The 57,671-nt window shown below is 36.0% G+C and carries 54 protein-coding genes and 4 pseudogenes (1 of these 58 running past the window's edge); 43 read left to right on the top strand and 15 right to left on the bottom strand.

Annotation, left to right across the window (positions count from 1 at the left end):
- Window positions 1–313: 313 nt before the first annotated feature.
- From MKX65_RS26795 to MKX65_RS26785, 3 genes are all read left to right on the top strand, one after another.
- Window positions 314–1,033: a cytochrome P460 family protein gene (locus MKX65_RS26795; RefSeq protein ID WP_340906904.1), complete on the top strand. Its 720-nt coding sequence runs from the start codon at window positions 314–316 to the stop codon at window positions 1,031–1,033.
- Window positions 1,034–1,143: 110 nt separating this feature from the next.
- Window positions 1,144–1,827, top strand: a complete 684-nt coding sequence (locus MKX65_RS26790; RefSeq protein ID WP_340906903.1) for a DUF4405 domain-containing protein — start codon at window positions 1,144–1,146, stop codon at window positions 1,825–1,827.
- A 23-nt stretch (window positions 1,828–1,850) separates the two neighbouring features.
- Window positions 1,851–2,444, top strand: a complete 594-nt coding sequence (locus MKX65_RS26785) for a histidine phosphatase family protein (RefSeq protein WP_340906902.1) — start codon at window positions 1,851–1,853, stop codon at window positions 2,442–2,444.
- 167 nt (window positions 2,445–2,611) lie between these two features.
- Here the strand turns inward: MKX65_RS26785 and MKX65_RS26780 are convergent, their stop codons facing one another.
- The gene (locus MKX65_RS26780) at window positions 2,612–3,529 is read right to left on the bottom strand and encodes an AraC family transcriptional regulator (RefSeq protein WP_340906901.1); all 918 of its coding nucleotides are present in this window, start codon (window positions 3,527–3,529) and stop codon (window positions 2,612–2,614) included.
- 275 nt (window positions 3,530–3,804) lie between these two features.
- On the opposite strand from MKX65_RS26780, the gene MKX65_RS26775 reads away from it, so the two are divergent.
- The 11 genes and pseudogenes from MKX65_RS26775 (at window position 3,805) to MKX65_RS26725 (ending at window position 13,710) form a co-directional block, all read left to right on the top strand.
- On the top strand, window positions 3,805–4,170 hold the full coding sequence (locus MKX65_RS26775; RefSeq protein ID WP_340906899.1) for a nuclear transport factor 2 family protein: 366 nt from the start codon (window positions 3,805–3,807) through the stop codon (window positions 4,168–4,170).
- Between the two features lie 72 nt (window positions 4,171–4,242).
- Entirely contained in the window at window positions 4,243–5,094 is an 852-nt protein-coding gene (locus MKX65_RS26770) for an aldo/keto reductase (protein WP_340906898.1), read from the top strand.
- A 52-nt stretch (window positions 5,095–5,146) separates the two neighbouring features.
- Window positions 5,147–6,010 carry an aldo/keto reductase gene (locus MKX65_RS26765; protein WP_340906897.1) on the top strand — a complete coding sequence of 288 codons (864 nt, stop codon included), beginning with the start codon at window positions 5,147–5,149 and terminating at the stop codon, window positions 6,008–6,010.
- An 844-nt stretch (window positions 6,011–6,854) separates the two neighbouring features.
- Window positions 6,855–7,176: pseudogene (locus MKX65_RS26760) on the top strand (NAD-dependent malic enzyme); the annotation flags it as partial.
- Between the two features lie 444 nt (window positions 7,177–7,620).
- Complete coding sequence (locus MKX65_RS26755; RefSeq protein WP_340906895.1) at window positions 7,621–8,421, top strand: SDR family oxidoreductase; 801 nt, start codon at window positions 7,621–7,623, stop codon at window positions 8,419–8,421.
- 108 nt (window positions 8,422–8,529) lie between these two features.
- Entirely contained in the window at window positions 8,530–10,455 is a 1,926-nt protein-coding gene (locus tag MKX65_RS26750; protein WP_340906894.1) for a BglG family transcription antiterminator, read from the top strand.
- 63 nt (window positions 10,456–10,518) lie between these two features.
- Entirely contained in the window at window positions 10,519–10,944 is a 426-nt protein-coding gene (locus MKX65_RS26745; protein ID WP_340906892.1) for a transcriptional regulator GutM, read from the top strand.
- Between the two features lie 14 nt (window positions 10,945–10,958).
- The gene (gene srlA / locus MKX65_RS26740) at window positions 10,959–11,504 is read left to right on the top strand and encodes a PTS glucitol/sorbitol transporter subunit IIC (RefSeq protein WP_340906891.1); all 546 of its coding nucleotides are present in this window, start codon (window positions 10,959–10,961) and stop codon (window positions 11,502–11,504) included.
- A gap of 12 nt (window positions 11,505–11,516) precedes the next feature.
- A complete protein-coding gene (gene srlE / locus MKX65_RS26735) occupies window positions 11,517–12,521 on the top strand; it encodes a PTS glucitol/sorbitol transporter subunit IIB (RefSeq protein WP_340906890.1) in 1,005 nt (334 codons plus the stop codon).
- A 56-nt stretch (window positions 12,522–12,577) separates the two neighbouring features.
- Complete coding sequence (locus tag MKX65_RS26730) at window positions 12,578–12,946, top strand: PTS glucitol/sorbitol transporter subunit IIA (protein WP_340906889.1); 369 nt, start codon at window positions 12,578–12,580, stop codon at window positions 12,944–12,946.
- 89 nt (window positions 12,947–13,035) lie between these two features.
- Window positions 13,036–13,710: a transaldolase family protein gene (locus MKX65_RS26725; protein WP_340906888.1), complete on the top strand. Its 675-nt coding sequence runs from the start codon at window positions 13,036–13,038 to the stop codon at window positions 13,708–13,710.
- 144 nt (window positions 13,711–13,854) lie between these two features.
- Here MKX65_RS26725 and MKX65_RS26720 read toward each other — a convergent pair whose 3' ends face one another.
- The 7 genes from MKX65_RS26720 to MKX65_RS26690 form a co-directional block, all read right to left on the bottom strand.
- Complete coding sequence (locus MKX65_RS26720; RefSeq protein ID WP_340906886.1) at window positions 13,855–14,715, bottom strand: ThiF family adenylyltransferase; 861 nt, start codon at window positions 14,713–14,715, stop codon at window positions 13,855–13,857.
- Complete coding sequence (locus MKX65_RS26715; protein WP_340906885.1) at window positions 14,715–15,689, bottom strand: hypothetical protein; 975 nt, start codon at window positions 15,687–15,689, stop codon at window positions 14,715–14,717. Before MKX65_RS26715 ends, MKX65_RS26720 begins: the two co-directional genes overlap by 1 nt.
- A 31-nt stretch (window positions 15,690–15,720) precedes the next feature.
- On the bottom strand, window positions 15,721–16,434 hold the full coding sequence (locus MKX65_RS26710; protein ID WP_340906884.1) for a hypothetical protein: 714 nt from the start codon (window positions 16,432–16,434) through the stop codon (window positions 15,721–15,723).
- Window positions 16,418–16,942, bottom strand: a complete 525-nt coding sequence (locus tag MKX65_RS26705; RefSeq protein WP_340906883.1) for a hypothetical protein — start codon at window positions 16,940–16,942, stop codon at window positions 16,418–16,420. The genes MKX65_RS26710 and MKX65_RS26705 overlap by 17 nt, the downstream gene beginning before the upstream one ends.
- 10 nt (window positions 16,943–16,952) lie before the next feature.
- Complete coding sequence (locus MKX65_RS26700; RefSeq protein WP_340906880.1) at window positions 16,953–17,282, bottom strand: hypothetical protein; 330 nt, start codon at window positions 17,280–17,282, stop codon at window positions 16,953–16,955.
- Window positions 17,283–17,354: 72 nt separating this feature from the next.
- The gene (gene dnaN / locus MKX65_RS26695; RefSeq protein ID WP_340906878.1) at window positions 17,355–18,482 is read right to left on the bottom strand and encodes a DNA polymerase III subunit beta; all 1,128 of its coding nucleotides are present in this window, start codon (window positions 18,480–18,482) and stop codon (window positions 17,355–17,357) included.
- 93 nt (window positions 18,483–18,575) lie between these two features.
- A complete protein-coding gene (locus MKX65_RS26690) occupies window positions 18,576–19,619 on the bottom strand; it encodes a Rad52/Rad22 family DNA repair protein (RefSeq protein ID WP_340906876.1) in 1,044 nt (347 codons plus the stop codon).
- Between the two features lie 398 nt (window positions 19,620–20,017).
- Here MKX65_RS26690 and MKX65_RS27255 point away from each other — a divergent pair, with 398 nt between their 5' ends.
- The 9 genes from MKX65_RS27255 to MKX65_RS26650 all read left to right on the top strand — a co-directional run bounded on the left by MKX65_RS27255 (window position 20,018) and on the right by MKX65_RS26650 (window position 26,234).
- Window positions 20,018–20,329 carry a transposase gene (locus MKX65_RS27255; RefSeq protein WP_016205489.1) on the top strand — a complete coding sequence of 104 codons (312 nt, stop codon included), beginning with the start codon at window positions 20,018–20,020 and terminating at the stop codon, window positions 20,327–20,329.
- Between the two features lie 11 nt (window positions 20,330–20,340).
- Window positions 20,341–21,240, top strand: coding sequence for an IS3 family transposase (locus MKX65_RS26685; protein WP_040344397.1), 900 nt, complete (start codon window positions 20,341–20,343; stop codon window positions 21,238–21,240).
- A gap of 45 nt (window positions 21,241–21,285) precedes the next feature.
- The gene (locus tag MKX65_RS26680) at window positions 21,286–21,411 is read left to right on the top strand and encodes a hypothetical protein (protein ID WP_263479876.1); all 126 of its coding nucleotides are present in this window, start codon (window positions 21,286–21,288) and stop codon (window positions 21,409–21,411) included.
- Window positions 21,412–21,631: 220 nt separating this feature from the next.
- A complete protein-coding gene (locus MKX65_RS26675; RefSeq protein WP_340906875.1) occupies window positions 21,632–22,045 on the top strand; it encodes a hypothetical protein in 414 nt (137 codons plus the stop codon).
- A 164-nt stretch (window positions 22,046–22,209) separates the two neighbouring features.
- Window positions 22,210–22,455: a helix-turn-helix domain-containing protein gene (locus MKX65_RS26670; protein WP_340906873.1), complete on the top strand. Its 246-nt coding sequence runs from the start codon at window positions 22,210–22,212 to the stop codon at window positions 22,453–22,455.
- A complete protein-coding gene (locus MKX65_RS26665) occupies window positions 22,427–23,995 on the top strand; it encodes a hypothetical protein (RefSeq protein WP_340906872.1) in 1,569 nt (522 codons plus the stop codon). The genes MKX65_RS26670 and MKX65_RS26665 overlap by 29 nt, the downstream gene beginning before the upstream one ends.
- Window positions 23,996–24,186: 191 nt before the next feature.
- Window positions 24,187–24,480, top strand: coding sequence for a DUF4258 domain-containing protein (locus MKX65_RS26660; RefSeq protein ID WP_340906870.1), 294 nt, complete (start codon window positions 24,187–24,189; stop codon window positions 24,478–24,480).
- Window positions 24,481–24,515: 35 nt separating this feature from the next.
- On the top strand, window positions 24,516–25,781 hold the full coding sequence (locus MKX65_RS26655) for a DUF3854 domain-containing protein (RefSeq protein WP_340906962.1): 1,266 nt from the start codon (window positions 24,516–24,518) through the stop codon (window positions 25,779–25,781).
- 102 nt (window positions 25,782–25,883) lie between these two features.
- Window positions 25,884–26,234, top strand: coding sequence for a hypothetical protein (locus MKX65_RS26650; protein ID WP_340906868.1), 351 nt, complete (start codon window positions 25,884–25,886; stop codon window positions 26,232–26,234).
- Window positions 26,235–26,410: 176 nt separating this feature from the next.
- Here MKX65_RS26650 and MKX65_RS26645 read toward each other — a convergent pair whose 3' ends face one another.
- The gene (locus tag MKX65_RS26645) at window positions 26,411–27,526 is read right to left on the bottom strand and encodes an IS4 family transposase (protein ID WP_160549407.1); all 1,116 of its coding nucleotides are present in this window, start codon (window positions 27,524–27,526) and stop codon (window positions 26,411–26,413) included.
- A gap of 232 nt (window positions 27,527–27,758) precedes the next feature.
- Entirely contained in the window at window positions 27,759–27,926 is a 168-nt protein-coding gene (locus MKX65_RS26640) for a hypothetical protein (RefSeq protein WP_340906867.1), read from the bottom strand.
- Window positions 27,927–28,083: 157 nt separating this feature from the next.
- Between MKX65_RS26640 and MKX65_RS26635 the strand changes: the two genes are divergently transcribed.
- The 11 genes from MKX65_RS26635 (at window position 28,084) to MKX65_RS26585 (ending at window position 41,937) form a co-directional block, all read left to right on the top strand.
- On the top strand, window positions 28,084–28,296 hold the full coding sequence (locus MKX65_RS26635) for a hypothetical protein (protein WP_340906865.1): 213 nt from the start codon (window positions 28,084–28,086) through the stop codon (window positions 28,294–28,296).
- A gap of 60 nt (window positions 28,297–28,356) precedes the next feature.
- Window positions 28,357–28,587: a hypothetical protein gene (locus tag MKX65_RS26630; RefSeq protein ID WP_340906864.1), complete on the top strand. Its 231-nt coding sequence runs from the start codon at window positions 28,357–28,359 to the stop codon at window positions 28,585–28,587.
- Between the two features lie 219 nt (window positions 28,588–28,806).
- Complete coding sequence (locus MKX65_RS26625) at window positions 28,807–29,178, top strand: hypothetical protein (RefSeq protein ID WP_340906863.1); 372 nt, start codon at window positions 28,807–28,809, stop codon at window positions 29,176–29,178.
- An 83-nt stretch (window positions 29,179–29,261) separates the two neighbouring features.
- Window positions 29,262–29,600: a PrgI family mobile element protein gene (locus MKX65_RS26620; RefSeq protein ID WP_340906862.1), complete on the top strand. Its 339-nt coding sequence runs from the start codon at window positions 29,262–29,264 to the stop codon at window positions 29,598–29,600.
- Window positions 29,601–29,602: 2 nt separating this feature from the next.
- A complete protein-coding gene (locus tag MKX65_RS26615) occupies window positions 29,603–30,508 on the top strand; it encodes a hypothetical protein (protein ID WP_340906861.1) in 906 nt (301 codons plus the stop codon).
- Window positions 30,462–32,549 carry a VirB4 family type IV secretion system protein gene (locus MKX65_RS26610; RefSeq protein ID WP_340906859.1) on the top strand — a complete coding sequence of 696 codons (2,088 nt, stop codon included), beginning with the start codon at window positions 30,462–30,464 and terminating at the stop codon, window positions 32,547–32,549. Before MKX65_RS26615 ends, MKX65_RS26610 begins: the two co-directional genes overlap by 47 nt.
- A 27-nt stretch (window positions 32,550–32,576) precedes the next feature.
- Entirely contained in the window at window positions 32,577–36,758 is a 4,182-nt protein-coding gene (locus MKX65_RS26605) for a hypothetical protein (RefSeq protein ID WP_340906857.1), read from the top strand.
- Between the two features lie 6 nt (window positions 36,759–36,764).
- Window positions 36,765–38,795 carry a peptidoglycan DD-metalloendopeptidase family protein gene (locus MKX65_RS26600; protein WP_340906856.1) on the top strand — a complete coding sequence of 677 codons (2,031 nt, stop codon included), beginning with the start codon at window positions 36,765–36,767 and terminating at the stop codon, window positions 38,793–38,795.
- Window positions 38,796–39,110: 315 nt separating this feature from the next.
- Entirely contained in the window at window positions 39,111–39,647 is a 537-nt protein-coding gene (locus MKX65_RS26595; protein WP_340906855.1) for a hypothetical protein, read from the top strand.
- The gene (locus tag MKX65_RS26590; RefSeq protein ID WP_340906853.1) at window positions 39,647–40,291 is read left to right on the top strand and encodes a hypothetical protein; all 645 of its coding nucleotides are present in this window, start codon (window positions 39,647–39,649) and stop codon (window positions 40,289–40,291) included. The genes MKX65_RS26595 and MKX65_RS26590 overlap by 1 nt, the downstream gene beginning before the upstream one ends.
- A 530-nt stretch (window positions 40,292–40,821) precedes the next feature.
- On the top strand, window positions 40,822–41,937 hold the full coding sequence (locus MKX65_RS26585; protein ID WP_160549960.1) for an IS4 family transposase: 1,116 nt from the start codon (window positions 40,822–40,824) through the stop codon (window positions 41,935–41,937).
- Window positions 41,938–42,374: 437 nt separating this feature from the next.
- Here the strand turns inward: MKX65_RS26585 and MKX65_RS26580 are convergent, their stop codons facing one another.
- The gene (locus MKX65_RS26580; RefSeq protein WP_340906852.1) at window positions 42,375–43,133 is read right to left on the bottom strand and encodes a hypothetical protein; all 759 of its coding nucleotides are present in this window, start codon (window positions 43,131–43,133) and stop codon (window positions 42,375–42,377) included.
- Between the two features lie 18 nt (window positions 43,134–43,151).
- Window positions 43,152–44,204, bottom strand: a complete 1,053-nt coding sequence (locus tag MKX65_RS26575) for a hypothetical protein (RefSeq protein ID WP_340906851.1) — start codon at window positions 44,202–44,204, stop codon at window positions 43,152–43,154.
- Between the two features lie 501 nt (window positions 44,205–44,705).
- Between MKX65_RS26575 and MKX65_RS26570 the strand changes: the two genes are divergently transcribed.
- Window positions 44,706–45,281, top strand: a complete 576-nt coding sequence (locus MKX65_RS26570) for a cell wall hydrolase (RefSeq protein ID WP_340906850.1) — start codon at window positions 44,706–44,708, stop codon at window positions 45,279–45,281.
- Between the two features lie 39 nt (window positions 45,282–45,320).
- Here MKX65_RS26570 and MKX65_RS26565 read toward each other — a convergent pair whose 3' ends face one another.
- Window positions 45,321–46,043 (bottom strand): hypothetical protein, encoded by a 723-nt coding sequence (locus MKX65_RS26565; RefSeq protein WP_340906848.1) that lies wholly within the window; start codon window positions 46,041–46,043, stop codon window positions 45,321–45,323.
- A gap of 45 nt (window positions 46,044–46,088) precedes the next feature.
- Entirely contained in the window at window positions 46,089–46,919 is an 831-nt protein-coding gene (locus tag MKX65_RS26560) for a tyrosine-type recombinase/integrase (RefSeq protein ID WP_340906846.1), read from the bottom strand.
- Between the two features lie 178 nt (window positions 46,920–47,097).
- Here MKX65_RS26560 and MKX65_RS26555 point away from each other — a divergent pair, with 178 nt between their 5' ends.
- The 7 genes and pseudogenes from MKX65_RS26555 to MKX65_RS26525 form a co-directional block, all read left to right on the top strand.
- A complete protein-coding gene (locus MKX65_RS26555; RefSeq protein WP_340906844.1) occupies window positions 47,098–48,174 on the top strand; it encodes an SIR2 family protein in 1,077 nt (358 codons plus the stop codon).
- Window positions 48,174–49,910, top strand: coding sequence for an ATP-binding protein (locus MKX65_RS26550; protein ID WP_340906842.1), 1,737 nt, complete (start codon window positions 48,174–48,176; stop codon window positions 49,908–49,910). Before MKX65_RS26555 ends, MKX65_RS26550 begins: the two co-directional genes overlap by 1 nt.
- A gap of 908 nt (window positions 49,911–50,818) precedes the next feature.
- Window positions 50,819–51,493: pseudogene (locus tag MKX65_RS26545) on the top strand (reverse transcriptase domain-containing protein); the annotation flags it as partial.
- 162 nt (window positions 51,494–51,655) lie between these two features.
- Complete coding sequence (locus tag MKX65_RS26540) at window positions 51,656–52,891, top strand: site-specific integrase (protein ID WP_340902104.1); 1,236 nt, start codon at window positions 51,656–51,658, stop codon at window positions 52,889–52,891.
- Window positions 52,884–53,870, top strand: a complete 987-nt coding sequence (locus MKX65_RS26535) for a tyrosine-type recombinase/integrase (protein WP_340902106.1) — start codon at window positions 52,884–52,886, stop codon at window positions 53,868–53,870. The genes MKX65_RS26540 and MKX65_RS26535 overlap by 8 nt, the downstream gene beginning before the upstream one ends.
- Window positions 53,857–54,870, top strand: coding sequence for a site-specific integrase (locus MKX65_RS26530; RefSeq protein WP_340902108.1), 1,014 nt, complete (start codon window positions 53,857–53,859; stop codon window positions 54,868–54,870). Before MKX65_RS26535 ends, MKX65_RS26530 begins: the two co-directional genes overlap by 14 nt.
- Window positions 54,871–54,960: 90 nt before the next feature.
- Window positions 54,961–56,106, top strand: a pseudogene (locus MKX65_RS26525) (reverse transcriptase domain-containing protein); the annotation flags it as partial.
- A 541-nt stretch (window positions 56,107–56,647) separates the two neighbouring features.
- On the opposite strand, the gene MKX65_RS26520 reads toward MKX65_RS26525, so the two are convergent.
- The gene (locus tag MKX65_RS26520) at window positions 56,648–57,148 is read right to left on the bottom strand and encodes a hypothetical protein (protein ID WP_340906840.1); all 501 of its coding nucleotides are present in this window, start codon (window positions 57,146–57,148) and stop codon (window positions 56,648–56,650) included.
- Window positions 57,149–57,229: 81 nt separating this feature from the next.
- On the opposite strand from MKX65_RS26520, the pseudogene MKX65_RS26515 reads away from it, so the two are divergent.
- Window positions 57,230–57,671, top strand: a pseudogene (locus MKX65_RS26515) (IS3 family transposase); it runs 1,120 nt beyond the window's last position.

The following is a 57,671-nucleotide window of genomic DNA, read 5'->3' as shown; positions in this document are numbered from 1 at the left end:
TAACATGAAACCAAGACTGACACGGCACTTCGACGCAGGTTAAACTCAAGTATTGTTGTTAGGAGATAAAGACGGTTCATTTAGGCAAAACAACAATAAATTGGTAACTTATTTATCAAAAGGAAGTTACTCGATAAGTAATTTGTGTTATTTATTTATAGGATTAGGCAATGATTAGAGATGATTGTTATAACGGATGCTTTTCCATTTGTCTTATGATTAAGATACCCCAAGTTTTTATATACTTTTAACTCTATGAAAAGTTATTTGAAGACGAAGGGGCAAGGTACAAAGACATTTGGAGGAGGAAAGTATGAAAAGACCATTAATTCAGTCCCTCGTATTGATGATGTCCCTCGTTCTTACAGCTTGTAACGTTAATAATGAGAGAAATGATATTTCCAACCAACAAGAGGCAGCAGATGACACTTCTGGAGAGGAGTTATCCGAGTCAGGACGTGAACTTGTCCAATTTCCAGAGAACTACGATAAGGGTATCAACTACACGACTGTGAATCGCGGAAATGTCAGAGAAGAGCTCTACACGAGTCGGGATGCAATCGAAGCTGTACAGAACGGGCAACCATTTCCTAGTGGAACTGTAATTACTCTTGAAATCTATAGAGATGAAGAGTTATCTGAAATTTTCGTTATGGAAAAACGCACAGGCTGGGGTGAACAAAACCCATCTGAAATGCGTAACGGGGATTGGCTATATCAGGAATTCAATGGTGACAAGTCAGTAGATTACGAGGAAGACATTGGGCGCTGCTTTTCATGCCATGCGAATCGGGAACGAGATGACTTCGTTAATACGTTGGATGACATGAAGAGTTATGAACTGGATAATGCTACAGGATTAAAGAAAATCAATATAGACTCGCAGATTGAAGGCATTTCTGCTCATCAGTGGGAGGTAAAAGCAGTAGACGATAGTTTGGATGATTTAGGAAGTGGCTTAGTGGGAGAAAAAGAAAAAACTGCGATCATCCAGAAGGTTCTTTTAATAACTCATTTTAATCAAGAAACATAAGAGTTTATTAGGTTATTTTTTGCTTAGATGGACACTTGTATTTAATCGATAATCATACGTTCTAGCCCAAAATTCATTATGTAGTAATAAAATAGAAAGAGGAGAACCTTTTGTATCGAAATATGTTATATAGACTTGTTATTGACGTATCTATGACAGTTCTCATGTTAGTTGCCATGGCTTATCATATTACTGGGAATACAATTCATGAAACGGTTGGAGTGGTCCTACTTGTATTGTTTATTGTACACAATATATTAAATCGTCGATGGTATGAGACCATTCTTAAAGGAAAGTACAACTTCCGACGTATCCTGAGTATATTGGTCAATCTACTTTTTCTTGTATCTATGGCTGCTGTAATGATAAGTTCCGTGCCCATCTCCCGTGATATATTTCCTAACATTATTACAAACAATGACATGATCCTACTACAGATACACGTTATGACTTCCTATTGGGGATTTATCTTCATGAGTATCCATATAGGATTATCCTGGGGGACAATTATCAATGCCATGCGCAAGATGACGGGAATTTCGAGCACTAGCCGTATCCGTAATATTTTGTTACGTGGTATAGCTGTGTTGATTGTTGTCTACGGAGTGCAGAGTTCCTTTGAGAGAGAGCTGCTTTCTAAATTAACCATATATAACCCATTTGGTTGGTATAGTAGTGAGTCCACCATGCAATTTTTAATAGACTACTTATCTATAATGGGAATTTATATCAGTGGTACTCATTATGCTCTAAAATTTGTAAGAAACAACGAAAAGCGTAAGCTAACAAATTGATATAAAGTTTTAGGGGGAAACAAATGAAAAAGACGTTATATCTCATGAGACATGGACAAACATTATTTAATAAAAGAAGAAAAATTCAAGGTTGGTGTGATTCACCACTTACTGAACTAGGAATCAAACAAGCAGAGATTGCAGCTAAGTATTTTAAAGAGAACCATATAGTCTTTGACCATGCCTATTGTTCGACATCCGAAAGAGCAAGTGACACATTAGAAATTGTGACGGATCTGCCTTATACAAGATTAAAAGGATTAAAGGAATGGAATTTCGGGGCCTTTGAAGGTGAAAGTGAAGATTTAAACCCATCGCTTCCTTACGGTGATTTCTTTGCTAATTATGGTGGAGAAAAAGAAATAGAATTTCAAAAAAGAGTTGCTGATATTTGTCAAAAAATAATGGAAGAAGATAATGAAGTGGTTTTAGCCGTTTCTCACGGAGCAGCTTGTAGAAAATTTATGCAGTACTGGGAACATACAAGTTCCATTAGACAAAAAGAAAGAATCGGCAATTGTTGCATTTTGAAAATTGAATATGAGAACGAAGAATTTAAATTAGTAGAGATTATAAATCATGATTTTAGTAATTTTAGTGAAGCAATTCCTGTTTGATAGTTTTCTGATGCATAGAACTTAAACAAAGAAGCGTTCGTTTAAAATAAGGGATGCTTTTTTGCTTATAAAACAATCGGGTCATTGAGCCCAATCCCTATAAGTAAAAAGCCGACCTCCACATGGGAAATCGACATTTCTAACTAATTTTTAATCAAGACTTTTGGCTAAGCATTTAACCTCTGTTCGTGTTTTTCTCTAAGGCGCTTTATATCTTCTATTGGCGGTAAACCAAACATACGTGAATATTCACGGCTGAATTGCGATGGGCTTTCATAGCCTACACGATAGGCCACAGCAGCGGCATCTGTGGCCTCCGATAATAACAGACGACGAGCTTCCTGAAGTTTTAATTGTTTTTGGAATTGAATAGGGCTCATTGCAGCTACTTCTTTAAAATGCTTATGAAACGCAGAAACACTCATATTGGCTGTTTCTGCCAGTTGTTCAACCCTAATAGGTTTATCATAGTTAGTCATAATTAGTTGGATGGCATTTTTAATTTGATAGGCACTGTTGCCTTTTACTACAATTTTCTTAAGCGTATCTCCATGCTCCCCCTTAAGAACTTTATAAATCACTTCTTTTGTGAATAAAGGAGCAAGTGTCGGAATATCTTCTGGGGTATCTAGTAGTCGAACTAATCTCACTACAGCATCGAACAAAGAAGGATTAAGTCTGCTAACAAACATGCCTCGCCCTGAACTTCCTTCTGAAGCAGATGAAAAGTTTGCATCGCCCAAAACCTCCAGTATTTCATTTGTAGTAAGTTCTAGTATGAAACCTAGATAAGGACTTTCAGGCGATGTTTCAATGATGTGGCTTGTTGCTGGTAAGTCGACAGATGCAACAAGGTAATCTCCAGGTCCGTATCTAAAGTCCTCCATTCCTACCGATACCTCTTTCACACCTTGAGCCGTAATACAAAGAGATGGCTTGTATACCCCATAGTTGGGATCTTTATCAGTATAACGTCGAACAAAAGACAACGAAGGAATAGCAGTCTCGTGAACACCGTTCGTACCTGTATGACGCTCGATGATTCTTGCTAGTTCTGCTTGCTGAGTTAATGTTTTCTCTTGCATGAATTCTCCCCTTCTCTTTGTGATTTGTATGTACATTATAATTTGAAAAATATGGTTCTGTAAATGCACCTAAAGAGGATTAGGCAAACATTGAACACGAATAGATAATAGGTTTTTTTAATATTTACGTATAATAAATATTAGTTTTACTACATCTTTAAATGTGTTGAGATGACTATTCTTAGCTTTGGTGCTCTTCACATTTTAAAAAACATGAATGTGAACGTAAAAAGGATTGAATTAAGAAATAATAGTAAAAAGGGAGTGGTATAAATATGGAACAATCAATTATAGCTCTTTCAAAGAATAAATGGGAATGGATGATGGAGAGACAACTATATGATTTAAGTAATCTCTTTCACGAAAAAGCAGTTTTCGTGCACATGGGGGCTACATTTTCTAAGAACGAGGAAATTGACGTAATTAATAACGGTTCTATTATTTATAAGAATATAGATATTCAAGAAACATCTGTTCAGCTAATTGGTAAAACTGCCATTCTTCTAAATAAAGTAGTCCTAGTAGCTGTTGTTGGGGGAAATGAAGTAACGAATCCGTTTGTGGTTACTGAGGTATATGTGCAACAGGAGGAACAATGGAAGTTGGCATCAATGTCTTTCACAAGGCTGTTAACACAATAACATACTATTAAATACACAAATAGAGTGGACAAAAAAAGACACTCAAAATTAAATAAATAGGAGGAATTTTTTATGCAAAAAGTTATTTTAAACAATGGTGTGGAAATGCCGATACTAGGTTTTGGTGTTTTTCAAATTCAAGATGAAAATGAATGTGAACAAGCTGTTTATGACGCTATTATGGCAGGTTATCGTTTGATCGATACTGCTGCTTCTTATCTAAATGAAGAAGCTGTTGGTAGAGCAATTAAGCGTAGTGGTGTTCCAAGAGAAGAATTATTTATTACTACAAAACTTTGGGTACAGGATACAGGTTATGAGAGCACCAAAAAAGCCTTCGAAAAGTCGCTGAATAGACTGCAATTGGATTATCTTGATTTGTATTTAATTCATCAGCCATTTGGCGATGTACATGGCTCCTGGCGCGCAATGGAGGAAATGTACCGTGAGGGTAAAATCAAGGCAATCGGAGTGAGTAATTTCCATCCAGACCGATTGATTGATTTAATCATTCATAATGAGGTTGTTCCTGCAGTTAACCAGGTCGAAACACATGTATTCAATCAACAAATTGAAAGTCATAACTTTATGAAAGAGAACAATGTTCAGATTGAGTCCTGGGGACCATTTGCTGAAGGGAAAAATAACTTGTTCCAGAACGAAATTTTGGTATCAATTGCTGAAAAGCACAATAAATCTGTGGCTCAGGTAGCTTTACGTTGGTTGACCCAAAGAGGAGTTGTTGCGATTCCAAAGTCTGTTCGTAAGGAAAGAATCGTCGAAAACTTTAATATCTTTGACTTTGAATTAAGCCAAGAGGATATGGATCAAATCGCCACATTAGATACGAAAGAGAGCTTATTCTTTTCACATAGGGATCCTGCAATGGTGCAATGGATAGGTACCCGTAAATTAGATATTTAATACTCATTTTTGTACAATATAGCGAAAAAAGCAAGGGGCATAGAGTGTTAATATGGAAATGAGAAAATTGGGAAATAGTGGATTAAAAGTATCTGCAATTGGTTTAGGCTGTATGGGAATGGACCATGCTTATGGGAAACCCGCTGACCGTGATGAAATGGTCAAATTGATTCGTAGAGCTGTTGACCTAGGGTGCAATTTCTTTGATACTGCTGTTGTTTATGGAGAATCCAACGAAGAATTATTGGGCGAAGTACTTGCACCAGTTCGAGAGCAGGTTGTGATTGCGACTAAATTCGGAATCACTGGGACAGATATTGTAAATGATCGCCCTCAACATATTTTAAATAGCAAACCAGAATCCATTAGAGAACAAATGGAGGGTTCGTTAAAAAGATTGAAAGTAGATTGCATTGATTTATATTATCAACATCGTATTGACCCTAATGTAGAACCAGAAGCTGTTGCAACAACAATGAAAGAACTAATGGCAGAAGGAAAAATTAAAGCATGGGGGCTATCTAATGCACCAATTGATTATATGAAGCGTGCACATGCTGTATGTCCAATAGCTGCAATTGAAAATCAATATTCAATGATGTGGCGTGAACCTGAAAAGGAATTATTTGATATATGTGAAGAGTTAGGGATTTCTTTTGTTGCTTACAGCCCATTAGGAAATGGTTTTTTAAGCGGAAAATATACAAAAGATACAAAATATGATGAAGATGACTATAGAAACTTCATGGGAAGATTCAACCCTGAAGTGATTGACCATAACCAAGCATTATTAACATTAATTGCTGAGGTTGCTAAAAGCAAGAACGCAACATCTGCCCAAGTGGTACTAGCCTGGGAATTAGCTCAAAAACCATTTATTATTCAATCCCAGGTACTACAAAATTACACAGATTAGAAGAAAACTTAGGTGGAGCTGTTATAGAATTAACAAAAGAAGATTTAGACAATCTTAATAATGCTTTATCTAAAATTGATATTGATGAAACACACTTCCAATCAAAATCAACTAAATTACAAAAAAATGCACCATAGGGAAATTTCTCTCAATGGTGTATTTTTTTTGCTCAGGATAAACAGTATCGTTAGAGCCTGTAATGTTTGATGGTAAAATAAATGAAAATCCCGATTTCCCCAAAGTGGAGGTTCGCTTTTTTCTTTAACTTTGTGAAGGTTTGTACTTAAATTAAAGGGGGCTTTAGTTTAACAACAGTCACTATTTTTGTTTACTAAAACGAGTTATTGGTTATAAAAAAAAGGATAGATGCTTACAGGTATTATTCCTGGTCATCTATCCTTTTACTTCTATGTTAATTTGTTTCCTCAGCTTTAAATTATATTCTAAATAATTATTCTGCTTTTAATACATCAGTGGATCGCATGTAACCTTTTAACGCTAATTGTCGATGGAATCTTAAACGTCTCAAACCGTTGGTAACACTGGCTTGAGACATTTCTGTTTTAATAAATATCTTCGCAAAACTTCTATTAACACTAATTAGTTTCTATATCATGGATACTCCCTATTACAGGTGAGTATATCTCGGTAACTTTATTTTTCTTCTTGAAAATATTAAACACTATTCTCAAATCCTTTCAAACGTTTATCTGAGTAATTCTTCATCAAACCCAATTACCATGGTTATGATACAAGCTGAAACAATTGCGACAAAAATAGCTGTATTAATCGCCATAATAGTATGCTGGAAAATCTTTTATATAATCAAAATCAGCAGTAACTAATAAAGGTTCTCACTAATCCTTTTTTGAATAAAGGAACAGCTTTTACGAAAAAGGAAAGGGAAGACCTTGGACTCGACGGTCTGTTACCGCCACAAGTGCTCACCCTGGATGAACAAGTAAATAGGTTTTATGAACAATATTCGATGCGTACGACGAATCTATTTAAACAGGGTCTACTTTATGATTTATTATAACCGTAATGTCGTTTTGTTTTACCAGCTTTTAAGAGAACACTTAGCAGAAATGCTCCCAATCATCTACACTCCCACTGTCGGTGATGCAATCAAGTCATACTCTCATAGCTATCGCCGCCCGGGTGGATCCTAAAACTCCTTAATGAAAAAGAATAAAAGAGAAACGGAAAAAAGGCAATTTACCGTCTAAAAAACAGACGGCAAATTGCCTTTTTTGTATTGAACTGAGATTCGAGAATAAAAAAAGTAAGTTTTTCAGTGGCCTCGTATGATGACTAGTCTTTTTTAGATTAAATTACAGAAATATGTGCTACTAGATAAGCTACAGTTACACTACAGAAAGAAGGATATCATCGAGCACATATCACCAAATTATTTGTTCATCCTAGTTTGTTAGCAGTCTATTAGTTTTTTATTTCTGAAGAATCCCCCGTTCGGTTTACTCCAACTATAGAAAAATACACTAATTTTCAAATTAGTGTGAAAAAGTATGTATTAATCATGAACTCTATTATTCTTATAATAAAGCCAGGGGTTGAAAGTGTTTTCATTAAAACAAGGAGGTAAGAGCATGGATAACACTTGGTTAGGTTTAGAAGGAAAAGTTGCCATTGTTACTGGTGGAGCTTCTGGAATCGGGTTAAACATTACTAATGAACTTATAAAAAATGGTGCAAAAGTAGTTGTTGCTGACCTAAACGGTGAGGAAGGACAACTAGAAAGTGGTGCATACATCTTAAAGTGTGATGTAACAAAGAAGGAAAGTGTTGAGCGAGTAGTTGGTAGTACTGTTGAGCTTTACGGTGCAGTGGATATACTAATAAACAATGCTGGAATCAATTTACCAAGGTTATTAGTCGATGATAAGGGAGATAAACCTGAGTATGAGCTAAGTGAAAAAGATTTTGATTTAATGGTAGCAGTTAATCAAAAGGGGCCATATCTTTTTGCACAAGCTGCTGCAAAAGAAATGATAAAACAAAATAAGGGTGTTATTATAAATGTTGCATCCGAGGCAGGCCAAGAAGGGTCAGCTGGTCAAAGTTGTTATTCAGCAACAAAAGGGGCTGTAATCTCTTTCTCACGTGCTTGGGCAAAGGAATTAGGAAAGTTCGATATCCGAGTGGTTGCAATTGCTCCAGGAATTATAGAAACAACAGGATTAAGAACAGACGCTTATAATGAAGCCCTAGCATATACACGTGGCGTTACAGTAGATGGATTATCAACAGATTATAGTAAATCAATTCCTCTTGGAAGAGAAGGAAAGTTAACAGAAATAGGCGATCTTGTTTCTTATTTAGCTTCTGATCGTGCAAGTTATATAACAGGTACGACATTTAATATTTCGGGCGGAAAATCACGAGGATAAGTAAGCTAAGGTCCAAAAGACAAGTCAAAGCCTGATGGGTGCCAGGGGGAAAAGGATTCTCGCACCTATTCCTCCACTAAACGGCCCATTATTGAAAGAGGTGATGAAATGTCTGAATTTAAACTGGACGAAAGAAAGGTTCAGATAATAGAGGTATTACAAAAGAAAACATCCTGTTCGTTAGAGGAAATAGCACAACTAGTAGGAGTTAGTCCTAGAACAATCCGAAATGATATAAATCAATTAAATAAGGATTTAATTGATTTGGCTTTAATTACAAATGAAAGAGGAAAAGGCTATCGTCTAGACATTAAGGAAAATGATCCATTTCATAACTTAATAAATAGAAGAAGTTCAGAAAACGAAAATTTAGATACGTCAAAACAAAGGATAGCCTTTATTATCAACTGTTTGATAAACAGCGAAGAAACATACACTTTAGATGACTTAGCATATGAGATGCATTTGGGGAGAACTACCATAATAAACGAACTAAAAAAGGCATCAGTTTCCTTAGGAACTTATAATTTAGTAATCCAGGGCAAGCAAAACAAAGGAATGCAATTAATTGGTGAAGAGCACGATAAAAGATTCTTTATCTTGGATAACATGTTTGATTTATTATATGGTAATTATCCAATTGATGTAGATATCCTTGAAGAAGTTGTAGAAATCTGCAATAAATATGATTTTGAATCTACAACTAAAACGAGATTATTAGAATTTATTATCGTAATGTTAGATCGTTTGCTAAAAAATCATTCCTTAAAGAAACTGAATGAAAAACATGAAAAGTTATTAGGAACAAAAGATTATGAATTAGCTGTTGAAATTATAAAGGTTTTGGAATCAAAGCTACCAATTAATATTCCAGAGCTAGAAATTCTCTTTATCACAATACCTATAGCGGGTAGACGGACACCAACCAATAATCGATCATTGGCAGAGGTTAAAATAACAGAAGATGTTAAAAGATTACTTGAACAGATTATTGAACAATTAGGTTTTAAAAAAGAAATCATTCATGAACATCATTCCTTTTTTATAGATCTCCAATATCATCTTACTTTTATGCTCAATCGATTGTTATTTGGTCTCCGGTTGAAAAACCCGTTGCTGGGAGATGTGAAGGAGAAATATCCTGTCGCTTACAAAATGGCAGAGATTGCAGGACAAGTGATTGAAATACAGAGTGGTTTAGTAGTATCAGAGGACGAACTAGGGTACTTGGCATTTTATTTTGGGGTGTTTATAGCAAATAATGACGTAAAAGTTAAAAGATTCAGGAAGGCAGCAGTCATTTGTGGAACTGGAAGAGGAACAGCAAAATTAATAGCCATGCAATTAGAAAGAGTTCTAAATAATAAAACTGAGCTAGATCTATTCTCTGATAATGAGGTCACAGAAGATCTCATAAGCAATTATGATATCGCCTTTTCAACAGTGAAATTACCTTTTGAACCAAGCATTCCTTTGGTGAAAATCAGCGAGATTTTTGATGAAAGAAAGGTAAACAAAGAGATTGAAGTAGCTACCTTTATGAAAAATTTAAAGATAAATAATGAAGGTGAATACCAATCCATTTTAAGAGGACTCATTACAGAGGAAAAATTTTTCATCTTAGATAGTGGCAAGGGTTACCACAAAGGTGTAGAAACTATGATTGAGGCCTTAATAGTTCAGGGCTACTTGGATGAAGGATTTAAGGAACGCATGGAGGAGAGAGAAAAAAAAGGATCCATGATATTTGGGAATTATATCGCCTTTCCACACACGATCAATAAAAACTCTAACTCAGTAGAACTTGCACTTGGTGTTTTTCCTGAAAAGATAAATGTAGAAGGAAAAGAAGTAAAGGTAATTTTCTTGCTGGCATTGCCAGAAAATCAAATTGATAATAGTGAACACTTTATTGTTAGACTTTATGATGAAATATTAAAAATAGCAAATAACACAGAACTTACTCACCAGCTTGCTAATGTAGATAATTATCATGCGCTTGCTCAATTACTAGAAAAGGCAGTAAGAATGTAGTTAATATTTCATACAACTTTTGGAAAGCGTTTCCGGCATTTTAGGGGATAGGAGAGACAAAATATGATTTTTTACTTGATTCTTATTATAGGTATAGCATGGTTGGTACAGAGCATATTTGGGTTTCTTCAAATTAGGCATTTCAATAAAAACTATGCTGAAATGAGGGCATTGGGTAGAGTAGCCATAGGAAAGAAAACAGGCATGTTCAGAGCAGGTACAGTTGTTATGTTTTGTATTGATAAAAAAAATAAAATAATAAAAGCAGCAAAAATGCAGGGAGTAACAGTGTTTTCTCGGGTGAGAGAACTGAAAGGCTTTGAAGGAAAGTACTTGTTAAAAATTGCTGAAGAGGATTTTAATGGGCTAGATAAATTAACAAAGCTGGCTATTGCAGATGCCCTTAGAAGTTATGACATTATTTCACAGGGTGGAGAACTAAGAGTGAAAAAGGGTTGGATTGATTATTTAATTCCTAATAAGAAATAGAAAAGGGTGGTTTTATGGAACTTGTTATTAAAGCAGCTGAAGGATTTATGAATCTATTTAGACATGGTGGAGAGGTTTTTGTAGATCTTGTTACTGGTATAGTACCGCTTCTCATTATGTTATTGGTAGCGATGAATGCTCTTGTACACTTTGTTGGGCAGGAAAGAGTAGAGAAATTAGCCAAAAAGTCAGGTAAAAATCCTTTCACAAGATATTTTGTATTACCGGTTATTGGGACATTCGTTCTAGCAAATCCAATGACACTATCTCTAGGGCGTTTCTTACCAGAAAAATATAAGCCTAGTTATTACGCGGCCGCATCTTATTCTTGTCACACACATAATGGATTATTCCCACATGTTAACCCAGGTGAATTATTCGTATTCTTAGGGATTGCTGCTGGTATAACAACGCTTGGACATGATGTTACAGAATTGGCTCTTCGTTATTTCTTAGTTGGTATAGTAACGAACTTTTTAAGAGGTTGGGTAACAGATTTAACAACAGCATATGTGGCAAAACAGCAAAACGTAAAATTAAAAGACACAGTTCAATTATAGGTGGTGGAAAAGATGACAACATTTAACTCAATTAAAGTAACAAAAGGTTCTGGTGGCTTTGGTGGTCCTCTAGTAATTACCCCAACGGATGAAAAAAATAAAGTTGTTTATATTACAGGTGGTCAAAGACCAGATATTGCTGATAAGATTGCTGAATTAACTGGTTGCGAGCTTGTAGATGGATTTAAAACTTCTGTTCCAGAAAGTGAAATGGCTTGTGTGATCATTGACTGTGGTGGAACGTTGCGGTGTGGTTTATACCCACAGAAGAGAATTCCTACCATTAATATCATGCCTACTGGTCAAAGTGGACCTCTAGCTAAGCATATTACTGAAGATATTTATGTATCAGGAGTAAAGGTTGATAATATTGAGCTTACTAATGCTTCTCAAATAGAACAATCAAGTATAAAAGAAGAAAATACTCCAGAGGTAAAACAAGAAGGCAAATACAGCACAAATAAAAAGATTAGTGAACAACAAGCACCTAAAGGGATCATGGCACGAGTAGGAATGGCTATGGGTTCAATTACAAGTGTTTTTTACCAAGCTGGACGTGAAGCAATTGATACGGTAATTAAAACCATTCTTCCTTTTATGGCATTTGTTGCGATGCTGATTGGTATTATCATTGAGTCAGGAATCGGTGACGTATTCGCAAAATTCCTTTCTCCGTTTGCAGGAAATGTTTGGGGACTAATAGTTATTGCTCTTGTTTGTTCCTTCCCGCTATTATCCCCATTCTTAGGCCCTGGTGCAGTTATTGCACAAGTAGTAGGTACCTTAATTGGTGTAGAAATTGGTAAAGGTAACATCCCTGCACATCTAGCACTACCAGCCTTATTTGCAATCAATGCTCAGGCAGCTGCTGATTTTGTTCCAGTTGGCTTAGGGTTAGCAGAAGCAGAGGTAGAAACAGTAGAGGTAGGGGTGCCATCAGTACTCTATTCAAGATTTTTAACCGGAGCTCCAACTGTGTTTATTGCATGGCTAGCAAGCTTTGGATTGTATGATTAAATTAATGTAAAATTATAGTAGGATTTTGAAAAGAATTAACGTAAGGAGACTTCATAATGGTAACAAAATATGAAACAAAAATTAATAAACTTGGACCTTCTGTATCTGAATTTCTTGGAGAAAAAATGTTTATCTTATTTGGAGAAAACGCACCAATAGAATTAGCTGAGTATTGCTTACTTATTGATGTAAACCCTGTTGAAAGGGACATTGAAGTGGGAGATATTCTTAAAATGGGTGATAAAGAGTATTCTATTACGGCTGTAGGAGATGCTGTTAAGAAAAATCTAGTATCACTCGGCCATATCACCTTAAAGTTTGATGGTTCACAAAATCCAGAGTTACCTGGAACTCTGTACCTTGAAGATGCAGATATCACTGCTGACATTGAACCAGGAAGTGCAATCCAGATTATTAGTAGATAAAGATACAGAAAAAAAGAGGCTTAACTTTGACACATCTTCAATAGAAGAAGTAACAAAGGTTAAGCCTTTATTACTTAGAGGTGAAAAACATGAAAATAGTTATTGATTCTGCAAACGTTAAGGAAATCAGAGACTTATATGAATATTTTCCAATTGATGGAGTCACCACTAATCCCAGCATTATTGTGAAAGAACAACAAACTTTTTTTCCTTTATTGAAAGAAATACGAAAAGTTATTGGAGAAGAGAAGGAGCTCTTTGTTCAAGTGATTTCTGGAAAAGCAGAGAATATCGTAGAAGAGGCTCGTTATGTGACTAACTCCATATCTGGAGACGTTGTTATAAAAGTTCCTGTTACAATAGAAGGGATAAAAGCTATAAAGCTATTAAAAGCAGAAGGGATACGTACGCTAGCTACGACTGTATATACCCCTCTAAGTGCATTTGTAGCAGCCAAAGCTGGGGCAGATTATGTTGCTCCCTATGTAAACCGGATTGATAATTTAGGAGATGGGACTAATGTAGTTTCTGAAATTACTCGGATTTTTTCAATACATAACTTACCTTGCCAAGTCCTAGCAGCAAGTTTTAAAAATGTTAAGCAACTTCTAAATGTTACATTGGCAGGAGCACACGGAATAACTACTTCACCTGAGTTAATAAGAGCGATGCTTGAACATCCATCAATTGAAAAAGACGTTTGCCACTTTAGAAATGAGTGGGCGCAGTTATATGGTAAAGAAGCTACATCCCTAATGGTTTGAAAATTATTCTTAAGCTTAATTACTAAATTGAGTTATTGGTTATAAAAAAAGGATAGATGCATGCAGGTATTATTCCTGGTCACCTATCCTTTTACTTCTATGTTAACTTGGTTCCTCAGCTTTATATTATATTCTATATAACTATTATGCTTTTACATCAGTAGATCGCATGTAACCACGTTTCGCATGAAAAAAAGTAATATGACTACCTACTGATTTTTCCTCGACTATTTGAGTTAATATATTAGTAATAGCTAACGCAGCAAACTTATTAACTATTAATCTCTGAGGGTCAGAAGCTGATAAATCAGTACATGATAATTCACTCGGCCGTACCTCATCATCATCCTCTAAAACGTCTGGAAAAGCTTCTGCTATACACTCTTGTTTGAATAAATTCAGGTTAACACCAGTAACTACTTGTCCACTCCAACCGCTTTCTTTGTATGCCTGATGTTCCTCTTCAGTCCATTGTGTTTGAGGACGTGTTCTCCAATCGTAAGGAACAGTTACACTTTCGTTTCCGCTATCAATATAGATACATCTAGTCGATTTGAAAAAATCATACATGATCTTACGACTAAAGTTATTATCTACACATCCAATAACAATCGGAAGGATAAGTGTATTGCTATGATTGATATTCGTGTCCATGTATTCCGTTGAAAATAGGCTTCTGAGCTGTTTTGTATCTTCAACAAAAGAATCACTATACGCCCCAATATCAAGGCCATACGCAGCCGAATAACGACTTGCAAGGACATCTGCTTTTTTAAGACCTACTTCATTCTCCAAAAACAACTGATTACCTAAGTTCTTAGGTTCAATAGTGTCAGGATCTGCAATCACAAAGGCAGCCTTCTGCTTTGAAGTTCCAAGAAGTTGAGCGATATGTTGAACCACATATCCGCCTGTGCCACCCGTCCCAATCAACACGATAAATGGGAACAACTCCTTATAATCGTACCAATTATGCTTAGCTGTTTTTAATATATTTATAGTCATTATACACACACCTCAATCGCATTTTCATTAAATGCGGGAATTTTATGAAACGGATTCTCAAAGATTTCTTCAGGTTCTAGGTTTCTATGACCATACTCATTGGAGATATATTTTCTAACTGTTATGTCTGGGAAAAACTTATGAGTATTTCCTACAATGGCATAATAGCGTCCTGGCACTCTCTCAGACTGATTGTCTTGAGAAGAGGGGATAGGTTGCATATTATGGTGAGAATGGATTTCTAACACCTTTACCGCGTCCTCTACTCTCATAATAATGTCCTCTGAGCTTTCAATTACTTGGACCCAGTATTTATTTACATATTGTTGCGGGAAGTCTAAAAAGTACTTACCATCTTGTAAATAAATATCCGCATGTACCTCTAACTCTACCTCCCCATAAAATCTTGCTACTGCCACAAAATCTCTTAGTACAGTAAAAGGAATTCGAGGGAAAGGAAAAGCAGAAAAAGAAGAACCGCTGTCATAAGACAACGATTCCTCCATACAATCTGTTCCTTTTTTCTTTGCTTTCTGCGTAACGATTACGAGATTCTTAGATTTTAAGAATACGACTTCCGTGTGCTCTTTCACCATTTCCGGATAATCCTTCTCCATACGTTTGCGTAGCATTTCTCCATCAAGTGGCTTACGCTCATCTTCGCCTTCTTTTTTCTTCACTAAAAGACCTTCCGCAAGTTCTTCTGTCGTAAAGTACGATGTGATTTCAATCGATTCACCGTAATGGCGTATAACTGTATCTTCATTCACATCGAATTTTTCTGGCTCTGGCTTAGAAGCGGCTGTTGCCGAAGGTGTAGTTGGGCTAGCTTGTTTAGCTAGGTCCATCTTCTTTCTAAGAGCTTCCGCTTTCTGTCTGCGCTCCTCATCTTCACGCTTTTTCTGTTCAGCTACCTCGTCCACAATATCAAACATGCTAAAAATATCCGTTTGCTCTAAGTTAACCTTTGTCATAATAAAATCTCTCCTCTAGGTATGTTATAAATTAATTAAAAAATAACTCTCCATATGTCTTTTTAGATGGCACCAGCCATTCGTCATCAAACGGCTTGTCTTCAATCTTGTCTATGAGTTTTCGAAAATTGCTAATCCCTAATGTTGTTCTTACTCCATGGTCTTCATTGAATGGAGCGGAAACAAACCAACGGAATGAATGCTCTAGGTCTACTAAAGATTCCACTTCTAAACGTTGATTTTGGCCCCAACAGACAATGGCATTTTCCTTTCCTACATTAGGGTAGGGGAAGGTATAAAGTGGTGTATTATCTGTTATAGGCTTTCCATCATTTAGAGCAGCATATATCCTCATTTCCCTAATGACTTGTGTTGTTCCATGAGTGATAACTAGATACTGAACAATCATTCGTGGGAAACCAATTGTAAAAAATTCGTTCATATCATTCCCATATCGGATATCCCATTGTTTCTGAGGAATCTCCATAGTTACCCTCTGTCTAGAACGAGATTCATTTGCTGAATATCGAATGGTACCTATAGGGAGGGCAGGAGTGCTAAGTTCATCCATTCTTGCTCCATCAGCATCTAATAAATTATCTGGCTGAGATTGAAGAGCTTTGATGAAATCCTCAATACCTATATGAAACGGACCCTTTCTTACTCCACTATCGTTAACTTGGTAAGCCACAATAGGATAATTAGTGTTTGTTGGACAATCTGATAATTCAAACTGCCATTTCATAACTTTCACCCTCCTCAACTGATATCTTTGCCAATATATCTTCACAAATGATATAAAGTGGATCTGCCCAGTCAACAGCGCCATCTTCTTCGTCATAGACGATAAGAATGCCCTTATCAAAATGAACAATTTCCCCATAACCTACGTACCATTGGTTTATGTTATATCCTCCACCAAAACCTCGATTCTCGAATCTATTGATTTGATCATCAAGTAAGACAATGATATTGGTTGTACTGTACAAATGATTGTCATAACTGGCTTGATTACACCAATATTTAATTTCTTCTTCATCGTCTTTGTCATAACTTGAGTACAATTCACAAATCTCCACTACCTCTTCAATTGCTCGTAAGAAGATAGATAAATCATTGTAGTCCTCAAAGCTACTACTAATTGCATAGTCAGAAAAGACGTTCATGTTTATGCCCGCATCATATGCTACTTTTAATAGCATTAGGGTATTTAATGAATATTGATGCTGATAAAGATCATCTCTTGTTTGCATCATGTACCTCCTATATAAACGGATAGGGAGATGTTGGTCTTACCTTCTGAACATCAACCAAACCGGTAATTTTATCGGAAATCATGAGCATTTGGGTATAAGGGTGGTTAGGGTCCAAACATAGCTCACCATCCTCATTTTCATCTGTTATCGCATCTTCTAATTCCTCCATCACATCCATAATGTGAGCTCTTCCAAAGGCACTCCAATTAATATCATTAATAGGCAAACCTTGTTGAATGACCATTAATACATAATTCTGTTCGTTCCTTTGATGTAACACTTCTACTTTTTTCTCTTCGACTATCTGAGTAAAACGGTCAAAGTTAAAGGTACTCATGTTATTCCTCCCAATGAAAAGGAGCGAGCTAAGATAGCAACGCTCACTTTAATGTTTTATTCTTCTCTTGGATTAGTACGTTCTAACAGGTAAGATCAATTGCAATTCATCAACTGTCGATTCAAAAGGAGTGACTAAGAATGGTCTCATATTCCCTTGATACTTAAAGAAGACAAAATCATCATCAATCGCCTTAAGAGCGTCAATTAAGTACTTAGCTGAAAAGGAGATATCATACTCGGTCTCTTCACCTTCAATGCTTTCGTACTCAACAACTGATTGTCCTTTTCCTGTTTGAGCGGTGTGTGAAGAAATTGTAGCTGCTCCATTCACATGTAGCTTTACAATTCCGTTCTTCCCATTATCTGTTGTAACGGCGATCCCTCGAACGATCTCTAACTCTTCTAAAAATACCTTCCGGTTAATTTTCATTTCCGATTTAAATTCACTCGGAATGAGACGAGAGGTGTCAGGATAGTTCCCTTCTAAGAGACGACAATAGAAAACCAATGGCCCGTTTCTAAAGATAATTTGATTATCTGACTCACAATAAACATGTACGTCTTCTGCGAGGTCAAATGTTTTATTAAACTTATCTAAAGATTTGGCTGGAATGACAAATTTAAGGTCTTTTCCAGTATTAGAAGTAGTTTTCACTTGTCCTAAGCGGTGGGAGTCCGTTGAAACAAAGTTCATACAATCTCCGCTCATATTTAAGCAAACACCCGTTAGGATAGGTCTTGTCTCTGATTCCGCAGCAGCAAAAACCGTTTTCTTTGAAATAGCATGAAACTCTGTTCCTTTAAAAGAAAAAGTCGGTTGGTCAATTGCGTAAGAAGGAAGCTTTGGATATTCCTCTGGGTCAAAGGTGTTCATATCAAACTTAGAACGTCCTGAAGCAATAGCAAGGATATGTCCATTTAATTTCATGGTGATTTCCTTTTTAAACTTCTTTAAGACTTCTGTTATTTGCTTTGATACAACCGTTTTTCCTGGTTTAATCACTTCAACATTTTCTCCATCTACGGCAACCATAAAACGAAATGTTTCATTTGCATCTGAACCAATAAAGATAATCTCTTCATTCGTCACTTCCATATATATGCCTTGCAGGATAGGAGTGCTATGTTTAGGGTTTACCACCTTTTCTACTTTCTTTAATGCTTCACCAAGTACTGTAGGGTTGATTTTTAATTCCATAATTCATTCCTCCAAATATAATTAGTCATTTGTTTTTTAAATAAAAAAAGCACAAAGAAGAATAAATCTCTTCTTTGTGCTTACCTCCGCTAATTAAGCGATTCTTTGTAATGCTCCTGTTTGTAAGTCCTCTTTCACCATTTCGGAAACTTCCTTTACAGTGTCGATGGTCACATAAGTAAAGCAAGAGAATAAACTCTCAACCTTTACAGTAGGAACTAGTATTTGTACATATCTCTTAAGTACATCCTCTAATGAAACCTTAAAGTGTTTAGCAAGCAGAGTTAAATCACTAACAGGCTTTAATACATTGTAATAAAGCACTAATTCTTGTTCTGTTGCTTGTTTACCAACTTCTGAAAGGCTGTTTTGTTGAATGTTAGGATTAACTCGTTTAAACAATGGAATGATCCATTCTTGTTTGTTAATTAAGCCTGTATTCTTCAAAAACATATCAATATCATTTAGAACCTTATTTCGGTTAAATCCATCAGATTGCTTTTTATTTGGTTGCGTCTGATTTTGTTTAGGTTGCTTGGATGGTTCGTTGCCTGTTTGTTGCTTCGGAGGTTGGGAATTACCGTAATTTTGATTCTGAGTAGAACGAGAGGATTGATTTCCTTTTCCTCTTTCATTCTCTGGTAAAGCCCAATCTGGAAGTTTTGGAGGCATCCAATGTCCCTTAACCTTAGACTTTTCGTCGTTGATATAAATGGCTCCAGGTTGTTTACTAGATGACACTTCAACATACGTTTCTGTGAGGTTATAGAGATATCTTCCAATTCCCCAAAGTGCACCTGCACGTTTTATGGCTCCACTAAGTCCTCCTTTGAAACTCTCAAACTTAGTTGGTTCAGCACCATCAGTTTTACTTACCCATTCACCGTCAATAAAACATGAGATAGTACATAGTACTCCTCCTCGAAAGTCAGTGAATTCATTTTGCCAGCCAGCGGGTCCAAAAACTTCATCCAAACGGTTTTGAATGGCGCGAGAATCTACATATGCTAGAACCATCGCCCAAGGTCCTTTTGCTGAAATCCCACTACGACTAACTCTCCACTCAATGTCCTTAGAAGGAAATGGCGCTTGTAACTTCTCCATAACTTCTTCCATCGTACAATCCTTTTTTAACATAATAACAGCCCCTTAAAATTTTATAGATAACCTTTCCACCTCGTGACTTTCTGTTTTTTAAACGCAAAAAAGCCTTTGAGAATTGATAGTTTTACAGAAATAAGCATAGATATGCCACTTCATGTATTCCATCAACCTCAAAGGCTGCTTATAGTTTAATAGAATCCGCTAATCCCAACAAAAGGATTGCCAAAAAATCAAAAAAATAAAAAAAGCTTATGCCGATATTATACATTCGTTTCTCCAAATAGACAATAGAGGGGAAACTAAATCATTTCCTTCAGTTCCATTTCAATTTTGTCCTTACCAAGAGAAGAAATCTCATAAGCCCCAAAATGAACTTGGACAATAAGAGTAATATTTATTATACTGCTTAATGTACCAAGGAGGCTGACATCATGAAACGAATAAAACATTCTAAAGAATTTAAATTACAAGTCATCAAGGAAGCCCAAGACACAGGGAAGAATACCCTTGTAGCTCGCCGGTATGATCTGAATCCCAATATGGTTAGTCGCTGGGTTCGTGAATACAAAGATGGTAAATTTGGTGAAGTAGATGTGGCTGTGCTGCCAGATATAGACTCCAAAGAATTATCCAAAGAAAATGAAAAACTTAAAATGTTATTAGGTGAAAAAGACCTTGAAATAGCGATCCTGAGGGATCTTATAAAAAAGAAAAACCCTCACTTGCTGAAAAGCATGAAGTAGCTAACAAATGGATTCAAAAAGGCTACTCGATTTCAAAGGTGCTTAAAATCATAGGTATTCCTCGATCCACATACTACTATCAAAAGAATTATCGTGTTGAGGAGAAAAAAGTAAGTGAGGGACGTCCAGCACCAGGTTATTCGATCCAAGAGGACGGTCAAAAGATATCAGACGAACAGATTAAAGAATTTCTACTAGAAGAGATTGCCGGTGATTGCTATAACTATGGTTATCGCAAACTCACTAAGGTCTTAAGGCGAAAATACAAACTTAAAATTAACAAGAAAAAAGTATACCGGATTTGTAAAGAATTGGGCATCTTACGCCCACAGCGCCAAAAGAAAGTCTCATACCCTAGGAAACTAGCAAGAAATCGCATTATTACAAGATCTAATCAGCTATGGGAAGCTGACATTAAATATGGCTTTATCGAAGGTGAGGATCGCTTTTTCTTTGTCATGTCCATCATCGATGTTTATGACAGGGGCATCATTACCTATCATATGGGATTAAGCTGCACTGGAGATGATGTCAAACAGACACTGAAAAGGGCATTATTAAAACGCCAACAATATGATGAATTGGAAAAACCTGTAATCCGAACAGACAATGGACCGCAGTTTATTTCCCATACTTTTGAAAAGTTTTGTGAAGATTCCAAAATTGAGCACGAAAGAATTCCACCAAGAACACCAAATATGAATGCTCATATTGAGTCTTTCCATCGCATTTTTGAGGACGATTGCCTATCCAGATGGCAGTTTGAAACCTACACAGAAGCATATCAAGAAGTCATGAATTTTATGGAGTTCTACAACGAGAGACGTATGCATTCTAGTATACTAGATTTGTCACCAAAGGAATTCTATCAAAAACAAGATTCATTGGTGATCAAGGAGGTTCGGGTGTAATGGATGTATTCATTCAAAGCATCAGCTTGATTTGGAGTGGCGGGCATGATAGCCTCGTTCGGCGATGCCAATGTTGTAAAACAGCTGGCTTCTTGGCAGGAGAATCATGCCCGCAGAGGCTCCATGTCAAGCAACATGGCCTTTTTGAAGAATAATGAAAGAAATCTATAAAATAAAAAACTGAGGAAATGAAAGAATAAGAGAGTTATTGTCCAAAATTCGGGGGTTAATCCGAAATGACTTTTCTTTCCCTAAACTTACTCTTTCAATCTAATAATTATTGACATAGTTCTTCTCCTTCAACTTAAATTAAATCAAACGTAAAAATTGGGTTATTTCTTATTACTGAAGAATTAATAATTAATGAATAAGAAGAAGGAGGGGATGTAGCATGGAAACCAAACATTTATCTGGCTTGATTAAAGAAATCATCCAATCCGTAGAGGGTTGCTATACTACTACAACAGAGAAAAAGAAATGGGGGTTTACTACCAAAAATAAATGGGATATAAAATGGGGTCAGGTAGATGTAACTGAAAATAAAATACGGATTGTTCTAGATACGATACCCGGTAAGTATTCAGAAGAAGCCATATTAGAACTCACAGAAATACCTGTAAAATCCAAAGGTAGTAGATCCACTGGATTCTTTATTAAAAAGACAGAGAAATCAATACCCCATTACGATGCTATTGAGATTTCAATTTATGAGAAAGACTTAGCAAACATCTATTCTAACAAGTTACTCGATTTTATTAAAACCACTTCTGAGGAATCTGGTTTTAAAACAAAGGCTCCAATGTAATTCTCTAATATCTCTCCTTAATTAAATCTTTAAATTTATGGTGTGTGTGCTATAATACATATATAACTCAATTAATTAAAGCGATGACCGCTCAATTCCTCCTTAACATAAGGGGGAGTTTTGCGGTCTTTTTTTTTATTCATTTACATAGAAAGGAGATTCTCATGGTAACGGTATATAGACTTAATGAGATTGAAATTGAAGACGATATAGAAAGATTAATTATCCTTCGTAAACGCTTAAACCTATCACAATATCAATTTGCAAAGGCGGTAGGTGTCAGTACGAGTTATCTTGGACAGATTGAAAGAGGTGAACTCCCACTGTCCGTTCAATTTCGAGCTCGAATTAATGACTTTTTGAAGCGGGAGAAAGAGATGTATGAGAAAGATATTTTTAGCGATTTCTGAGAAGGATAGTAAAGAAATACAAGATTTAATTAAATCTATTGAACCAGGTATTCCGATTGTTTCTCTTCAATCCAAGAGCGAAGTAATGGCAGCCTTACGTTCTCCATTTGTCCTCTGTATAGTAAGCTGTGACCTCGTAGATGTGAAAGTTCTCGAACAAACTGAATTAAGCGGAAAGGTAATGATTCTAGATCCCTCCAACCAGATTAAAACAAACCATTCAAACATTGTTATTTGTATAAGTTCTAGTGATTTAGTATTTAAAATACGGATGTCAAAGTTTAATGATTTAAAATACGACAAACAACAAGGGGTTTTACCATCATCTAATAATAGAGAGTTAAAAAAGAATGATGACAAACCTATTGTTTCTAACCAAGAGCGGATAGAAGGAAAAGATCCACTTGCTAACCAAGCCGTTGTAGACGCAAAAAAGAATTCTAAAAAAGGGGAAATTGAAGAAAACAAGATTAGCGAAAATAAGAAACCAGAAATCGTTAAAGATGATGAGGTTGAGAAAGAAACCCCAGTTACCAACGACGAAGTAGAATCACGTGTTGATCAGACACCAATTAACATGGAGTCAGTTGAAGCTGAAAAGACAGTGGTTGAAGAAGACTTGACAGAATCCACTACAGAAAAAACAAAGGCTTCAAAAATTAAGGAATCTAAAAGTGGGAAAAAGAGTAGTTCTTTGACTGAGAAAGCACTCGGTATAGGCGAGGCTATGGACCTTGTCACATTTAAGAATAAAAAAACAGTAGGGCTATGGGCTCCATTATCAGCTGGTGTTACTACCTTCCTTGTTGATTTCGCTATCTATCTTCAACAATTTGAAGCACCTATAGCCGTGGTTGAGGTACCAAAGAAAAATCAACATCATTTGAAAATACTAGAACGATTTGGTTCCAGACCGGACAATTGGGTATCCCTAATTGAAAATTTCCATACAACAACAGAACCAAATAATAAGTCTTTATGGATGTATCGTGGGGTTAGATGGTTTCCTTTAGGGATTAAAGATTTAACCTATAAAAGAGATAAAGAATTCACCAATAACTATTTCTTAGCGGTGAAAAGAACCAAATTTATTATGGTTGATTTACCGACTGGTGAAATGGACGCAGCAACACTAGACTCTCTTCCTCATTTAGATGAATTATGGGTTTTTGTTGATGATGATTTCGATCGACAATTAGATTGGAAAGAATTTATTAGTAATACTTTAATAGACAAGTATCAGCTTCCAATCAAACTTATTCATAGTAGAACCACTCCATTAAAAAGTCGTCCGAAAGATGTAGCAGAAAAATTTAATTTGCCACTTATCGCTGTTCTACCTGCCATGTGGGATTTATGTGTATCCAATAAGCATCAGAATAAACCGCTTATTGATAACTTAGTTGCTTTTAAAAAATTAGAACCATCCTTTTATCAATTGGCAAAAGAGTTGATTGGTGAGGATTTAGGGGAACGGTATAAGCCCGCGTTTTGGTTAAGGTTAAAAAGAAAGTTAATGGGTAGTATTGATTCAAACTAAATGATGGTGCTAGAATAATAGTAATCTATTTTTTTCTTTTAATTTTTTTGCAACCCACTTTATGTCGGGTTAGCGGTTACTATTAAACTAGCGATCTTTGGATCGAGGTAAACAGAGCTTTCTTTGAGTTGCTCTCATTTACTTCTTTCCAGAGGTCGCTTTTTTTATTTAAACCAATGGAGGTGAAAGGAATGAACTTAAAAGAGCTAAAAAAGGTCTTAATGACAGGCAAAGGATTAATTATTATTGGTACGCACACCAAAGAGCGGTTAGAGAAGCGTGGGTATACCAAAGGGGACATTGTTTCTGCAATCTTCACAGGTGAAATTGTAGAACGACAAGGAGTTAACAAAGTGGCCATTGCAGGACGAGATAAAGATGATAACCCCATTGTAATTGTGGTTGCAAAGGAATCTCTTCTGTCCTACAAGCTAGTAACGGTTATGCCGCCAATCGACCACTTTCGTTTCAAGGACTGTATTTAAACTATAAAACTGTATAAAAAGGGCTGACGTTTTTGATGATGAAACTTATGAGGCAGACAAGAGTTAAAGATTGGTTTGAGTATTATCGCACTCCATGTGTGATTTGTGGTAAAACAGGTGGATGCATGGTAAATATAGATGGTTCAGCTGTAGCATGTATCCGAGTAGAGAGTGAAACATTCTTCTCTAAAAACTCTGCTTTACCGAGCTACCTTCACTTTTTAAAGGGTGATAAGAGGAAAAAAATAGACCAAGATGAGATCGAAATTCTAAATGAAGGCTATCCAAAACAGAAGAACCATGTGCTAAATGGGGTATTTCGGTCTTTATTGGATTGTTTACAGTTAGAGGACGATCATTACAAACATTTAGTGTCTCAAGAAAGACAATTAACCGACGATCAAGTTAGTGTAAGGCAATACAGTAGTTTTCCAGATAAACCATGGGAAATTGCTCGTATGCTTCAAGAAGGATTAGAAATTGACCACTTTAAAGGGATACCTGGCTTTTATCTAAAGGACGAAAAATACTGGACAATCGCTGGAACAAAAGGAATTTTAATTCCATTTCGTAATCATTACAACGAAATCGTTGGGTTTCAATACCGTATTGATAATCCCCCTAATATCGTTGAAGTGAAAACTAATGGGCCAGGATTAAAAGCAAGAGTACTTGAACAACCAAATAAAGTTCAAGTGGCTTTCCAAGGAGAAATTATTTCTGAACAGTTTGTAAATCTAGGTAAACAATGGACAACGATTTATCATGACGGTGATATTAAAGGTTGGATTCGTGTAGTAAAAGGTAATCGGTACTTTTGGCTATCATCCGCTAATAAACCTCATGGGACAGGTTCAGGAAACCCTGCACCTATCCATGTTGCTGTACCAACAAAGAAATTACAGAACTGGAAAGAAGGAGAATTACTAAAGACTCGCACTGCTTGGTTATCCGAAGGTCCTCTGAAGTGTGACATTGCAGCTGATTGTATAGAAAAGCTATATGATCCGCTTGAGATCGAGGATATTGGTGATACCTTCTTAGCACTTCCGGGTGTAGGAGCATGGCGCTTAGCTATTCCAGTATTGAAAGAAATGGGAGTAGAGCAAGTGAATCTATGTTTCGATGCGGACGCTGTTTCAAATCCTCACGTTAAAAAACATTTGATGGAATGTGCGAAGGAATTAAAACTTCAAGGTTTCAAAGGGAACTTAATTTTATGGAACGAGGATGAAGGGAAAGGAATTGACGATTTTCTTCTTGCTGGAGATAAAATACCGCATATGAAGAAAATGTTTTAAATTTCAGGACAAGGTCGTTTACGGAGTTAAAGGAGAAAGTCTTACTTTTTAGTATAGGCTTTCTTTTTTATTTGATAAAACAACTGGATAGGAGGAGTTTGATTGAATATTGTACCTGATTGTTTAATTTGTGGTGAAAATGTCGATATGGAAAAAGATGAATTAGGTAATTGGATTTGTACTACCTGTCAGCAATACACTCATTGGACAAGGAGTGAGCAAGGGGGTTATTTTAGTTACCATATCCTTATTACTTATTTGGGTAACAAAGAACCTAAGTACCATGTGTTGAAAAATCCTGATGGAGATGGCTGGGTAATAGGTGTTTTTTATTCGTTTATCGGTGGCGAATATGTCCCCTTAGAAGAGGATGGTGAAGAACCTTTAATTTTCTCTACAGCTACAGATGGAATGAATTATGTTGATGAGGAGTTAGAGGGAAACAACCGCTGAGGAGTTAAAATATTTATTATTTTTATATCACTAGTGTTGCATAAATACTGACTGAATTTTCAGTTTTAAAGTTCTTCCCGTTTAGAGCCAAAAAAGTAAGTACCTAAGCAAAGGTGGCTCCATCCATTTGGAAAAATATTTACAATTAGACAGTTGCGACGACGACAGTTTGTGTATTAAGGAATCGTTTTTCCTTCGATTTTCCGAAGCCAAATATGTGCCGGCTTCCACAAAACAGCTCTTAGATAACGGCTAATTTGTAAGGTTTTACGCTTGCTTTTTGTCTCGAGTTGAACGAGGACATGTAGGCAAAAAACGATTAATGCGATAAACACTTGATTGTGGATCGCCCATTCACTTCGACCGTAGAACTTTTTGATATTGAGGTGCTGTTTGATCCATTTGAAAAACAACTCAATTGCCCAGCGCGATTTATACATCTCTGAAATCTCTTCGGCGCTTAAATCAAAACGATTCGTAAGTAACTGAAGTTCGTTTCCTTTTGAATCCATCACTCTTAAAAGACGAAAGTAGTTCTCAGTACGGTTTTGAGTTGTACCAATCAACACCATTTGATCGGACAGAACATTCGTATCCTCGGGTAGATTATAATCGTAGACCTCTCGTATGACTGCGTTTTTACGAAGCCTAGATAGAAAAAAGTACCCATCATCTGTCATGCGATCAAAGCGTTCATAGTCTAGATAGCCCCGGTCAAATACATACATGCATTCCTTGTCGTCTACCATGATTTCGAGTTGACCACGATCATGTTCCTTTGCCATTGTTAGCACAGCCTTTTCAGGATAAGAAATTCCTTTTTCCATAAATACTAGGCGCAAATGTAACTTTACACCCGCTTTTGTTTTGCGGAACTCTGCCCATTTATGATTAGTCAAATTAAGTGGCAATGTGCTTGAATCAATGATTTTTAACGGCATGACGAGTTTGGTGTAGTGTGTTTTGGCATGAATTTGTGCGACCAGATCAAGGAAAAGTCGTTGGAATAAATCTGGATTCATCCCATTTAATCGTCGTGAAAGCTGAGAAATACTAATGGAATCCAGATCAATGCCTTTTTGGAGTTGATCATCAAAAAGACAATCACTCAACGCATGAAGACTTTCTACTTCTTCAAGCTGTGCATAAAGTAATAATTTTAAAAATGATTCCGTCGTAAGTTTTTTCGTATAGAAATCTAATTTCAATGTTTTCACTTGATCATCAAATAATTCAACATTTATAGGTGAAAACCATTGTCCAAATGATGTTTTTCGTGTAATCTTATCCATAAGATTGGTCCTTTATTATTGGATTTGGACGGGATTACCACCTGACCTATCCATTATAAAGGACTTTTTCTTTGCATAAAATAATAAAATTGAACATTTTGAGTTTTTTAAATAGTGAAATTAAATTAATACAACACTAGTGTTTTTATATTAATAATAGAGGGAAAATCACTAATGTTTTATCTAAAAACCATGTACAGGAAAAATTGTACATGGTTTTTTTATCTATAAACTACTCTTCTCTTTTTACTTTATTTATTCTTCTTATAAAACGAATAGCCCAAAAAATTACTAGGGGAATAAACCAGTATCCATCCTTCCCATTCGGAATAAAATAGATGATTCCTAATCCTATTAGAAACGTAACTATAAATAGAATCGTATCAAATCTGTCTCTCAATACACTCGCTCCCATAATCGTTTATTCAATCCTCTTTTTATATCATATCATCATTTTCAAATTTTCTATTATCCTGCATAAAATCTATAAAACTGGGAACCATAATAGTAACAATATAGTTTCGGAGTGTGATAGCAAGCTGAAAAAGTATTTAGAAGTGCGTGGAATTGATAACAATACTCTATTAACCTCACCAATGACTGGACATACTTTTTCAATTGAGTGGTTAGTAACTACCCTTGATGGATTAGGCATGGCACATAATCTTGTTCGCTCTTTAGATATATTGCCATTGAGGAATGATAAGCAACTACTGGTTAGGTATTTATCCGGTGTCGGTGACATTTACTTGGTAAGAAATGCTATGTAATTGTATAAGGCTAAAAACTAATGTCCAAAATATGGATATAAATTCAAGGAGTGATTAGAAATGCTTAGTGAATATCTAGAAGCATGCGGGTTAGAAAGAGATGCCATCATTAAACCTCCAATTGGTCGTAGCTTTACATTACAAAGATTCTTAGGAGTCATTGAGGATCGAGGCACCGGTCAGAATATTATTGATAAGATTGAGGAGCATGGTTTAAAAGAGGATAAAAAAGCAGTTGAGTTATATATAGCAGGTGTTGCTACTAGATTGATGATAGAGAAAGCTATGTAGGAGAAATTCCATCATCTTTTTTCCTAAAAATAAGGAAATAAAGACAGGATAAAAGTATTGACCATGTTAACGTTTTGGATTAAGATATACCTATATTACATAAATAGCTAACGGGAGAGCCCCGAAGACCTATGAGAAAGGTACATTTTTGTATCTTTTCTGATAGTTTCTTCGGGGCTTTTTTTGTTGCTCTTTATAGAACTATAGGAGGTGACAGGAATGAAAAAGACTTTGAAAAAATTCTTACCTTTCCTAACGATGACCGCAGTATTCGCATTTGCATTAATACTATTCTCACCAGAAGAAGCGGCAGCGGCTTGGAAAAAATCAGGTATCACACCACAAGGGGATTTAAAGAACAGTAAGATTTATACCGATCTTGCTAATATCGTGTATTTCGTTACAGCAGTTGGTGGGTTCTGGGTAATCGGATGCCTTATCTTCGCAGGTATGAAGCTTTCTGCAGCACAAGGTGGAAATCCTCAAGCGCGTTCACAAGGGTTCATTGGTATCCTAATGGCTGGACTAGGAATCTTCATAATCGTGAAAGCAACAACCATAGCTGGTTGGTTTGCAGGATTCGGTTCTTAATAAAAAAACGAAAATACTTGTTCTCTCTACCCCTCTAAGTCCTCATTTTAGAGGGGTACATTTTATTAAAAGTAGGTGTAATCGTGAGAAAAGAAACAGTGCCAATCGACATGTCCTCTGAGCAAAAAACCATTTTAGGCTTCATCTCTAAGAGGCAACTGATTTATATCGTTGCAGGAGGAGCCCTCCTATATGCATATGTCCCTATGGTCTTCAAATTATTCCCCAATTTTATTATCGGTGGTGTAGCTGCTCTGATTTCAGCTATCCCTACACTAATTGTAGTTTTTATCTTTGCATTCTGGAAGAAACAAAAACTTCATCTGAATTTTGATCAATACATTATGATCAAAATTAGTTATAAAGGACAAATTGGGATTTGGAGAAAAGGAAGTAAACCTAAAGACTGGATGGTGAAATAAAAATGAAAGACCTATTAATTATGGGGATTGTAGCAATTGTCTTCTACGTATTTTGGAAGATGATGCTGAAAGAACCCATACTTCCCTGGAAAGAGAAAGTAGTTACAGATAATACTGTTAGCCAAAACGGAAAGAAAAAGAATAAGAAAAAACATGAAGTACAAATGGAGCAAGAACCACAGCTTTTCGAAGAACTATTTGAAAATGTAAAAGATATATCAAACCACATGGTTCGGTACCATGACAACTCTTTTACGTTAATCACTGAGGTTGAACCAGTTAACTATTTCTTAAAAAGTCATGATGAACAAGAAGCAATTGATAAAGAATTCGAAAGTTACCTAGCTTCTATAAACTACCCCATCAGTTGCTTATTGCAAAGTCGATATATCGATATCTCTGAACCTATTAAACATATGACTGATAGCATGAAAAACTCAGAGGATTTAAACGAAGCTGCATTGAGCTTTGGACAATCCATGATTAATGACTTAATTGAATGGCAAACACAAACACCAAGATACGAGACAAAACGTTACTTAATTTTCACTCACAAAATAAATACAAGTGACATCAACGCTGACTCAAAAGATGAGTTAGAAGAGAAATTAGTAGAAAAAACTTTCTCAGAACTTATGAGAAGATATAATGCCGCCAAGAACCAATTAAGAAAATCTGAGATAGAAGTTTCTTTATTACCAACAGAAGGAATTTACGAATTGTTGTATCACACATTTAACAGAAGAAAAGCGGTCAAGCAACGATTTAAAGATATGATCGAAGCTGAAAAGAATGCCATGTATGTAACTGCTGACCAAACAGACGAAAGAATAGAGGCCGTTAAGGAGGCAATCGAAGAATATGAAAGAAGCCAAAAAGAAGAAACAAGTGAAAAACAAGCCATCTAAAGAACCTAAAAATAAAAAGAAAAAACAAACAGAGGTTGAGGAAACACCAGATTACCAAATGGATACAAAACCTACTATGTGGGATATTATCTCACCTGAAGGTTTGAAGATAAACAGTGAAGACTTTGGAATTATTAAACAGTCGTTAGGAACAAAAACGTATTTCCGTCCATTCTACATACCAAGAGACGGATATCCACGAAAGATGCAAACAAACTGGCTATACAAAATTACATCAAGTGGGGAAGTAGATATTCTAGTAGACATTCACAAAGTTGGAAAAACTGATGCTATCCGAACATTGCAACGTCAAGTTACCATGCTCCAGTCCAACTTAACTTTCCAAACCAAAAGAGGAAACATTGATCAAATTAACGATTTAGAATCAAAAATTAGAGATACTGATCTTTTAATGTCAGAAATTCAATTTAGTGAAAATGATATGTACAACGTTAGTACTCTTGGTGTCTTATATGCTCAAAGCGAAAAAGAGCTGAACAGATATAGTGAAGCTCTTGAAGATGAAATGAGTAGTAGCTTCTTCTCCCTAGCTACTGCCTGGGGTCGTATCAAGAAAGGGTACCGAAGTGTATTGCCTTTTGGAAAAAATGAATTACCTGATTCTCTTCGTAATATGGACCGAAGAGCATTATCTACTTTTTCTCCATTCATTAGTGGAAGTGGGAAGTATATGGGAGGTATCCCATTAGGTATAAATAAAATTACTGGACAACTTGAATTTATTAATAGTTTTGGGAATGAAGAGTACCGCCCTCAAAACTACAATATGTTCGTGGTAGGGGTGTCAGGTAGTGGAAAGTCCGTAACTCTTAAACTTTTAATCGCAAGAGAATTAACGGGTGCAAATATTTATTCTAGATTAATAGATCCAGAGGGTGAATTCGTCCGGATTACAAAGAGATTAGGAGGTATTAATCTTAATATTTCGGAAGAAGAAGATATTTGTATCAACCCTTTAGCCATTAACTTTACTGATATTCCTCTTGATGAACAAGATGAGGAATTAGAAATGTTAGAAGACACTGACGAACGTGAAATCGTTGAGAAGGAAGGAAAGAAATATGTTCGCTTTGTTCCGCTAAGAGAAAAAATGAACGATATTCTTGATTTCTTTGATATTATCGCTCGTGGTAAAAATTCAGAAGATCGAGGCCTGGATGTATTTGAACGAAACTATTTAGAAGAGGCAATTCAATATATATTTGCTGAAAAATTGAAATTAACTTCCCACCCTGATTCCTTATTCAGCAATGAAGTAGTAAAGGTTGATAACCAACTGATTCAGTCGAAAGTAAGGAAGCCTGAGCCTACTATTACAGATGTATATGAATACCTAAAGGAACGCTATGAGAAAGAATCAAAGGCATTACGTCTTCTTGCGGCCATCAAACCTTTTCTACGTACTGGCTCTAAACCTATATTTGATGGACAAACTTTCTTAGGTAAAGGGGTAAACCAATCGCTTCATGATGCAAGACTTGTAAACTTCAACATTAGTCAAATGGAAGAAGGTTTTTTACGCCCTATTGCCTATCACGTTATCCTGAACTACCTATGGGAGCATTTTGTTAAGAACCTTGACAATGCAACGAAAAAGAAATTTGTTTATGCCGATGAAGCCTGGACGCTAATCGACTCTGACCAGACTGTTAGTTTCCTAGAAAAAATGGCACGTAGAGCACGTAAAAGGAATGCGGGTCTTCGTCTAGCTTCTCAGGACTTTGTTCGCTTTGTAACGAATGCAAAGGCTCGAGGAATCTTACAAAATACTCATTCTTATTTATTCTTACAGCAAAACAAAATTGACTTAAAAGCAATTCAAGAAAACTTTGACCTCTCTGCAGGTGAAATTAATATTCTCTTCGGTAATCCCGATAAAGGGGAGGGAATCCTCCGTATGGGTAAAAGTTCAGTTTGGTTACAGACAAACCCGAGTCAGGAAGAATTATTCTTTATTGAATCTAACCAAGCAGTATATGAAGAACAAATGAAACGCAAGCAGCTTCTTGAACAGAGATAAGGAATTTATTAGGAAAGGGGTGATTTTATGCAAGATAAGATATTGGATCTCTTTAAAATATTATTTGAGAAAATGTGGGGCTGGATATACGCTCCCTTTAAGGGAGACCTTGATTCTCTCAACACATTAATCTATAAAAATGAAGATAAATATTATGGGATTTTTAGTGAAGAGCAGTTTGGAGTAGTTGCACAGGGGATGGCCATAATGCAGTCATTATCTGTTGGGATCATCCTAGTTTCAATTATTATTGCTGCTATGAGGATATCCTCATCAGGCATAAACCCTTCAAATCGAACAAGTGCCATTGAATATTTTAAGGACTTTATCATTGTCGCTCTACTCTTCTTTAATCTTAGTACTATTTTTGAACTTATATTTGCGGTCAACTCAATGTTTGTAAATGGGTTCTCAAGTGCAAAAGCAATGATCGATGGAAATACGTTAGATAAGGTAAATACCTTCTTTGATAAAGGTGTTCTCGGAGGGCTAATTATCGGATGTATTCTGTTAGGTTTGTGGATATGGGCAAACTTTTTCTACATGATGCGAACATTAACTCTTATGTTGCTTATGATTATTTCTCCTGTAGCTGTGGCTCTTTATTTAGTTCCACAAACGAAAGGAATAACTTTAGGGGTATTTAAAGAATTTACTGGAACTGTACTTGTACAGTCCATTCATGCTTTTACCTATTGGGTTATAACCGCCGTTGCAAAAGATGATTTTGGGTTAGGTAGCGTTATCTTATACATAATCTTTATTCCGATTACAGAGAGTATAAGATCCTTAATTGGTCTAGGTGGTCAAATGAACAATAACTTAAGCAGAGCTGCTTCAATGATGGGTGGTGCTGCTATTATGGGTATGTATGCTTCCGTTAAAGGTGCTTTAAACGGAGAATCCTTCTCTCAAGCAGTTAGAAGAGGCTTGGGGCAAGGTATAGACAAAGCAACTGGTAAAGGAGAAGTGTCTAAAGAAGAAAGTGATAATCCTAAAGGGATTCTGGCTGGTGCAGGAACTGATGTAGGTTCTACAGAAAGAGCAGAAAGAATGTTAAAGTCTGGAGAAGTTACATCTAAGATGGGGAAAGCGGTATTTGGTATGGCAGGAGCTTTAGCAGGTTCGCCGATGGGACCAATGGGTTCCGCTGCTCTGGGGCAAGTCGGTTTTGCTGGCGGTGGAGTAGTAGGCGGTCTAGCTGGACGGTCGGGTATGGCAGGAATTGAGGGTCTGGCTAACCGTGGCAAAGCGGGACTAAACGCTTTTAAAGATAAATTTAAAGGTGTCAAAAATGCAGAAGACCTTGCAGATGAAAAGTTAGCGAACACATTAGCTGATAATGAAGCAAATGCTTGGGCAAGTGATAACAAGGAAAGTTTTATGAAAGGTCTTAAAGAACGCTTCCCGGACGCAGACGATCATTCTCTAAATAAAATGTGGGATAAAGAGGTTTCTGGTAAAAAGGCAGAATTTCTAAAAGAAGCCCGTTCTACTGTAGGAGAAATGAAATCAACTAGTGGAAAGGTTGCGAAAGCTTCCGATCTTATAGACTCTACCGTAAACAATCTAACAAATGATTGGGCAAAAAATAATAAAGATGCATTCATGCGTGATTACGATGTTGCTAACCCATTACCTGTTAATGCTAGTGAAGTAGACATACGAAATCACAACAATAATAAAAATTCAGCTTGGGATCATGCTGTACAAGAAAAAAAGAACACAATCAGTGATATCGCCACTAATGCAGTTGGAAAATTAGGATTAGGGGCGTCAAATGCAAGAGCTAAAGATTTTTCCTCTGCAGTAACAAGCCTTACTAATGATTGGGCGAAGGACAATAAAGAAGCATTTATGAAAGACTATGACTCATCTAATCCATTGCCACCTAATGCTACTGAAGCAGACCGAAAAACACATAACATGAATAGAGACTCCGCTTGGAATAAAGCTGTACAAGTTAAGAAGGACTCTATCGGAAAATCTTTATCATCAAATATAGGGTCAGGCAATGTTGCTTCTGCAGTAACAAGCCTTACTAATGATTGGGCGAAGGACAATAAAGAAGCATTTATGAAAGACTATGACTCATCTAATCCATTGCCACCTAATGCTACTGAAGCAGACCGAAAAACACATAACATGAATAGAGACTCCGCTTGGAATAAAGCTGTACAAGTTAAGAAGGACTCTATCGGAAAATCTTTATCATCAAATATAGGGTCAGGCAATGTTGCTTCTGCAGTAACAAGCCTTACTAATGATTGGGCGAAGGACAATAAAGGAGCATTTATGAAAGATTATGACTCATCTAATCCATTGCCTCCTAATGCTACTGAAGCAGACCGAAAAACACATAACATGAATAGAGACTCCGCTTGGAATAAAGCTGTACAAGTTAAGAAGGACTCTATCGGAAAATCTTTATCATCAAATATAGGGTCAGGCAATGTTACTTCTACAGTAACAAGTCTTACTAATGATTGGGCGAAGAATAATAAAGAAAACTTTATGAAAGACTATGACTCTTCTAACCCGTTGCCTCCTAATTCAACTGAAAAGGATTTACAAACTCATAATGATAAAAGAAACTCCGCTTGGGATAAAGCAGTTCAGGAAAAGAAGATATCCATAACAAAAACAGTCTCTTCAATTGCGAGTAACAACCTCGGCTCCGCCTCTGAATCAATTTTAGTTAACAAAGAAGAATTCGTGAATGAAATTGGTAGTCAAGTAGGTTCAGTTATTGGTAAGGGGGCAAGAGAAGGTATATTAGCAGTTAAAGGGGCAACGAGTGGAGTTCAAAATGCTTCCTTGTATTCTGGAAAGGCTGTAAATACAGACTTTGTTGCATCTCATCTGGCAACCATGAAAACCAATGGAGATAAAGAGTCCTACATTGAGAGTGCGAAATCCAGTGGTATGACGGAATCTCAAGCTATACAGCAATGGAACACTAAGGGTGCTGCCGATACTTTTGCTAAACAATATAGTTCTTTAATGACAAAAGCTCCTTCAGATGGTGGATTGCCAAGACATATTCCTCTAGATCATAAAATCATAGGTGGAAACAATGTTGTTAAGGGATTAAGTGGAGTAGTTGCTGGCGCTGTTGCCGGAGCAGGTGAGCTAACAGGAATAACACCTACTGCCAAGTTTATAAGTGATACCAAACTTGCAGCAGGGGCAATGGGTTCTGTACTAGGAGCAAAAGAAGCTTGGACCAATAGAAGTCATTCTGAAAATATAATGACATCCGGTGTAAAAACAGTAGGTGCCTGGGGTAAATCTTTAGCTTCCCACTATCAAGCACATGTACCAGAAAATGTTGTTGAAAAACAAGCTAACTTTAGAAACGCAAATGCGTATCTAAATGGGGTCGTTGGAGGAGTTCGCGGTTATAAAATGGGGGCAAGTTCAAGAACGCCATATGACCAACTAGTTAACGATCAAGTCAAAGAAGTATCTGAGATTCAACAAATGGTTCAAATGGTCGGGCCAAAAGGACAAGAACAAATTGCTGCTGGTGCAATCAGAATGGTTACAACAAGAGGGCAATCAGTGATCCAAGTTAAAGACAAGACAGGAAACATCCAAACTGTTTCGCGAATTGCTTCTGGTGATTCTTCTTTACCAAAAGGAGAAACTATCTTTCAAGATTTAGCCATTCAAGACGGTCAGCTCACTACAGCTTCTAACGTTTATAAAGAAGATAGTGGTGGTGGAAAAGTTACTCTAAATCGTTCTATTAATGTGAATCCTAATAGAATCATTGCTAATAGAAACACTCCACAAAACCCAAGAGTGGTACAAGAAATTCAGAGTTATAACCAGTTAGTTGATAGCGGTCAATATACACAAAAACAAGCGATTGCTGAAATGACAGATATTCGTATGGTGGTAGATAGAAACAGGAGTTATTTAATTGGTAAAAAGGATGGTTCGGAATACCGCATTTCACCATATGGACGAGGCGATGCCAGACTAACAGTCAATGAGGTTGTAGAGAGACCTTGTGAAACAGTACAAAGCACAGGTCGGTTAGTAGTTAAACCAAACGACACATATACTAGCTCTACCCAACCAGACGATATTTATAATATTAATGAACTACTTCCTCGTTCAAAACCTAATAAACGAAACATGACTAGACAATTGAATGAGAAATTTAGAAATAAGTCCTTTACTGAGTCTCTAAAGGGGTGAAATTAGATGTTACCTCCTGAAAGAGAACAAGAAGAGAAATCCCAGATAAGGAAATTTGCTGAGGATCAAGCAAAAAGACAAGGTAGAAAAGTAGTTAAAAAGCTTGCTAAAAAAGGTGGTAAACTAGCCGCGAAGCTAGCAAAAATAGCAGTTAAAAAGTTTGCTATGGTATTAGGTAAATTACTCGCATGGATTGTTGGTACTGTAGGGCTTCCCATTATTGGGATTGCCCTAGCCATCATAACTGCTCTAGTAGTGGTTTCTCTTGCTTGGTCTTTCCTATTTGGCACAGGCGAAGGACTAGCAGGAGAAGATAAGAAACTTCACCAGTATATTGTTGAACGTGCTAACGCAACCGTAAATATGAATAGTTCAATAGAGAAACCATACCGAGTACCTGAAAAACTTATTGCAGCCACTGTCCAAATTGATGCCTTCTCAAAGAATGAAGATATAAGAGAAGTTATCAAGAAGATGGCAACCGCTTTAGCACCTGAATTTGAATATGGCCGATATAACGAGTGGACAGAAACACAAGTCACTGTTTGTGAAGACGGTAGCTGTAAGACAGGTGATATTAAGAGGGACGATAAATACGTGGATAAACTTGAACATGTCGATTATTGGAACGGTTCCACTTCTTTTACATACACAGCTCATATTTCCGCATGGAAAAGTAGTACTGTCACTACCTATAAGACGGTAAAAGAAACAACAACTAAAAAGGTCGTTGAAGAGATTCAAGTTCCAGTACAACAAGAAACGTGCGAGAGAAAAATCTTATCAGAAGATCCTCCTAAGTATCAAAATATCTGTACAACCAAAACGGTGTACGTAACAAAATTAGTTACTAAATATGTAGACGTAGAAACTGAGAGACAAGTAGAGATTAAAACTACAACAAAAACTAGAAATCAATACTTTACCTCTCAAAAAACTCAACGTACTGATTATGGTACTTTTGACAATATCCTAAATTCATATGGTTTAGGAATCAATGATAAGAAATTAATAGAAGCGAATTATCTTTTCATGGGCGGCACTATCGAATACAGTGAATGGTTATCTACAAATAGCGGTGGAGGGTCGTACGGGGGTGGATTCATAGGCTTTGATGGAATCATTACACCAGGAGGTGGTGTTCCACCTCAATTTATGCCATATTACCTTTCCGCAGAAAAGAAATACGGAGTCCACTGGTATACCCTAGCTGGTATACACTTTGTCGAAACCGGATTCTCTACTCACCCCACCATGTTATCATCAGCCGGAGCTGTCGGCCACATGCAATTCATGCCCGCAACCTGGGTTGGTTGGTCCTACAATATTGGAGGCGGTAGGGTTTCTCCAAGTGTAGATATTACAAGTTTAGCAGTTATAGCTCAAGGTCGGGGATACGGAGTTGATGGTAACGGTGACGGAAAGGCAGACCCATGGGATGTTGAAGATAGTGTTCACACCGCCGCAAACTACCTTTCTAAAAACAATTATGCTAACGATCCTCGTGGAGCGGTTTGGCATTACAACCATGCAGAATGGTATGTCAATAAGGTTCTGAATGCAGCGGAAGGATTTAAAAATGCAGCAACTTATCAAGCAAACGGAGACAAGATTCCTCCACTACAACCTGGTAGTTTTATGAAACCCGCTGTAGGTCGTAATACATCTGGGTTCGGTAATCGTAGCGGTGGAATGCACTATGGTGCGGACATTGCCCCTCCCGTTAAAGGAGCACTGGATTCTCAGGTTGTGGCTTCAGCCGACGGAGTAGTTAGTAGGTCTGCCTACTCAGGAACTTATGGACATGTTGTCTATATAAAACATAATATTGGTGGACAAGCCTATGAGACAGTGTATGCACACTTACAAGGTCGTGCTGTCACTTTAGGGCAAACTGTTAAACAAGGACAATTTCTTGGTCTTATGGGGGATACAGGAGATTCTGATGGAGTCCATTTGCACTTCGAGGTCCATCTTGGTGCTTGGAGCCAAAATAAAGCAAATGCTATAAATCCTGCTTTGGTAGTACCATTTTAGAAGCTGTGGAATGACAAAATAGATTTAAAAACCAAAAGAATACTTAAAGAACAAAAGAACCTTTAAAGCGAATTCTTATAAATGCATACTTTCTGTATAAAAAATTGAGATTGGTTCTGTCGTGATTCTTTTGTAAGTAGTTTTCAAAAGAACGTTGGTAAATCCATGTTTTCGGTTGACAGTTTTTAATTGTTTTTTTGTTACTGAACAGAAGCTTATTAGAGTTCAGGGGGGGATTTCAGAATTCCCCCTATATTATTACTTACTTTGGCAGAATACAAAAAAAGGAACTAGATACACTTGGAGGTAATTAAAATGAAAATGAAAAAGAGATTCTTAATCTCTCTAACACTTGTATTATCTATATTTCTCCTTGGAGCATGCTCCTCAAAAGAGAAGCCTACTGCAAATCTAAAAGTAACGGCTGAAAATAAATCATATTTAGAAGAATACGATAAATCACTTCAAAGTTTTATTAAAGAAATGACAACTATACTTAAGACATTTAATGATTCTGTAGATGGGCTTTATACCCAAAATTACAGTAGAGAGCAGTTTGCTAGTGCGATCAAAGGGACTATTGAACAATCGAATGCCCTTGTAACTGAGGTTGAAAATGTAGACCCGGATCCTGAACTTTTTGAGGCACATCAAAACCTAATTGTCTTGATCAATCGTTCACATCAATTGCTTCTTAATGCTATTGATATGGCAAATAAAACGGATACCGAAATTGACAAAGATTATTTAAGAAGTGAATACGTTGAAATTAAAACTAGCCAAGCTAATATAGCAAACCAATGGAAAATCCTTCGCCAACAACTAGAAGCTACTGAAGGGGCAGCTCAATAATGAATTCGAAACTTATCTGGTCCCTTGTTATTATCTTCATCATTGCAGGTGTCTCTGTATATCTTTTTATTAGTCCATCACTCGGAAAACAGAGTATAGACCTTGTAGAAGCAAAAAGTGAGGTTTTAACAGAAGTGGAAGAATATAAAGAATATGCCAATAACACAACGGAGTGGATAGAGAAAAATGGAGTGGAAGCAGAAATTGGATTCTTCACTCCGTCTGAAGAGGATCATAATCACCATAGTGACCCTAAGGAAGATGTCATAAAATATTTTATTGCAGGTTTGCTTGATAATAATATTGATATCTTTCTTTCTAGCTTCTATCCAGATTCTATATCTAAAGATTTATTCGAACATAAAAACCCTGATAAGTTTGCTGTCACTGAAGAAATTATGCAAAGACTTTCCCGAAAAGGGACTTTAAAAGCGGTTGACTATAAGGTGAATAAAGGTTTCATGGATCAAGAAACGAACTCCATTACTCTAACTATTACATACAGAGATAAAAAGAAGGCAGATATAATACTTGAATTGATGACAGTAGAGGACATTCATCACGAAGGAGAAGTTCATCAGATGTATGTAATAACTAATTCAGTATGGGATATGATTGACCATATAGAAAACAGCACCAGCTAGACTAGTGGTGCTGTTTTTATGAATATTAATCCTTTCACCATGTACCTCGCTTTTTATGTAAGCAATAAACACAGCTCCATATTAGCAAACTAAACCCTTTTGTCATAACCGGCTCATATTCCTGAAATAAATAGCACACGACTATTGCCAGCACACTTGATAATAAGCCCGCATAACATAACGATCTGATGGCCACAGGATTAAATAACATGTTTATCACTCCTTTACAAAATTCAAGTACTATTATTCATCAGTAATTGGTAATTGGTCAGTTTTTACCCAATATGCATACTGCTCAAAAGTAAGCCCCAGATATTCATGTAACTCTTTTTCAGAATCGCTGTTGTGCCATTCTTCAATAAAGTCATAAATATTATCATTTGTTAGTTTTCACTAGTGTTGCACTAATTTAATTTCAATATTAAAAAGACTCAAAATCTTCACTAATTTTATTTTGTGCAAAGAAAAAGTCCTTTATAATGGATAAGTCAGGTGGTAACCCGTCCAAATCCACTAAAAAGGACACACGCATGGACAAGATTACACGAAAAACTTCATTTGGGCAATGGTTTTCAGCCATGAATCTTCAATTAATTGAAGATCAGGTGAAAATCAAGAAATTAGACTATTATACAAAAAAGTTAAGGACAGAGTCCTTCCTGAAACTGCTGCTCTTTGCGCAGCTAGTTGAAGTCGAGAGCCTGCACGCTCTTGGTGATTGTCTTTTTGACGAACAGCTTCAAAAGGGAATTGAACTAGATTCGATCAGTATTTCTCAGTTATCTCGACGGTTAAACAGCTTAAATCCAGATCTGTTTCAACTTCTTTTCCTCGATTTAGTGGGGCGGATTCACGCCAAAACCCACTATACAAAACTGGTTATGCCTTTGAAAATCATTGATTCGAGTACATTGCCACTTAATTTGACGAATCATCGGTGGGCAAAATTTCGGAAAACTAAAGCAGGCGTAAAGTTACATCTTCGTCTTGTCTTCATGGAAAAGGGATCTTCCTATCCGGAAAAAGCCGTCATCACCAAAGCCAGTGAACATGACCGAGGTCAGTTGGAGGTTCTGGTCGATGACAAAGAATGCATGTATGTGTTTGACAGAGGATATCTGGACTACGAGCGCTTTGACCGTATGACGGATGATGGATACTTTTTTCTCTCTAGACTACGCAAAAACGCTGTGATCCGAGAAGTCAGTGATTTTCCATTACCTGATGATTCATCTGTTTTGTCTGATCAAATGGTGTTGCTCGGAAGCACACAAAACCGTACAGAGAATTACTTCCGTCTTCTAAAAGTGGCTGATTCAAAAGGGAATCTGCTTCACCTCATCACAAACCGTTTTGATTTGAGCGCAGAAGAAATTTCAGAGATGTACAAGGCCCGCTGGGCCATTGAACTTTTTTTCAAATGGATCAAGCAGCACTTAAACATCAAAAAGTTCTACGGCCAAAGCGAGTGGGCGATACAGAATCAGGTGTTCATCGCGTTAATCGTCTATTGTCTCAATGTTCTCGCGCAGATCGAGACGGACAGCAAGAGGAAAATTCTGCAGATTAGCCGATATTTAAAGGCAGCATTGTGGAAGCCGGCTACGATCTGGATTCGAAAAATAGAAGGAAAGGCTGTTCCTTAATCAGCCAAACTGTCGGTGTCACCTCAGTCTAATTGTAAAATAATTTCCAAATGGATAGAGCCACCTTTGTATGGGTATTTCCTTTTTTGGCTCCAAATAAGGAAAATAATTAAACTGAAAATTTAAATATTATTCATGCAACACTAGTGGTTAGTTTTAGCTTTACCATTTTTAAATTTCTCCTACATATTTAGTGTCTTTTAACAACTTCCTACTCTACAGTTATCACGAATTCCGTGAACCTTTTACTTTCATGTATACAAGCCTAACACTTACAATAGCTATAATAATTAAGGATAAACTTAGAGTAATTGTTTTCACACCATAAGAAAATGAACTTGAATTTCCTACCATCATTGAAGCAAGGATACAAGCCAACAGCAATCTATATTGAAAGTCAGATTTTTACAACACCTAATCCATTTTTAAAGAAGAATTTATTTCCCCATTTTCATTTGAGATTTTGTCACTTCAATTTTCGCAATTTTCCATGAACCAAATCTCTTATGATACGTGTTACTTTTAGGGAGTTCCTTTTCTTTAGCATATTCATCCCACCTAGTCATACTAGAATGAAAAAACATTTGCTTATGCTCAAGTGCAAGACTTATTAGCTCCTCATTACTAAGAGTTTTCGTTGCTTTTGGTCTATTTATAATTTTCATCATTTCATCATAAGTAAAGTGCGTTTTTATTGTATTATAGTTCGGAAGTTTATTTTCGCTAGCAAATTTATTCCATTGTCTTTGATTTTCGTATTTATCTCCATGTTCCAGTAAGACTTTTTTTATATCTTCTTTGTTATAGTCTGGAGTCCTCTTAAGTTCCGTGTGAACATTAACAAATGCCTTTGCCTCACTCCATTTACCATCAAATACTTCTATTATTGCCCTTGAAGTGGGAAGTTCATGGTTTTTAGCAAACTTATCCCAAACATTTCGACTTAGCATATGTTTACGATATTTTTTTATGATCTTCTCTATTTCTACTCTTGAATAGGGGGTCTTTACCTTTACTCCAAGTAACCTCTTAACATCATTCCAGGTACCGTATCTATAGATTAGAATAGAAGCGGAAGGGAGCGACGGTTCTTGTTCCTTTACAAAGCTATCCCACTCTTTTGTAGTAGTCACTTTACTTTTAAAGGGGAGAAGTAAGGGAATGTAGTCTTTACCTTTATTTTCGTTGGTTTCCATGCCCTTTAAGCACTCCTTTTATTGTTCCTGTTTGGAAGATTCCCACATAAGCCTAACAATATCTTCATTGTAGGCATTCATTTCTTTGAGTAATTCAACTTTTTCATTAAACTCTTCAGAAGTAGCAGCAGAAGCCACTTGTTTTTGTAAGTTTTCTTTTCTTTCAAAATAGGAGCTTACTTCGTAGTGGACATAGTTCTTAAAACCTTCACTTGTTGCTAATTCAGAGTACATGTTTAAAACTGCTTCATCAGTCGCATGGAAAAAACGAACTACCTCATCCTTATTTACTTTGCCTAGACGATAATCTCTTCTAGATGATGGATTTTCTACTCGGTCAAATGTAAGTTTAGAGATTAAAGATTTTTCTTTATCGTCGATTGTTACATCTCTGTTAATAATTAATTTTTCTCCGGGTAATTCATCTGAAAGATGATGTCCACTAAACATTCCTTTCACTCTAGGAACTATTACATATATTTCATTCTTATTTGTTAAAGCTAATAGGAAATTGGAATCTCCCAGCGTTGGTAACCTATCTAATCTCGTTAGAGCTCTATCTAATTCCAATGTTTCGTAAGATTCATTAATAACATCAACGATTGGACGTTCTTGTTCAGCTTGTTTATCTTCTCTTAACTTTTTATATTCTGCCCTTACCGATTTTGGAGTTGTTATGTAATCCTTAATCATCAGAACTACCACTACTGGAATTAACATTAGCATCATTACAGGCATAACTAATAGCTTCAATGCCCATTCAGAAGATAAAAATTTGGAGAGTAGAAGTCCAACTGTAATAAGAAGGGTACCAATAACCATAAATGCGATAGACGCTCTAACAGCAATCGTAAATAGAATAAATCCTGTTAAGCCACCTTCCCCCTCGAAGAGCAGTCCGTGTCTATCTAAAAAATCCACAATCCCTAAGAAATCAAAAACTGGTACAATATAATCCCATAAGCAAGCAATAAGGATAGCTATTCCAATACCCGCTAGACCTGCTAGTCCTGTTTGTCTTCCTCTATTATATTGAATGGCAGCATTCGCCACACTAAGTAGTGTGTTCATCATAACCCCTCCTTTATAATAATTATATCATATATAGATTCATAATCAAGTTCTGTTTTTAGGGGTGAATCCTGAAATGACAGGCTTTTCCTGCCAATTTTGTCACTTCCTCCACTCCTTTTAACTCCCAATGAAACCTTTGACCATTCTTGATAAAATTGGGTAGAGGTGGGTGAATAGAATTGTTTATTTCTCCAATGCTTTTAGGAAAGAGCGAAGTGCCATTTGATGATAATTCAACTATTACCTAGTTTGAGTTATCAATACCTATCTTTTTAAAAGACATATAAATCAAAGGCCATTACATATTATTTATGTCTAATATGTAATGGCCTTATTATTTTAAAGTACATTTCATCAAAAGTTCACTTATTAATATTTGAGCGCAAGAATAATGCTAGGACAATGTAATCATTTTACATATTTTTGTAATAAATAAAGGTTTTTCCAGAAGTTTGTTAGAATTTTATTTATTAATAAAAAATAAAGGGGTGTGGGATTGTGAAAAAGAGGTTATTATCAAGCATTCTTTGTTTTGGGATTTTATCTTTTGCTTTATTAATTAACTTTGGTTTACCATCAAAAGCTTCAGCAGCAGGTTCATGTTTGTCTGATCAAACGGGCTTATCAGAATTTAATGGTCTTACTAGTACTGATTTATTAGCACGCTTAATTTATGCAGAAGCATATTCCGAATCTTTAACTGGTAAAAAAGGTGTAGGCTTTGTTGTAAAAAACAGAATTGCTAAGAACCTTTCTGAATTTGGTGGTAATACCTATTCAGGCGTAATTTTAAAGCCTGGTTCTTTTGCTGGAATGACCACTTCCCTTGCTCGTTGTCCATCAACTACTTCTACTGCTTGGCTTGATAGTTTATCAGTTGCTTCAAATATAAATACAGCTACTAATCCAGTTGGTAAAACACTTTGGTTTAATACAAATAGCGTTTATACATCCAGAACCTATCAATTCCCGACTTATGTTGGATACACCTTTAATGGAGGGGCATCTTATTCTCAGGTTGTTGAGAAATATGTTATCGGTGGTCATACTTTTTTCCGGGTATCAGGATACTAATTAAAAGGCATCTGGCAAGCTCTGCTGGATGCCTTTTAATTAGTTAACAGGAATAAATTCTATATTCTTCATTTGATACAACTTATCCTTAAGGGTATATGTTATTTTAAAATCACCTATATATCCAGATGGGGATATAGTTGCACCTATAGTAGATATTAACTCGCCATTTGATACATCAAACCGAATTATATTACCTGAGTAAATATCTGGGAAAAGGTTATCAGGGTTAATTTCCAAATCATCTAGTTTAATTATACTTTTCTTTTCTCCAATAGTTATAATCGCTTCTTTATTAGTTAATTTTGTTTTTGTATTTCTTAAGACGATAGCTAATGGATTATCAACAAGCACTTCCTGGTAAATATACCCATCGTTAGATTTAACCTGGTTAAATACATGAATTTCTTCTTCTAATACCCCAGTGCCATAACCTTTTGTTAACACAATAATTAATTCCTTTTTATCATCTTTAGTAATGTCGCTATAAAAAAGTTTTGGCCAATAAGCTTTATTTACTACATTTTGCCAAAAAGGGAAAAATCTTTGTGAACCATTTAATTCTAATCTGAAATTAACAAGTTTTTCATCTGTTTCTTTAGCAAACAATTTTATTTTCGCTTCAGTTATTTCCCCAACTAATATATCCTTCTCCTCAATTGGGTTATTAGCTGATATTAAGTCTCCTTTTGCATAAACGTCAGAGAAATCTATACATAAAATCATTATTATTCCACTAATAAAACTCTTAACAAACTTCATAAAACCCCTCCTTTTTTATATTATTTATTAATTCAATTTTCTTATTCAATAAAATATCACCATAAAAAAGGGAAATAAGTTTCCATTTTCATCTACAATGTTTACCTTTCGGGCTAATATATTAAGTTGTTCTGCAACCCAGTGCTGATAGTAGGGCTTTCCCTTTCTAGCTCCTACATAACGGACAAAAATGTATCTCTTTGGATTATTATCATCATTACTCATTTGTTTAGATCTATCAATTAATACAGCTATTATATTAGCTAAGTGTTCATCAATAGGTATTGAATGTCCTTTAACGTAGGTCTTTTCAATGTCTGTTACAATTTGATATTTATCATTTAATTTAACTAAACAATCATGAGTTAACCCCAGAGTATCGGAAATTCTAAGACCTGTCTTAAAAGCAATCCATGTAATTGGCTGAACATTTGGATGAAGTTCATTAATATTATTAAACAATTGCTCCAATACAAATTCGGGAATATAATCCACTTGGTCATAAGGTTTCTTTTTTTCAGTTGGTTTGTCTTCAGGATAGATTAAAGTTGAGACACTTTTTTTAGGTGCAAAGTCATACTCGTACATTTGGCTATCCCTTAAAAATTTGGATACACAATTGAGCGCCTCTTTTTTATATTTTTCGGGATTAGCTTTTTTATGGGTGAAGTTTTTTGTATAACTATTTAGATATTCAATGTACTGAAGGATATGATTGCGAGTTAATTGATTAAAATCATTCCAGTCGGGTTCTAATTTTGTTATTAAATTTATAAATCCTGGTAAATATCGGGTATATAACTGTGCTGCTGATGTACTAAAATTATGACCGCTTAAAAGTCGTTGTTTAATGTACCGTTTACATCCTTCTTTCAAGTTGCGATTTTTTATTGAAGGTTATGTTTCTAATCTACGTTGTTTAAAAAGAATAGCATTATAACTGTTCGACAAAAATATCGTAATTTTGTATATATTCGAGAAAAATTTAAATAAAAATGATATATTATATGTAAAAATAATCCAACATATAAAAACCTTGGAGACGGAGGGCTAGATGAAATTAGCATCCTATATTGAAAAAGCATTATCAGACAATCCACTTTTAGTAATTGGAAGCGGCTCTTCTTGTGGTGCAGGGTTACCAGGAATGTATCAATTGTCACAGTATCTACAAACAAATATTGTCGGTAATATGGGTGAGGATGGTGAAGTATGGACAAAAATAAGAAAATTATTAAATGAAGATGTAGATTTAGAGTCTGCATTGCAATCAGTACCCAAAATCTCTGATTCATTAACGACCTCGATTGTAGAACATACATGGGCTTGCGTTGCAAAAGACGAAAAGAAAACCATGATGAAAATTTCAACAGGTGAAGATATTTGCGGATTTGTTAGGTATTTTAAGAAGTATCACCATACTAAAAATAAAGTATTGAATGTTGTGACTACAAATTATGATCAAATAATTGAGTTTTCGGCTTCAGTAGCAGGGTTACAAAGCTGGGATGGATTTAATACTGGAATTGTTTCTTATCCAATTTCCTATAGCGATTTTCATTCTAGATTGATAGAGATTAAAATAAGGGGAAGAAATGGTGGCGTAATACGTGATGAGGTTTGCCACGTGAAAATATATAAACCTCATGGGTCATTAAGTTGGTTTAAGACAGAAGACGATAGGTTCGTGAATATATCAAATGTAGGTTATTCTGACTTACCTTTGCTTAGAGAAAGTAATTTGATTCCGGTTATTGTTACTCCAGGGATAGGAAAATATTTAGAAACTCATCAACAACCATATAATAATGTTATTGCTGAGATGAATCATTCTATTCAAGAAACAAAGAGTGTAGTTTTCTATGGGTTTGGCTTTAATGACATACATATTCAGGGATCGTTTACTTCTTTGATACTAAATAGTTCAATTCCTAAAATTATAATAGCGAAAGAGCTATCAGAATCTTTTTTAAATATTATTAAGCTAGAAAAGATAAGGAACTATTTAGCGATAGAAGAAGCTGAAAATGGAAGTCGAATTATAAGTGATATAGTTGATGAGGGGAGTTTCTATGAGAAGAATTGTTGGAGTTTTAAGGGTTTACTTGATATTGCATGGGGGGCTGAATAATGGTTAACGACATTGTTAATTTGTTTGAGATACCACATATAAGGAGTGTGGGACAAGTTGTTAAAGTTGATAGCTACAGTGTAACAGTTAATATACCTGATGATGATACTTTAAAGACCCTAAATGTAAATGGATTTGTTATCCTTCATACATCTAATCCAAATGTTCGATTAATAGGTAGAATTGACCGTGTGTTGAGAGTTGACGACATTACACATTATGCAATAGAGGATGGTATAAGCCTTAAAGTTAATAATTCAGCTATCATTAACGCATTAGGAACCTTAAATGGCCCAAATATAGAGAGACAGAGAGCTCAGTTTACACGTGCTGTAGAGGTTCTTCCTGAGATAGGTGCAGATTGTTTTTATCTTACAGGGGAATATTTATCTTCTTTCACCTCACTTGTTGCAGAAGAGAACGCCACTTCAGATACCGCGCTTACATTAGGAAGTTATGCCATATCTAATGACTCAAAAGCTATACTCGATGGAGATGCCTTTTTTCAAAGACATGCAATGATAGTTGGATCAACTGGTTCAGGAAAATCATACACTGTAGCGAAAATAGTAGAACAAGCAGCTTCCTTGAAAAATTCAAATATGATAATTTTAGATCTTCATGGAGAGTATTCACCTTTAGCAGAACACGATAAAATTAAAAAATTCAGAATAGCAGGTCCTGGAGATTTAGACAATCCAGGAGAAGAAGTGTTATTTTTACCTTATTGGTTACTAGGGTATGAAGATATGCTTGCTTTAATTTTAGATAGAACAGATGAAAATGCGCCTAACCAAGCAATGGTGTTTTCAACAACTGTACTTGAAGCTAAAAGAAACCTCCTAGAAGAAATGGTACTGCTAGAAGAGCTTGAGACATTTACTATCGACAGTCCGATCCCATATAAAATGAATTATGTTGTCGACAAAATTGAAGAATTGAATAATGAAAGGGTTCAAGGAGCTAAAGGTTTGGTCAACGGCCCTTTTAAAGGGAGATTTGACCGATTTCTTCCAAGAATAAATTCAAAGTTAGATGATAGGAGATATGGATTTTTATTTAATTTAGATGAGGAAAAGTTGAAGTCTGATTATCTTATAAAACTAGTAAATGACCTTATGGAACCATCAAGTGACGAGAATAGTGGAGTTAAAATTGTTGATTTTTCAGAGGTTCCATCAGATATTTTACCAATTGTGATTAGTTTAGTTGCAAAAATTGTATTTCAAATTCAGCAATGGACTCCTTCAGAAAGAAGATATCCGATTTCATTGCTATGTGATGAGGCTCACTTGTATTTACCAGCAAAGCAGTTAGCAGATGCATCTGAAAAAAGGGCGTTGACCCACTTTGAGAGAATTGCAAAAGAAGGTCGTAAATATGGAGTAAGCTTAACTATTATTAGTCAACGTCCATCTGAATTAAATACTACTATTATGAGTCAATGCAATAATGTAATAGCATTAAGACTATCGAATCAATCAGATAAAAACGCTGTAAGTAATTTATTACCTGAAAATTTAGGAGGAATTAAAGAAGTTCTACCTACTCTAGGTGTTGGTGAAGGTATTGTTGTAGGAGATGCATGTTTATTGCCTTCAAGAATAAAGATTGACCAACCGATATACAAGCCGAAATCTAATAGTCTTAAATTTTGGTCAATTTGGAAAGATGGACAGGTTAATCAAAATTTAAACCAATCAGTAAAAAATCTTCAGCGTCAAACGTTAGAGTAAATCTGCTTTGATATTATAGCAATAATCCCTATTTAGCATTCAACAATTAGGCGTGTTTTATTTCATAACGCGTCTAATTGTTGTTTAGTGGGTTAATCTTGTTTAGAAACGAAAATACACCCTAACCTATTTACTCACGGGGGCTTTGATCGTGCGAAATGTTTCTGGCTTAAATTGAGATTGGTTACAATACTCAGGTAAAGGTCAGACAGTTCCTGTCGGAACTGAAGGGTTATATTGAAGAATCAAATGACGGGGTAACGCCCTGAAGGGTTCTCTCTTAGTCGAATAGCACCGGATTTAGTAAGAATGATAGTGTTATAAGCTCGGCGAAAAGGCGTGAGAAATTACCGTAGCAGTTCGGCTGTCGAAAGCCTACTCGATGGAGTGGTGTAATTCATGATGCTTGAGTTGATTGAATATGGTGAGAATGCGAAAAAAAACCTATAAGAAAAGGTTAAGCTGACAAACTTCTGAATGTACGGGTCTAAACGCCCAATACATAGAAATGTGTATATCACTTAATGTGAGGTTAGCAATGGATGAGTAAGACTAATTAATATGAAAGTCCATGGTATGTTACAGGCATATGAACGGCTAACAGGCTTAGAGGAAGCACCTAAGTTCTTTCTATAATAGATATAACTCAACGTTGTAAGCTGATAACGTGGAGAGCTTATTCTCTATGAAGCGGTGATTAGGAAAGCAATAATGATAATAGTTAATGTATAACTTTTCTTTGTATCAGTGAAAGTGGTGGCACAGTACCAATGAAAGGTCTAATCAACCTGGAGGGATAGCCACTAGACTAAAAAGAATCATTCAACCATGTATGACAGTTCTTTATCGGTTAATAAGGTTCTTGTGAGACTAATAGAGGTTCAACTCCGAAGGGAGTCACCGACTTGTTGAAACGGAAGAAACTGAGACACAATGAGTATTATGATATGCAACATTGCTTTGATAATTTATATGCTCAAAGTGTCGATGGTCAAAATTTCTATGACTTACTGAAACTGATTAGTTCAAATGAAAATATACGTCTTGCTTATCGAAACATCAAAAGAAACACTGGGAGTAAAACAGCAGGGACAAATAAGTTAACAATTGATGACATTAAGCTTTTGTCGGTAGAAGAAGTGATTGAACACATTCAAAAAATGTTCCAATCATACAAACCAGAATGTGTTCGTCGTGTTTTCATTCCTAAAGCAAATGGAAAAGTTAGACCATTAGGAATCCCGACAATATGGGATAGGATTATACAACAATGTATCTTACAAGTCTTAGAACCCATTTGTGAGGCAAAATTTCATAAACATAGTTACGGCTTCAGACAAAATAGAAGTACCCATCATGCGAAGGCGAGATTGGAGTCGCTTATCAATATGGTGGGTCTTTATCATTGCATAGATGTAGACATAAAAGGATTTTTTGATAACGTGAACCATGGCAAGTTACTCAAACAAATATGGTCAATGGGAATAAAAGATAAATCTTTACTCTCCGTCATCTCAAAGATATTAAAAGCAGAGATTGAAGGAGAAGGCGTACCGACCAAAGGCACCCCGCAAGGAGGATTATGCAAAGCTTAGCATAATCCACCTTATGCAAAGAAAGTGATTATGCAAAGTAACCAATAAAAAAGTTATTAATTCAACGATTCTAGTCTATTTACTTTGCATAATAACCGAAAATGAATTATGAGCTTGATGCTCAAATTATCATTTTGGGAGGAAATACATATGCAAAAGAAACCGTTGGATGCATTAATTCAGGACCTAGAACAAGAAATGATTCGGCTTGGCTATACCGAGGGATCTATGAGGTTTTACCGAAGTAGATGGCAGAAACTGCTCCAATTTGCACATGAACAAGGTGAAACATACTATTCGGAAGGGTTGGGAATTAAGTTTGTTGAAAAATACTTTCATATCCTCGAAAAAGATTTTGATAAATCTCTTACACAGTCAGAGACTCAAGAACTTCGAATTATTCGAATGATTGGTGATTTTCAACTACACTCAACTATTTTACGTCGCTACTATAAGCATAAGGAAATCCTTACGGATTTTTACTTTATCGAAATTAGTAACCGTTTTAAGCAATACTGTGTAAATAAAGATTATTCCAAAGCCACAATAGACCATTATGTAAAACAATCTGCTAGATTCATGGATTATCTTTCTTCGCAGAAAGTTAAAGATTGTAAAGAAATCAATCTTACATTGATTAACGATTACATTAAAACCTTGGCGGGATATACATACAAAACAGTAGAACAAAATATCTGTTCCTTGCGTGCCTTTTTCCGCTTTCTCCTAGTTACAGAAGAAATAAAGATTGATTTTGCTTCAAAAACGCCTATGATTCAGGCAAGAAAACAGACCCGTATTCCATCTGTATGGACAGAAGATGAATTGAAAAGGTTAATCTCTGCCATTGATAGAGGGAGTCCAAAGGGCAAAAGAGATTATGCAATTATATTAATAGCATGTTGCCTCGGCTTAAGGTGTACAGATATTAAAAATTTGAAAATGGAGCACTTTCTCTGGGCTGAGAAAAGGCTTGTATTTACTCAATCAAAAACTAGGCAGCCTTTAACTCTTCCATTAACACCGGAGGTGGGATGGGCAGTTATTGAGTATCTTAAGTACGGTCGTCCTAAAATAAACAGCCCCTATGTATTTGTAAAGCACATGGCACCATTTGGGCCCTTTTCTGAAGGAGATCATTTAAATCAGTTAATTAAAAGGTACATGGAATTAGCACACATTCCTACATTAAAAAAAAGAAGAGGAATGCATTCCCTTAGGCATACCATGGCCAGTATACTTCTCGAAAAAGATACACCACTTTCCACCATTTCAGATATCCTTGGTCATGTAGATACAAACTCAACAGCAGTTTACTTAAAGGTTGACATCAAAAGGTTGAAAGAATGTTCCCTTGATTTTAAGGAGGGATTGAGTGATGAGTGAAATCATATATAAAGGCCCTTTTAAAAGTCATATCCAAGCTCATGTGGGACTGAAAAAGGCTATTGGATATAAATATGATAGGGATTCACGTGATTTAAATCGATTTGACAGTTTTACAATGGAAAAGTATCCCCAAGCCACTGAACTTACTAAAGAAATCGTATTAGACTGGTGTAGTAAAAAAACTTACGAGGCACAAGCAAATTTATGTTCACGCGCATCAGTCATCCGCCAGTTTGGGAAATATCTGGATTCCATTGGAGTTAAAGCATATATCATCCCCAAGGGATACTTTCCTACGGAGGAACAATATGTACCGTATATTTATTCTTTTGATGAACTAGAAAGGTTTTTTGCTGAAACGGAAAAATGCAAGTACTGTTCCGAATGTCCACACAGACATCTGATTATGCCCGTGTTCTTTCGTATGATTTATATGTGCGGTTTAAGGGTATCCGAGGCAAGGCTTCTCAAAGTAGCTGACGTTGACCTTGAAAATGGTATTCTGACTATAAATCAATCTAAAAAAGATAACAGCAGGTTGGTACCAATGTCGGTGTCCCTTACGGAACGTTGTCGGATTTATTCGAAAATGGTACATCCTTATCCAAGTGCCGAAGATTATTACTTTCCTGCGCTTGATAACAGACCGATGACGACCGGAAATGTCTATAAAAATTTCCGTAGGTTTTTATGGAGTGCTGGAATTTCACATGGTGGAAGAGGAAATGGTCCTCGTATCCACGACTTTCGCCACTCTTATTCAGTTCATTGTCTGAAAAAATGGGTTGATGAAGAAAAGGATTTAACGGTATATCTTCCAGTACTTAAAACGTATTTGGGTCACGATTCCTTTAAAGAAACTGCTTATTATCTGCGCTTGACTGCGGATGTGTTTCCATCTATTACATTAAGGCTTGAAACGCGGTATCCGGGAATGATTCCTCAATTAGATGGTGATAACGATGAAACCAACTGATTTTGCGAAGCACCTTACGGAATTTCTTTCGGTGTACCTTCCGTCACAGAAAAATGTCAGTAGGAATACCATTCAATCATATCGTGATACATTTAAACTTTTGATAAAGTATTGCCAAGAAAAGAAAAACATTCGAGCAGAAAGGATTACTTTAGATATTCTTTCAAGTGAAACGCTTATTGGCTTTCTGGGCTGGCTAGAAAAGGTTAGAAAATGTAGCATCTCTACTAGAAATCAGAGGCTTTCAGCGATTCATTCCTTTTTTCGTTATGTTCAGGCCGAAGAACCTTCCGGTCTTTTCCATTTTCAAAAAGTAATCGCAATCCCCTCCAAAAAGGCAGAGAAAACTGTGGTGGAGCATCTGTCACCAGAGGCTATGAAACTACTTCTAGAACAGCCCGAAAGGGGCTGCATTAAGGGTCGACGTGACCTTACATTGATGAGTGTTCTGTATGATACTGGCGCAAGGGTGCAGGAACTAATTGATATAAAAGTAAGGGATGTAATCTTAGAAAATCCGGCAGTGATTGTATTAACAGGAAAAGGAAATAAGACAAGGCGAGTTCCTCTTTTGAAAAATTCCGTATCATTATTGGAACGCTATATTATCGAAAATAATCTGGATAAACCATGGAAAAATGAATATCCTCTCTTTACAAATAATCAGCAAAACAAGCTTACTAAGGAAGGGATTGCCTATATAATAACAAAATATGTTGAATTAGCTAGGAGAACATCAACCCTAGTTCCTTCGAAAGTGAAACCCCATATGTTTCGTCACTCGAAGGCAATGCATTTACTACAAGCAGGAGTAAATCTCATATACATACGTGATTTTCTTGGACATGTAGATATAAAGACGACAGAAATTTACGCCAGAATAGATACTGAGACGAAAAGAAAGGCAATTGAAAATGTTTACCCTGATTTGATTGATAGCACTCTTCCCGACTGGAATAAGGATCAGGCATTGCTTACTTGGCTTTCCGAATTAAAGTAGGCCAGAAATTATGCAAAGTAAATGGGATATAACCCCTTATTATTTATGGGTTTAGAAAGTTTACTTTGCATAATATTTTACTTTGCATAAGGGGGAATACTTTCACCGATCTTATCAAATATTGTTCTAAATGAACTAGATTGGTGGATTAGTAATCAGTGGGAAACATTTCAGAGCAACCATGAATATAAACGAAATGGAAGCAAAGTAAGGGAACTCAAAAAATCAAACCTAAAAGAATGTTACATCGTTAGATACGCCGACGATTTCAAGGTTTTATGTCGCACTCGTTCGCAAGCCATCAAAATGAATTATGCCATCAAGGATTTTCTTAAAACTAGACTACATCTTGAGACAAGTGATGAAAAATCAAAGGTTATCAATTTAAAGAAAAATTCTTCCGAATTCCTTGGCTTTTCTTTTCGTGCAATAAGGAAAGGAAAAACAAGGTTTGGATTTGTAGCACAATCAAATATGACGAAGAAAGCTAAGTCCAATGCACTCATTAAAATTAAAGATTCTATAAAAGTAATTCAGAAGAAGCCTTGTGCTGAAACTGTTTGGCACTATAATACAGTCGTAATGGGAATACAAAACTATTACGCAGCAGCTACTAACATTTCTAATAATTTAAGTGAGTTGTCCTCCCATTTAAACAAGACTCTATACAATCGACTAAAAAATATCAGAACAGAAGCTAAGTTTGAAGATATGACAAGCACGCTTCAAAAACGTTATAAAGGATACTCGCCACAATATTTTAAGATTCAAAACATGGTTTTTGTCCCTATCTATGCTCAACGGCATAAAACAAATCTTTGTTTCTCTCAAGATGTGTGTAATTATACTGCCGAAGGTAGAGCAAAAATACACAATAATTTAAAAGCGATTAACAAAAGCGTCTTAGGCTATGTCATGAAAAACTTCATTCCAAATCGAACGATTGAATATAATGATAACCGCATCAGTAAGTTCATAGCGCAATACGGAAAGTGTGCAGTGACTGGAGCAGAACTTGGAAAAAGCGACTGGCATTGTCATCACAAGATTCCTTATTACATTTCAAAGGATGACCGATATTCAAATTTGATAGTGTTACATGAAGCTATTCACAAACTCGTTCATCTGAAAAATGTTAATAAAATCAATACTTTGCTTGGTGTTCTACATCTTAACAAAAAGCAAAAGGAAAAAGTTAATGAACTACGAAAACTATGCCTAAATTATAAAATTTGATTGGAAATGAACTTGCTTCACCAATTACATAGAATTGAATGAATTGGATTAGTTGGAACGCCGTATGCGGTGAAAGTCGCACGTACGGTGTGGACAGGGGGAAAAGGGAGCGATAACCTCAAACCCTTACCTATCTGTATCAAGAAGGATTAAGGCCTTTCTATGTTGAACTTTCTTCTAGTAGAGTAGGGGCAGTATAATTGAAGAAGCATACAAAAAAGTGCGATGCCTCCTAATCACAAGCATTGCACTTTTTGTTAACTAATATTTCTAACTTGTCTAACAGATGAATCCTTATTAAAAGTTGACTTTATTAAAAAATATAAACCAGGAAGTACAATGAATGTACCAATTAATAAATAGGTTAATCGAGTGCTAATCCCTAAGAAAGAAACTGATGCAAACAAAATCCCCAATGGCATAGTTATCCTTAAAAATAGCAAACGAATTGAACTTAACTGTGAAAGACGTTCTCTAGGTGCTTCTCTCTGAAAGTATGCAGCACTCTGAGCATTGAATAGCGGAAATAAAATGCCTCCTATTAGCTCACAAGCCCAAGCCAATGGGATAGATGGAACAAAGTAAAGTAAAGCAAAACAAAGGAAAGGCCACCACCGATTAAACCAGAATACATTAGAAGATTGTTTTTTGGTAACTTTGTGAGTAGTAACATTCCTATAGCATATCCTACGGGAAAAGTCCCAGAGAATACCGCATACTCCCAAGCTTGTCCATCGAGTTCTCCACGAATGAAAGGAACATTTATTACCATGGTTGCTCCTACGGCAAACTGCACAATTGAAGATAAGATAGTTAGTTTTAATAAATGTGGGTATTGAAAAAAAGTAAAATAACCTGCTTTTAATTCTTCCCACCAGAATTTTTTGGACCACGTTGCAAATATTTCTACACTCTTCTGTGGTATTTGTAATAAGGATATATAGCTTAAAATAAACATTAGACTCGAGATAGCATATATAACATAAAGAGGACTGACTATAAGAAGTAATGATGTAACACCAGGTGCAATAAAACTCATCAATCTGAGAGTCCCCCTCTGTTAGGATAGATGTCGTAGGGAACTTTAGTGTATAGTTTAAATCATACACGGAGGTTGATCGACATGAAAAGTAATAATGGTAAACGTTATACAAAGGAAGAGAAAGCATCAATTATTAAGAGAATGATGCCCCCCACTAATGAATCGGTTGGCCAATTAAGTGAAGAGTTGGGCATTACTGAACCCACGCTTTACAAGTGGAGAAAAGAGGCTAGATCATCTGGAAACCCCACACCCGGAGATGGACAAAGTTCTGAACACTGGAGCAGTGAAGATAAGTTTCTCATAGTTATGGAAACATACTCAATGAATGGTGCGGAGCTAGCGGAGTATTGTCGAAAAAAGGGACTTTATAAAGAACAGATTGACGCATGGCGAGATTCATGCCTTAATGCAAATGGGCGAGAATCTAGTCAAACAAAGCAGTTAAATCAAGAATTAAAAGAGGAGAAAAAGCGAGGAAAGGCATTAGAGAAAGATTTGCGTAAAAAAGAAAAAGCATTGG

The organism is Robertmurraya sp. FSL R5-0851, assembly GCF_038002965.1.
In the GTDB taxonomy this organism is placed as follows: Bacteria; Bacillota; Bacilli; order Bacillales; family Cytobacillaceae; genus Robertmurraya_A; species Robertmurraya_A beringensis.
This window is presented reverse-complemented; position numbering and strand designations above follow the sequence as displayed.

Coding starts and splice junctions, on each gene's coding strand:
- MKX65_RS26795 (WP_340906904.1), top strand. CDS start 314: ATGAAAAGACCATTAATTCAGTCCCTCGTATTGATGATGTCCCTCGTT.
- MKX65_RS26785 (WP_340906902.1), top strand. CDS start 1,851: ATGAAAAAGACGTTATATCTCATGAGACATGGACAAACATTATTTAAT.
- MKX65_RS26780 (WP_340906901.1), bottom strand. CDS start 3,529: ATGCAAGAGAAAACATTAACTCAGCAAGCAGAACTAGCAAGAATCATC.
- MKX65_RS26775 (WP_340906899.1), top strand. CDS start 3,805: ATGGAACAATCAATTATAGCTCTTTCAAAGAATAAATGGGAATGGATG.
- MKX65_RS26770 (WP_340906898.1), top strand. CDS start 4,243: ATGCAAAAAGTTATTTTAAACAATGGTGTGGAAATGCCGATACTAGGT.
- MKX65_RS26765 (WP_340906897.1), top strand. CDS start 5,147: ATGGAAATGAGAAAATTGGGAAATAGTGGATTAAAAGTATCTGCAATT.
- MKX65_RS26755 (WP_340906895.1), top strand. CDS start 7,621: ATGGATAACACTTGGTTAGGTTTAGAAGGAAAAGTTGCCATTGTTACT.
- MKX65_RS26750 (WP_340906894.1), top strand. CDS start 8,530: ATGTCTGAATTTAAACTGGACGAAAGAAAGGTTCAGATAATAGAGGTA.
- MKX65_RS26745 (WP_340906892.1), top strand. CDS start 10,519: ATGATTTTTTACTTGATTCTTATTATAGGTATAGCATGGTTGGTACAG.
- srlA (WP_340906891.1), top strand. CDS start 10,959: ATGGAACTTGTTATTAAAGCAGCTGAAGGATTTATGAATCTATTTAGA.
- srlE (WP_340906890.1), top strand. CDS start 11,517: ATGACAACATTTAACTCAATTAAAGTAACAAAAGGTTCTGGTGGCTTT.
- MKX65_RS26730 (WP_340906889.1), top strand. CDS start 12,578: ATGGTAACAAAATATGAAACAAAAATTAATAAACTTGGACCTTCTGTA.
- MKX65_RS26725 (WP_340906888.1), top strand. CDS start 13,036: ATGAAAATAGTTATTGATTCTGCAAACGTTAAGGAAATCAGAGACTTA.
- MKX65_RS26720 (WP_340906886.1), bottom strand. CDS start 14,715: ATGACTATAAATATATTAAAAACAGCTAAGCATAATTGGTACGATTAT.
- MKX65_RS26715 (WP_340906885.1), bottom strand. CDS start 15,689: ATGACAAAGGTTAACTTAGAGCAAACGGATATTTTTAGCATGTTTGAT.
- MKX65_RS26710 (WP_340906884.1), bottom strand. CDS start 16,434: ATGAAATGGCAGTTTGAATTATCAGATTGTCCAACAAACACTAATTAT.
- MKX65_RS26705 (WP_340906883.1), bottom strand. CDS start 16,942: ATGCAAACAAGAGATGATCTTTATCAGCATCAATATTCATTAAATACC.
- MKX65_RS26700 (WP_340906880.1), bottom strand. CDS start 17,282: ATGAGTACCTTTAACTTTGACCGTTTTACTCAGATAGTCGAAGAGAAA.
- dnaN (WP_340906878.1), bottom strand. CDS start 18,482: ATGGAATTAAAAATCAACCCTACAGTACTTGGTGAAGCATTAAAGAAA.
- MKX65_RS26690 (WP_340906876.1), bottom strand. CDS start 19,619: ATGTTAAAAAAGGATTGTACGATGGAAGAAGTTATGGAGAAGTTACAA.
- MKX65_RS27255 (WP_016205489.1), top strand. CDS start 20,018: ATGAAACGAATAAAACATTCTAAAGAATTTAAATTACAAGTCATCAAG.
- MKX65_RS26680 (WP_263479876.1), top strand. CDS start 21,286: ATGATAGCCTCGTTCGGCGATGCCAATGTTGTAAAACAGCTGGCTTCT.
- MKX65_RS26675 (WP_340906875.1), top strand. CDS start 21,632: ATGGAAACCAAACATTTATCTGGCTTGATTAAAGAAATCATCCAATCC.
- MKX65_RS26670 (WP_340906873.1), top strand. CDS start 22,210: ATGGTAACGGTATATAGACTTAATGAGATTGAAATTGAAGACGATATA.
- MKX65_RS26665 (WP_340906872.1), top strand. CDS start 22,427: ATGAGAAAGATATTTTTAGCGATTTCTGAGAAGGATAGTAAAGAAATA.
- MKX65_RS26660 (WP_340906870.1), top strand. CDS start 24,187: ATGAACTTAAAAGAGCTAAAAAAGGTCTTAATGACAGGCAAAGGATTA.
- MKX65_RS26655 (WP_340906962.1), top strand. CDS start 24,516: ATGATGAAACTTATGAGGCAGACAAGAGTTAAAGATTGGTTTGAGTAT.
- MKX65_RS26645 (WP_160549407.1), bottom strand. CDS start 27,526: ATGGATAAGATTACACGAAAAACATCATTTGGACAATGGTTTTCACCT.
- MKX65_RS26630 (WP_340906864.1), top strand. CDS start 28,357: ATGCTTAGTGAATATCTAGAAGCATGCGGGTTAGAAAGAGATGCCATC.
- MKX65_RS26625 (WP_340906863.1), top strand. CDS start 28,807: ATGAAAAAGACTTTGAAAAAATTCTTACCTTTCCTAACGATGACCGCA.
- MKX65_RS26615 (WP_340906861.1), top strand. CDS start 29,603: ATGAAAGACCTATTAATTATGGGGATTGTAGCAATTGTCTTCTACGTA.
- MKX65_RS26610 (WP_340906859.1), top strand. CDS start 30,462: ATGAAAGAAGCCAAAAAGAAGAAACAAGTGAAAAACAAGCCATCTAAA.
- MKX65_RS26605 (WP_340906857.1), top strand. CDS start 32,577: ATGCAAGATAAGATATTGGATCTCTTTAAAATATTATTTGAGAAAATG.
- MKX65_RS26600 (WP_340906856.1), top strand. CDS start 36,765: ATGTTACCTCCTGAAAGAGAACAAGAAGAGAAATCCCAGATAAGGAAA.
- MKX65_RS26595 (WP_340906855.1), top strand. CDS start 39,111: ATGAAAATGAAAAAGAGATTCTTAATCTCTCTAACACTTGTATTATCT.
- MKX65_RS26590 (WP_340906853.1), top strand. CDS start 39,647: ATGAATTCGAAACTTATCTGGTCCCTTGTTATTATCTTCATCATTGCA.
- MKX65_RS26585 (WP_160549960.1), top strand. CDS start 40,822: ATGGACAAGATTACACGAAAAACTTCATTTGGGCAATGGTTTTCAGCC.
- MKX65_RS26580 (WP_340906852.1), bottom strand. CDS start 43,133: ATGGAAACCAACGAAAATAAAGGTAAAGACTACATTCCCTTACTTCTC.
- MKX65_RS26575 (WP_340906851.1), bottom strand. CDS start 44,204: ATGAACACACTACTTAGTGTGGCGAATGCTGCCATTCAATATAATAGA.
- MKX65_RS26565 (WP_340906848.1), bottom strand. CDS start 46,043: ATGAAGTTTGTTAAGAGTTTTATTAGTGGAATAATAATGATTTTATGT.
- MKX65_RS26555 (WP_340906844.1), top strand. CDS start 47,098: ATGAAATTAGCATCCTATATTGAAAAAGCATTATCAGACAATCCACTT.
- MKX65_RS26550 (WP_340906842.1), top strand. CDS start 48,174: ATGGTTAACGACATTGTTAATTTGTTTGAGATACCACATATAAGGAGT.
- MKX65_RS26540 (WP_340902104.1), top strand. CDS start 51,656: ATGCAAAAGAAACCGTTGGATGCATTAATTCAGGACCTAGAACAAGAA.
- MKX65_RS26535 (WP_340902106.1), top strand. CDS start 52,884: ATGAGTGAAATCATATATAAAGGCCCTTTTAAAAGTCATATCCAAGCT.
- MKX65_RS26530 (WP_340902108.1), top strand. CDS start 53,857: ATGAAACCAACTGATTTTGCGAAGCACCTTACGGAATTTCTTTCGGTG.